Source organism: Aliinostoc maniaoense (assembly GCF_058172895.1).
Window position 1 is genome coordinate 1326446 of the sequence record NZ_CP187952.1, and the last position, 57671, is coordinate 1384116.

Below are 57671 nucleotides of genomic sequence, written 5' to 3' on the forward strand. Positions count from 1 at the left end.
ATGAAAATGAAGATTAGTTCACTCTTTCTACTTCATCGACTGATTTCGGCACACCAGCCGTTAACACTTCATGTCCTGTGGCTGTGACTAACACATCATCTTCAATGCGAATCCCGATTCCTACCCAACGGGGATGTGTGGCTGGTTGGTCTTCGGCGAGTTTGGTATCTGGGACAATATAAATACCCGGTTCTACTGTTAACACTTGTCCTGGTTGCAAAATCTGGGGTTTATCTTCACCATGTTGATATACACCGACATCATGGACATCCAAACCTAGCCAATGGCTGGTACGGTGCATATAGTAGGGTTTGTATTTCTCTTCCTCAATTAGTTGATCAATTTCACCTTTGAGGATACCCAATTCCACTAAACCCTCAGTTAAAACACGCACAGCAGTCTCATGAACTGAGCTAAAAGTATTACCTGGTTGGACTTGCGCGATCGCCTGTTTTTGTGCTTCTAAGACAATCTCATATAACGCTTTCTGCTCTGGTGTAAACTTACCACCTACGGGAAATGTCCTAGTTATATCAGAGTTGTAATAACTATAGGCACAACCAGCATCAATTAGTAGCAGTTCATTGTCCTGCATTTGGCGGTGATTTTCAATGTAGTGGAGGACACAGGCATTCACACCAGAAGCGACAATGGAAGGATAAGCAGGCCCCATCCCACCCCGCAAACGAAAGATGCGTTCTATCTCCGCTTGAATTTCATATTCATAACGTCCAGGTTTAGCGATCGCCATTGCTTGATTATGTGCTTCAATAGCGATCGCAGCTGCTTGACGCATCATCTCTAATTCTGGTTCGCTTTTGATGAGTCTCATGCTGTGCAGGACAGTGCAAGTATCTTCAATGGCAATTGGCCCTGTACCCCGCTTGGGATAACTCCGCAGTAAACTTTGGTAATGATTGAGGATTTTATCGTTAAAAGTGCGATCGCGTCCTAAATGATAGTAAATGCGATCGGCTTTTTCTAAATACTGGGGTAATTTCTCATCTAATTCGGTGATGGGGTAAGCTTCATCTGCACCATACAATTCTTTGGCAGCATCTACCCCACAACGATAACCAGTCCAAACTTCTTTTTCTCTTTCCTTCGGTTGCACGAACAATATAAAACGATGTTCTTGATGATGGGGTGCTAAGACGGCTACAGCTTCCGGTTCATTAAACCCAGTCAGGTAGAAAAAATCACTATCTTGACGATAATTGTATTCGACATCGTTGTGCATTACTGCCATTGGCGCACTACGAAAAATAGCTGTACCATTACCAATTTTGGCCATTAACTGCTCACGACGCTGCCGATATTCTAATTGCATAGCTGAATCTATTGGCGATTTATAGTATAATTTTACACTTTCAATAGCAACTAAGCTATTAATGAAAGCTGAGTTACTAGTCTAAGTTATTCTAGCCAATCTTGATTTCTCCTTCACTAATACCGTTTCTTGATGTAGCTTGCCTGGCGTAGCCATAGATGCACTTTATTCTGTACTGTAGAGACGTTGCATGCAACGTCTCTACATCATTTATTTGGCGCAACTTCATAGAGAATTGGTATAAGTACCGTTCGGGCGGGGTGTTGACTTTGATGAGATTTACTCATTTTTTATTCATACAGCACCAAGGCCTTTGGTGCGTTACGGCTTACGCCTAACACAACGGCAATATTGCAGGAGGAAAATCCACACTGGAATTTGCCTCCCCTACATATACTTAAATTTTTTCAGAAATCAAATCTGATTCTTATATAGGTGTGTCTGTTACTATTAAACATTTATTGAGCAAATATATAGTATCCAAAATGGTGGTTTCATAAAATATTATTCTCGTTCAGAGTTAACGGTTAACTAGCAGATACATTAGACTTTATTCTTTTGCTGTAGCCAGATACAAAATAACTGGAAATATTTGTAATTAATGACATATTTCACTAAAAATAATCATCAAAAGTTCAATAAATAAACATTATTTTCCTTTGAAAGTCAGGGAAAATTTAAGATGTCTACAAAGGATGATTTTTAGAAAAAACAAATGTTTATCGCTGAAATATATTTTTCCGAAAAATGTTTTTTAAAGACAGAATTTATCTTGGGCAAAGAGTTAAAACTTTGATAGCAACCAGTCATAAAAACAAACTATGTCTAGCGGAACAGATTTCAACCAGAAAGTCGCTAATGCGTTTAATATATCTTTGCAAAAATCAGGTGAATTAGCAAATTCTCCTGTAGGTAAGTCTGCTTTTGATATCTCATTACCCACGGGGAATAATGGCTCGTCTTCTGAATCATCACCATTAGACTTAATTCCCCAACTTCCCATTCCCATTATTAGTACTAACCCCAACCCTAATCCTTACTTAACTAGTGCGGCTATTACACCTGATTTTAATGCTGACGGTAAAACAGATAAAATTTGGGTCAATACTCAAACAGGTGAGATTGTTGTCCGCCTCATGGATGGTGCAACAACTATCCAAGAAGCGTCTTTAGGTCAATATGATCTAACCACTTGGAGTTATAAAATTGCTGATTTCAATAGTGATGGTAGGACTGATTTCTTGTTGCGTAATAACGCTACAGGTGAAAATGCTATTGCATTAATGGATGGGACTAGAGTTGCTAACTTTGTTTATCTAGACAGAGTTGATCCAGGTTGGGATGCTAAGATTGGTGATTTCAACGGCGATCGCAAAACAGATATCTTCTGGCATAATGCTACCACCGGCGAAAACGCTGTTTGGACTATGGATGGTACAACAGTTGTTAGTGCCAACGTTCTAGAAACAACAGGTTTGGGTTTGACTCCTACTATTGTTGATTTCGACGGTAACGGTAAGAGTGATGTCTTCTGGCGTGATGCTGTCACGGGTGAAAACAGTGTTTGGTTTATGGATGGCGCACAAGCCACCAAGTCTAATCTACAATCACAAGTAGGTTCATCTTGGTCTTACACCCTAGGCGACTTCAACGGAGACTTCAAAACAGATATTCTCTGGCGCGACACCACCACCGGCGAAAACAAAATTTGGACAATGGAAGTTCTTCCCGGTATTGGGCCTCTTGTAACTGAAACTGCTCTCAATACTCTTGACTCATCATGGAAAGCCAACATTGGTGACTTCAATGGCGATGGCAAGACAGACATCCTGTGGCACAATGAAACCACCGGAGCTAACACAGCTTGGTTGATGAATGGTGCAACCGTTAGCGGTGAAGCTTTCCTCAGCAGCTCTGCTCCTGGAACAGCTCCATACCTCGGTGATTACAACGGTGATGGCAGAACAGACGTATACTGGCGTAATCAAGCGGTAGGTACAGACACAGTCTGGCTGTTTAACCAAGATGGCACTACAGTAGTTGAAACACCTGTTGCTAATTCTTTAACTCCAGAATGGTACACCGGCTGATAATCAGTTAGGGAATAGGGTTAGGGGAATAGGAAATTAAGTTTGTTGGATTTTTTCTGATTTCCTGTTCTCACTTCCTATTCTCTACGAAGTTGCGCCAAATCGCCAAATAAATGATGTAGAGACGTTTCATGAAACGTCTCTACGTTGGTAGGGAAGGGGGTTAGGTTTTGCGTTAACTTTTCCACATAACGTGAAAAGTCCGGTCTCTACTCCCTATTTTCCTGATAGCAAGGTTAAAATCACAGACAAGGTTTTAATCTGAAGTGGAATTATGAAGACTGCCCAAAAGCTAGCTGCTGGTTGGCTATTAACACTCGGATTCGCATTTTTGACAACATCTGTCTCTGCGATAGTAGAAAGAAATGCTATGTTCAAACCAATTTCCCCTGGTGAAAATCAGGAATTGGTACAAGAATATTTTAATAGACCAAGAGCATCTTTATTAAATGCTACAGCTACCCAAGGCATAATTTTTGGCGTTCCCAGCCTAATTTTAGGTTCATGGCTGGGTTGGGGGTTATACCTGCAAAGTAAAAATGAGAAAAAAGCCCTTCAGCAGCAATTAAGCGATCGCCTACAGTCAGTTTTTTATGACATGATTCAAAATAATGATGGACGCATCACTGTTTTAGGCTTTGCCATGCAGTCACAACTACCTGCAACAGTAGCCAGAAAATATTTAGATGAAAAAGCTCAAGAATTTAACGCCAATTTTAAAGTCAGTGAGGAAGGATCGGTATCATATCATTTTGATTTGTAATAGCGGGGATTGGAGGGGTGTAGGGGAGCAGGGGGCAGGGGAGCAGGGGGCAGGGAGCAGGGTGAGACAAGGGAGACAAGGGAGACAAGGGAGTTTTAGTTTAGAGGTTAACTCAAACCCTCTAAATTACGTAGCTTGCTTTACTGCGTAACGCTCCGCGAACTCGCTTTGCGAGAATTACGAATTACGAATTACGAATTACGAATTATAATGACCCAGATTTTTTTGAGTGTAGCTGCCATTTTAGGCGGTTTGTCGGTTGTGGCTGGTGCTTTCGGTTCTCATGCACTACGGGAAACGATTAGTGAGCGATCGCTGGAAATTTTTGATGTTGGTGTTCGCTATCAAATGTATCATGCTCTGGCTTTGTTGCTAGTAGCTGTTTTAATGAGCCGCACACCATCGCCTCCAATTACTTTGATGGCTAGTGGCTGGCTTTTTATCATCGGTATCGTGATTTTTTCGGGCAGTTTGTATGCTCTGAGCTTAACTGGTATAAAAATATTAGGTGCAATTACACCCTTCGGTGGTGTAGCTTTTATTCTCGGTTGGATTGCTTTGGCGATCGCTGCCTGGAATATAAATTTTAAATTATAAATTTTGAAAACACGAATTAGGTAAGTGTCAAAATCAACCGTTGGTGCGTGACGCTATAAGTCTTATGACTACGTTTAGATACTTTCCCAGCGTCACACACCCTACATCATGCCAGTTGCGTAACTCCTATGGGTAGCGGGCAAAGTCCATTAAGAATTACTTAGCTTGCTTCCGCATAGCGGTATTACAAATTACAAATTACGAATTACGAATTACGAATTACGAATTACGAATTACGAATTACCTACTTTTGTCATTGTTGCGCTTGAAGTTCTTTTCTGAGAAAGAGACACTACCAATACCTTGAATGATACCGCGTCCGATTAAACCTAAACCGCGACCAATGATTTGCGTGAGTACGAAGACAATACCACTACCTAAGAAAGAGAATAGTGATTGTAACCTGGGTGCGATCGCATCACGAAATTCTAAGGTTAATGTTACTAGTAGAGGAATCCCAGAAAGTTTTGCTAATTCTTGATTTCGCGGTGCATAAACGGAAATTGTGGCAATACCACGAGGAGCAAATAAAAATAATTCGTAGCGACTTTCAAAAATCTCTTGGGCTTCTTTGATATAATTATAGAAACGATATTTCCAGGATAAATCATTTCTAAATCTTTCAATTTCTCGTGTGGATATTAATTTGCGATCGTAAAAGTCTTTTTTTATTTGTTCTACATCTGCAAAAGAGTTGAGTAACGGTTGTACTACAGCATTGGCAACTTGAATTAACAAGTTTTCGAGGATGATTTCCGCTTGGAATTTAGCTTCTGAACTCCCGGCGGGATAAGAGGTGTTATCTATTTGTAAATCTCTCTGAAATAATAGATAAGATAATAATTCATCTACCAACGGAATTTTATTCAGAATCGCAGTTTCAACTACTAATGAGTTTTGCAGAAGAATATTCACAATTTCTATCTGGCGGTTGCCTAGTTTGAGTCTAGAAAATCTGCCAAAAAACTCTGTAACTGTAGCTTGCCATAAATCTTTTAAAATTATCGGTTGTAATTCTAATAGCTGATTCAGGGTGATTTTGGCTTCACGTAAATCATCTAATTGCTGAGATAATTTTTGCAGAATTAAATAAAGTAATTCCCGTTTCCTATCTTCACGAAAGATATCAATTTCTAAGGGAATTTCCGAAACATTTTTTAAGGAAAATTGCAGTTTATTGATACAAGATGCAAACAAAGTAGATTGCAGGATTCTCGGACTTAATAATGGGGCTGTAGTGAATATTCCTTCTCCCTCTGAGGTGATAATATTACTACTAGGTGCGGGTAATATAGGTAGTGGTGCTGGGACTGAGGGAATAACTTCTGGTTGGGGTTGTGGTTTTTCTTGGGGTGCTAATAATAATTGATTGAGCAACCAACGAGCGGCTAAAAGTTCTCGCCGTTGTCCAGCTAAAATTGCTCTATCTAAAATTGGTAAACCAGGGATTTGTAATTGGGCTGTAACTGCTTTTAAAGTAGTTTCAATATAACTAATTCCTGATGAATGCAAATTGTATCGCCACTTTGCCAAGGGTAAGGGTGCTGCTAGAGTCTGAGGGGCAGGGTTTAATTCAACACTGGTGCTTGTTTCTAACCAATAGGAATTACCATTAGCTACCTCTGTTATTGCTGTCACCAATTCCGCCACAGGTGTACCTTTAGGACAGTAACCATCTGCACCAAAAGCTTTGGCTGTCATGATTATGCCTGGTGTTTGTACAGAACTGAAGATGAAAATCGGTAGTCTGGGATAGGAGGCTTTTAGTTGCTGAATTAGTTGTAAACCTTGTTCTTGAGATGGTAGTGAGCAAGTATCACCCAATTCCAAAATTACCAAATTCACTTGGTTGGGGTCTTGTTGAGCTAGTTGTGCTAAAGTTTGCAAAACAGCCGTATCTGTGTCGGCTTCTGATACTATTTCTATGTTAGGCATAGCCTCTAAGGCTACCCTTAGTCCCAAGCGGAAGATAGGGTCTGAATCAACTAAGATAATTTTTAAAGGGCGATCGCTCATAAGTAATTCAAAATACTCCTCCCCATTGTCTCCTGTTTTCGTACCCTGATAAATGGATAATAATTGGCATAGGCAGCAGTTAACAATGTAATTAAATGAACCTGAGTATTAGGCATTGGTTGGCAGAACGCCAGGTAACAATTAGTAACATTCCTCATTTGGCAGTCGGGCAATTAGCAGGTATTGCTGATCGTATTGTCCAGGATATGGAGCTTAAAAGCCTAATACCGTTGGATATTTGTACTCTAGCTGAGGTTTTAGCACTGCCTTTAGATACTGTTGCCGAAGAAATCACTGTCATCGCTTTATTAACCACAAGTCTGTTACGTAGTTTCAGCCAAAAAAAAGCTTTAAAACGCAACGAAGGTACATGGCTAGCTTTTCAAATTGCCTATTTGCTAGCTCTAAAACAAGTTTTACATCAAGAAAGCGTTCTGCAAAGACCTTGGCTCAACCGTGCCAAGATACCCTTGTCTACACCCATGCTTGCAGATATGGGACTCCAAGGATTATTAAAAACCCTCTCTCCCGGTAAATTAACAGATACCCAAACTGAACAAGCTTTGTCTTTGGTGGCAGACTCATTATTAGTACAACAAATGAATCATGCTACCGTTGCTTGGTTCATGGCTAATGGTGCAGAGGAGTTAGAAGCAAAACTATTCACTCAACGGTTAACACACTCCCTTCCTGGATATTTACTATCAGTCATTGCTCAGAATGCTTTAGCTTTGGCACAACTACAAAAATTTTTCCAGTTGGGGACACCTAGTGATATTCACACTTCAGAATTGTCTAGGGTAGTAGCAGATAATATTGATTTACATCGAGAAAATTATCGTGCTAGTTTGTGGCAAAGTTTGAGTACACCGTTACTGATAGAGTCTTTTGCTTTAAAAGATATTTATGTTCCCTTGGCGGGTGTACCACAAACAGGTAATGATCAACAACCAGTGGATTTAAAAACATGGCTACAGGAACAGTTAAAGGATTTACAAACGATCGCTGTGATTGTATCAGAACCTGGTTATGGTAAAACTAGTTTCTGTCAGATGTGGGCGGCAGAAGTAGCACGAGAACTTTACCCCGCCTGGATGCCAATTGTAATTCGGTTGCGGGATATTAAATATAGCCAGAATTTGATTGAAACTCTCAATTCTGGTTTTGGATTTAATCAACATACTCATCTTGGCAGTTGGTTAACACAAGATCATCCTCGCTGTGTTTTGCTATTAGATGGACTGGATGAATTACCTCCTACTAGTCAAAACACAAAGAGAGCTTTCATGCAACAGTTAATGCAATTTGAGGCTCAACATCAACATAAAATTGTGTTAACTAGTCGCCCAACAACTGTGCAACAATTAGCTTCAGAAATACTCCTACAATGGCGACAAATTAATATTGAGCCGTTAAAAACCAATGAACTCAAACAATGGTTTCAACAATGGACATTAGTCCAATCATTACCCGTTGCCCAAAACTTTTTTACGTTTTTAAAACAAGCAGGTTTATTTGCTCGTAAATCTCAGTTACCAGCACTCTCAGCTTTGGTACATCAACCATTGATGCTTTATCTATTGGGGGTTTTACATCGGGATGGGTTACTAGATGATGGTATATTGCAGTTAGCTCAGACTCAACCAAATGCTAATTCCTCTTTATTATGGGAAATTTATCGTCGTCTGCAACAATGGTTGTTAGGTTATCCCGTAAGTAGTAATATTCACAGTAGCCTACAGCGTTCAGGATGGGCGCATATTCATCGTACACAAGAAGCGATCGCTAATTTACTAGCGGGTGATCATCCCCAAGAGATCATTGAGCAAATACAAACAATCTCTCTGCAAATTTTACACAGCGATCGCTATTACATTACCCTAGAATCAACCCCAAAAACTAACTTACCTGCATTTTATTTTCACAGGCAGCAGGGAAGTAGAGAAGCAGTTGTGTCCAATACCGAAACCATTGCCTTCTCTCACCCCAGCTTAGGGACATATCTCTGCGCTGAGGCGGTAGCGACTCAATTACAAATGTTGACGCAATGCCAAACAGATATTTATGGTACACAGAATTTTGTAATTGATGCGCCTAGGGATGTTGCCCAGCATCTATATAAGTTACTCGGTTATGGTATTCTAACTCCAGAAATCATCAAATTAGCGATCGCTAGTTTACGCCATCAACCTGAAACTGATTTTTCTTGGCAAGTTCTCATTCAACGCCTGGAATCTTTTTGGCGCACTTACTATCAAGGGCGTTGGTTAGATGAAGGTATTGCCCATACTGCTTTATCTTATTTCCACAAACTCGAAAATCCTGTAAATGTGGAGCGGATAAATAACTATGTTGGTATCAATATATTTTTATTATTAGCCCATATTCACAAGGAAATTCAAATTACTTTTTCTCCCTGTGGCAATCAGGATGATATACCCGAATTTTATCCTGAAGCCATGCTCATGCTGTTAGCAAAAGCAACATTTCTAGGCAGGAATGTTATTGAGCGTATTTATTCTGACTCCCTAGCAGGAATCAATCTTGCAGGAGCTTCTTTAGCTCACATCATGTTAGCTGGTGCAAATTTTGAGCAGACAAATTTAGCTAATGCTGTATTAAATGGTGCAAATTTAACTGATGCAAATTTGGCTGGTGTAAATCTTAGTGATGCAAATTTAACTGGTGCAAATTTGACTGGTGCAAATCTTAGTGATGCAAACTTGACTGGTGCAAATTTGACTGGTGCAAATCTCACAGATGTCAATATTGACAATGTTAATTTCACTAATAGTTGTTTATCTGATGCTATCATCAGTGAAGCTGATAGAGAAGCCGCTCAATTTCAAGGTGCTATATTTTCCTTAGAACAATTTCAAGCATTGAGAGTTTTATTATCACAGCAATCACATTTGCAGATTGATCAGAATACAGATCAGACAGAAGTTTGGGAAAATCAGAATCATATCGGCACTATTGAAAGTGTAGAAGGTGAACTCATGTTATCTACAAATTTTGATGCAGATGCTGATGATGAAACAGTTTTTAATGATTACTTTCATAATTCATAAGCTATCGAGCATTTAACAATTATCAGTTATCAATCAAGCACAGAAAACCGTTAGTGGTGCGTTACGCTATCGCTAACACACCCTACTTATCTGTTAACCGTCATTATATTCAGTGTTTTTATGGATAAATAAATAGTAAGTTTACAGCTAATTGCGTTAAATTACTGATGACAATATTAGTGAGTATTTTTTGATTAAAATAAGCATTTTATAAAAAAAATATGGGGATAAGATGAAATTAGGGGGAATACTAAAGTAAATCAATCAAGCTAAAGTAAAAAGTCCCTGCAATGCTAGTATTATCAGATACATTTTTTCCTATCTCTGGATATCGGATTACAGAACAGGTTTATTGTGGTGGCAAAACCCTCGTTTATCGAGGTGTGAGAGAACAAGATAAAAAGCCAGTCGTCATCAAATTGATGCGGAATGAGTATCCTACCTTCAATGAAATTGCTCAATTCCGTAATCAGTACACAATTACCAAAAATTTAGAAATTGCAGGGATAGTTAAACCTATTAGTTTAGAAAACTATCGTCATGGTTATGCCTTAATCATGGAGGACTTTGGTGGTATCTCACTCCAAGATTGGGTTGAACAAAATAAAAGCCAAGAAGAATATATTTTAACTCTCAGGGAATTTTTTCCTATTGCTATAGCTATAGTATCTATCTTAGAAGAATTACACCGCGATCGCATTATCCATAAAGACATCAAACCCGCCAATATTCTCATTCACCCCAACACTCTAGAAATCAGACTAATTGACTTTAGTATTGCTACTCTCCTACCCAGAGAAATCCAACAATTCACTAATCCCAATGTCTTAGAAGGGACACTAGCTTATATATCCCCTGAACAAACCGGCAGGATGAATAGAGGTATTGATTACCGTAGCGATTTCTATGCTTTGGGTGTGACATTTTATGAACTTCTCAGTGGACATTTACCCTTCAATTCTATTGACTCAATGGAGTTAGTTTACTCTCACATTGCCAAGCAACCACCAAGTTTAGAAACTAAGAAAAATATTCCGCCAATACTTGCAGATATTGTCATGAAACTCATGGCTAAAAATGCTGAAGACAGGTATCAAAGTGCCTATGGCATCAAACATGACCTAGAAATATGCTATCAGGAATGGCAACAGACAGGTAAGATTTCCTCCTTTCAATTGGGACTCAAAGATATTTGCGATCGTTTTCTCATCCCTGAAAAACTTTATGGCCGTCAACAAGAAGTTGCCACTTTACTAACAACTTTTGAGCGTGTAACCAGGGGAACAACAGAAATTGTATTAGTAGCAGGATTTTCTGGTATTGGTAAAACTGCTGTAGTCAACGAGATTCACAAACCCATTCTTCGGCAGCAGAGTTATTTTATCAAAGGAAAATTTGACCAATTTCAACGTGATATTCCCCTATCAGGATTAGTGCAAGCTTTTCAGGATTTAATTGGACAAATACTGTTAGAAAATGATGCTCAACTTCAGCAATGGCGCAGTAAGATTCTATCAGCTTTAGGTGAACAAGCTCAGGTAATTATTGATATCATTCCTGAATTAGAGCAAATTATTGGTAAACAGCCACCAGTCCCTGAACTCTCTGGTGTTGCTATTCAAAATAGATTTAATCTCTTATTACAAAGATTTATTCGGTTATTTCATAATAAAGCTCATCCCTTAGTGATATTTATTGATGATTTGCAATGGGCTGATCATGCTTCTTTAAAATTTTTGCAGTTCTTAATGAGTCAAAATAATAAAGTTCAAGAAAACTTGGCTGACTTGGAACATCAAATTACAGAAAATGTATGGACACCCATTTTTGATGGAGAACCGTGGCAAGATAAGGCAACAGAAAATAATGATCAAACCGAGGGAGGCTTACTACTAATTGGCGCATATCGTAGTAATGAAGTTCCCCAGACACATCCCTTATATTTAACCATACAAGAAATCGCTAAAACCGGAACTGTAATTAATTACATCGATATAGCACCTTTAAATCAAAATAATTTAAATGTTTTCATTGCTGATACTCTATGCTGTCCAGAAGAAGTAGCTGTACCTCTCAGTCAAATCGTGTTTGCTAAAACCAAGGGTAATCCTTTTTTTACTACCCAATTTTTGACTTTCTTACATCAAGAAAGCATGATTAAATTTAATTTTGATTTAGGATATTGGCAGTATAATCTTGACAAAATTAAAGAATTAGCCTTGACAAATGATGTTGTAGAATTGATGGCATTGCAAATCGAAAAGCTGCCGATAATGACGCAAAATGTACTGAAGCTAGCCGCTTGTATTGGCAATGAATTTGATTTAAAAACTTTGGCGATCGTCCATGAAAAATCAGTAGTAGATACAGCATCTGATATCTGGAAGGCATTACATGAAGGCATCATATTACCTCAGACAGAGCTATATAAATTATTTCAAAATGATCAGGATATATCTGATATTTCTGCTAAACAATCTCCTGTGAAATTACCAGGCAGAAACTTAAAACCACCTAAATATAAATTCATTCATGATCGTGTCCAGCAAGCTGCTTACTTTTTAATTCCTGAAACTAAACGCCAGCAAATTCATTTAAAAATTGGGCAACTACTATTAAAGAATATTCCAGTTGATCAACAGGAAGAAAAAATTTTCGAGCTAGTCAATCAGTTAAATATGGCAGTGGAATTAATCACAGATACAATTCAACGTGATGAACTAGCCAAGATGAATTTAATAGCTGGACGTAAAGCTTTGGCATCGACAGCTTATGCAGCAGCATTGAAATATTTAAAGACTGGGATTGAAATCCTTTCAGATACTACTTGGAAAACAAAATATGAACTAGCTCTAGCATTGCACGAAACAGCAGCAGAAGCAGCTTATTTGGCTGGTGACTTTAAGCAGATGGAGCAATTATTTGAGGTTGTGTTGTTAGAAGCTAAAACACTTCTGGAGAAAGTAAAAGTTTATGAAATTAAAATTCAAGCCTATGGAGCGCAGAATCAAGCATTAGAGGCTGTCAATACAGCACTAGGATTTTTGCAATTATTGGGGATAGAGTTTCCTGAAAATCCTAGTCAGTCTGATATTCAGCTAGCGATAGCAGAAACAACAGCAAATATGAATGGTAGAGAGATTCGAGATTTAATTAATTTACCAGAAATGACCGAGGCAGAACCATTGGCAATAATGAGTATTTTATCAAGTGCGATCGCTCTTGCCTATCAAGCTGTTCCTCAACTTTTCCCTTTGATTGTTTTAAAGCAAGTCAATTTATCACTTAAAAATGGGAATGCACCTTTGTCTGCTTTCGCCTATGTTGCTTATGCGTTAATGCTCTGTAATGTATTAGGAGATATTGAATTAGGTTATCAATTTGGTAAATTAGCTGAAAGTCTTTTGTCTAAATTCACTGCTAAAGAAGTAAATGTCAAGGTGCTTGAAACATTTAACCAACTGATCAGACCAGGAAGAGAACATATCAGAGAAACATTAAAACCTTTGTTAGAAGTTTACTCTCATGCTCTAGAAATAGGAGATTTAGAGTTTGCCGCTTATAGCCTTTATGCCTGCTCCTGTCATGCTTATTTTATAGGTGAAGAACTCACCGAACTTGCTCGTAAAATGGATGTTTATACAAATTGTATAAAACAAATTAAACAAGAAAGAATATTCTATTGGCATAAAATATATCAGCAGACAGTCTTAAATTTGAAAGAAACTGTTAAAGACTCATGCAAGTTAATTGGTAACGCTTATGATGAGAGCGAAATATTACCACTCCATATTGAAGCTAATGATGGAATTGCACTTCTGTATTTTTATTTCTGTAAGATGCAAATCTGCTATCTTTTTACCGATTATCCTCAAGCGATAGATAATGCTGCAAGAATAGAACAGTATCTACATGGCGGTATCGGAAAGGTAGTTGTTCCTTTGTTCTATTTCTATGATTCATTAGTGAAACTGGGGGTTTATTTTGATAAACAAGAATGGGAACAACAGCACATCATAGAAAAGGTATTAGCTAATCAAGCAAAAATGCAAACATGGGCGCATCATGCCCCAATGAATTACTTACATAAATTTTATTTAGTAGAAGCTGAAAAATATCGTGTTATCGGTCAATATCTCGAAGCCATAGATTATTATGATCGTGCCATTAACCTTGCCAAAGAAAATGAATACATTCATGAAGAAGCTCTAGCTAATGAACTTGCAGCCAAATTTTATTTAGAATGGGGTAAAGAAAAGATTGCCCAAAGCTATCTAACTGAAGCTTACTATGGCTATAGTCGTTGGGGAGCAAAAACCAAAGTAGATGATTTGATAAAACGCTATCCCCAACTACTTACACCCATACTCCAACAAGAACAACTTAGCTCACAATTGAGTAATCAAATTACTTCTTCTACTTATCAATCTATCTCCAATAGAACTCATCCCTCCACAATTATTGGTTCTAGAACAAGTATTTCAGATTCTCTGGATTTAGCATCTGTTTTCAAAGCATCTCAAGCACTATCTGGAGAAATTGAGATGGAACAACTATTGTCTAAATTGATGCAGGTTGTGATGGAGAATGCTGGAGCATCTAAATCTGCTCTAGTTTTGAGTGAAGGAGAAACTTTGCACTTAAAGGTGATTGCAGTTAGTTCTAGTCAAACTTTTACACCTATCTCTACACAATTTCCATCAACTTGTTTGGAGTCTAGTAATGATCTACCAATTACTTTAATTAACTATGTTAAACGCTCTTTAGAAATCTTTGTCACTGATGATGCTGATACCGTTGCTTTCCTCGCAGGCGATCGCTATATTATTCGTGAACAACCCCAGAGTATTTTGTGTATCCCCATTATTCATCAAGGTAAATTATTAGGGATTCTTTACCTTGAGAATGATCTGACAATAGGAGCGTTTACACGCGATCGCGTAGAAGTTTTGAAACTTCTTACCACTCAAGCTGCTATCTCTCTAGAGAACGCTATATTGTACAACAATTTAGAGCAAGTGAATCACTGCCTAGAGGAATACAGCCATAGTCTAGAAGAAAAAGTAGCAGCAAGAACCCAGGAAATTAACGACAAGAACCAACACCTGCAACAAACTCTACAAAAACTAAAATTGGCACAAACCCAATTAATCCAAAGTGAAAAAATGTCTTCATTAGGGCAAATGATAGCAGGAATTGCCCATGAAATTAATAATCCTATTAATTTTATTCATGGAAATATTCTTTATGTTAATGAATATGTGCAAGATTTACTAAGCTTACTAGCTATCTATCAGCAAGAATGTCCTGATAATTTGCCTTCAGTTAATCAAAAATTAGCTGAAATTGACTTAGATTTTATCACAGAAGATTTACCTAAAATCCTCGATTCTATGAAAGTTGGAAGTTCACGCATTCGTAATATCATCTTGGGTTTACGCAACTTCTCCCGTCTGGATGAATCAAAGATGAAACCTGTAGATATTCATGAAGGTATAGACAACACTTTGATGATTTTGCGGCATCGGCTCAAGAAAAATAGTGATCATCCTGAAATCACAATCATTAAAGAATATGCACAACTACCTCAAATCAGTTGTTATGCTAGTCAATTAAACCAGGTATTTATGAATATTGTTACTAATGCGATTGATGCTTTAGAAAATAAATTTTTAGATATAAAAATAGGATTAGAAAACACTCAATTTTCTAATCCCATAATTCGTATTTGCACTGAAATAATAGGTACTGATAAAGTAAGAATACTGATTGCCGATAATGGCTCTGGTATGACAGGAGCAGTACAGAAGAAAATCTTTGACCCATTTTTTACCACTAAACCAGTAGGAAGTGGTACAGGGTTAGGATTATCAATCAGTTATCAAATCATTGTGGAAAAACACCAGGGTATGTTGAACTGTAACTCGATTTTAGGGCAAGGAACAGAGTTTATTATTGAGATTCCCACCCATCAATCCTAATTCATTTGACTGTGCTTTATCCAGATTAAACTGCAATGAAACTCACTACCTCAGTATATTGTTTTAGTTCATTATCTTTTGATAAGCTAGGCTCTAGATATTCTGCTTGTAATAATTGAATATCAAAGAATTGCAACATCGGTAAAATGTGTACATCTTCTAACCATTCAGAGGCTAAGTCTTCAAGAACGTGGTGTTCTGCAACCAAGGTATTACCACAAAAACGCCTAATCACAGGATGGATAAAAGCACTTTGTGCAGCGTTTTGAATATCATCTTTATGGACACGAGTAATAGCAAAAGGATCAGGCATTTTTTGGACATCATATCCAAACTCTAATGAGACTGTATAGTAGTGGTCAGATAGACCACACTCACTATCATGTATGTAGTCTTTAGGAAGTTCTTGATAATATTTTGCAACCTTGTCTTTTTCTGAAATGATGATGAGATCACATAAAAACCCAGTTTGTTGCCATAATCCTGAACTTGTATTAACTCGTTGCAAAATAGCCCTAGTCAAAGCTTCAGAGTTAAGATTCAATCTTTGATATGGTAGCTCCTGATGATGGTATTTATACTCTAATATTTGGTGTAGTGAGCGGACATTATAGCGAAAACCATGTATAAAGCCAGATTGCTTCTCTTTGTAGTCTCGCATATGAGTTAGCACTCCAACGAAATATAAGTCTTTTATATTGCTAGACTCCCATTCGCTAGTTTGTGCTGGAAAGCGGTTATTGATAGTTAAGTCTGGTCTGCATGACTCATCAAAAATAGAATCATCAAAACGGAATCCAGTACAAACAATAACGCGATCATATACTAAATCTTCCTCCTCCCCATGAGCATGAGTATAGGAAAAAGACACTTTAAACTGGCCATTTTGATGCTCTATTTTGTTGATTGTTGCATCCAGAACAGCATTCTGTGATTTTAACTGATATGTATCTAGAAAATTATTATTAACTGCTCGAAGATTGCCTACATACTTTGTAGTCCACGCCATAGATAGGGGAGTTGGACTAGCTATGTGGATCAATGATGCTGTTCCAATCAGATTATCAGCAGTTTCAAATCCAGAGTTCCCTTTACCAATAATGAGAACTTTTTGATTAATAAAATCTTCTGGATTTATGGATACATCGACATAGTTTTCTGCTAGTTCTATTCCTGGTATAGATGGTATATACGGCTTAGAAACACCAGTGGCAATAATGAGACGTTCTGCACAATAAACGTTATCATTATTGTCTACAACAAAGAATTTATCATCTTTACTAATTTTGACCACTTTACAGCCATATTTAATATTGAGCTTAAAGTGTGTTGCAAAATCACCAAGATAGTCTACTAAAGCGTCTGTATGCGGAAAATACTCTTTAGTGTAATTCTTAAATCGCATATCTTCGCTATCACTTAGCAAAGAGTTCCAATCCCATCGTAAGTTAACTTCTGGATCATTACAGCCAGTATATACCTTATTAATCGAAATCAATTTTTGATGCCGAGGAAACTTTTTAAAGAAAGTTCCTGGGCTATCACCTGCTTCTAAAATCATGTAATTACGATGAGATTTTGCAAGGTAATAGCCAAGTTGCAATCCAGCAGGCCCAGCACCGATGATTAAATATTCTAATTCTGCGACTAAATTCATACTTGGCATAATCTGAGTTGAATGAAAGGCCTCGATTAAGGGAAGAATTAGCGTACTTATTTTGCTACCAAAATTTGATTGCTATGCTGCTTTTCTGCATAAGCCATCATTTCATGCACAGATGCAGTGAATACTTCAAAGACTTTTTCTACTATTTCAATTGCTTTATCTTTTTGTTCTTGAGTTAACTCTATGCTGGCAATAAACTGCTCTATATTATCTGTTCCAGTAGTATGGCCAGTTTCCACATCTAAATGATATGAACCGAAATAGCGATAATTTTTACGAGTTGTTTGCTTGAGTTCTTCTGATGCTTTTGCAGTGGCAGATAAAGCTACATTTCCAGTTGCCTCTATTGCTTCAAGTGCTGCTAGTACAACTACTGGTTCTGCTTGAAAAGTATATAGTGCAATCTGGTGACATATCTGACGTGTTTTCTTGGTTTCTTCACCCCAAAAAAATCTCATGGCATCACTAAACTTCATTGAATAATTCAAGCCTAATTTTTCAATATCTTCTAAAAACCATGCCCAGTGATGATCATCTTCATAGGTATGTTTGTTGATTATTGCTTGAATAGGATCATTGGTCGGTTCTTTCCGTAGATCGTATTTATTTAAATCCCCAAACCCCATTGCAAACGGAGCTACGCAGGAAACCCAACTAAGTCTTTGCATTGGATCTATATTTGTATCTCGCAAAAATTCAAATAATGGTAACTTAGCAAACTCTTCTTTTCTTTTTTCAACTAATTCTAGAACTTCTTTCATTTTGACCACCAAATATTGTGATTGCAATGGTTAAATTTGGGCTAAATATCCTGACACAATTCACTTTATGAGTAAACACATAATTAAAAACAATTTATGAGTAGGTGCAGCAACAAAAAATATTCCATATTAAGTAGTATGCTGCTATCTCATATTCTTTTTAACTAGGTTTTAACTCTATGCGTAAGTGAACCTATGTAAGTATTTTTTAATATTTTCGTTAAAAAAATAACTGTATTTTTATTTAACTATTTAACTATTTAAAAATAAAATTATACTTTGTTTTAAATTATACCGATTTTGGGTCTGAAAGTTCAATATTATTACGCAGGATTAAATTCTGTATTTTCTTTCTCAATCATAGATCGAAATTCAAAACATTAAGAAAATCTTTATTTTTTCAGCTAACTAGTAATATTACTTAGACAAAAATCTTTAATGGTAATTTTTGTGCTTTATGTAACTGTATCGTCAAGTAATATTACAAAAATGTCATGCAATGATGACATAATAAATAGTGTAAAAAAAGACTGTAATTTGCTAAAAATAAGTATATTTTGCGAAAAAAACGATAAATATGCTTGTCTAGCCTAACTAAAATGTCAAACAAGGAAATTTTTATATGTAATAAATATTATAAGTATGCAAAATTTAAGCTTTATACAGCCTAATCTCATACTATAGATTGATGTAAAATTATGTTTTTTGATGTAAACACTTTAATTAATACACAAAAGTGTCCATTTAACCTGAAAACTAGTAGGTATGAAAAAATATGCTGATTGCTTAGAAAAATGCTTAATTAAGCAATCAGAGTTGTGTTGTTTGAGATTAGTGGCTTAGGGTTGTTTGTCTGAACTCTGCACAGGTAAGTTTAAATTTTGCGCGATCGCATATAAATATGGTTGAAAGACTGCCAAATTCTCCAGCTTGGCGAACTTACCCCCACCTGCACCGGGGGCAAAAGATGTACTTATCACATACAACTTTGTGCCATCATAAGTAACATGGCTAATCTGCTGCTGTTGTACTCCCCCATCAGTCTTGAGTGCCACAAAACCGTAGCGGATACCAGGAAGCTTACCTATAGTTACTTGTTGGGGGGGATAGGTGGAAACAATAACTTTACCACTATCAGCACCCGGAGGGTTTTTAACTAGGTTAGTATAAAAGTCTGCAACCCAACTTTGCAAAGCTTTGATGGCTTTAACTTGATATTCTTGATTTTGGTAGTTGACTGGAGAACCCAAGGGAATGCCTGATTCCTGTAAATGCTTTTGAAATTCTGGATTATTTGTAACCGGGTAAGTCTGAATTTCTACTGTACCCAAACGTTGGCCTTGAGCAGATACACACAGCAAAGCTCCATTGTCCTGACATGGTGCAACTTGCCAACCATCGGGAACGCTAGTATCACCTAAGATTTTTTGCCAAATATTTTCTGTTTTAACTTTGGGTTTCGTTTGTGTGGTGCTGCTAGAAGTAACACTTGGGGTTGGTGTTGTTGTTTTATTCTCCGAAAATTGGGGTAAAACAAATCTAGCTCCTACTGGCACAATAATTAATAAAACAGCACCTATAAGCAAATGATAAACACGCAACATTTTCTTAAAAACCTAAATAAACAGCCTATATTCTTATAATGTATTTACAATAACTTGTGTGTAGTGTACAGGAATTATTAGTAATGTTGTGCAAAGAACCCCAATTTCTGGAAGAAACTGGGGTTCTAGGTTCGTGCTTATCTAAAGCTATTCAGACTATTCTGTTAATAGATGCTTGTGTAAAAGATATGCAGCTTACCTGTAGCGAGAGCGATTTCGATGATTTTGCTTATGTCTAGCAACTGCTTTACGTTTTTCTTTTTCTAAAGGAGTCTCGAAGTGACGCTTCTTTCTCATGTCTTGGAAAATTCCCGCTTTGGAAACTTCCCGTTTAAATCTCCGTAATGCTGAATCAATGCCTTCGTTCTCCCCTAAAACTACTTGTGTCATTCTCATTCCTCCTTATGTGTGGATGAATAGTTGAGGACTGGAGACAAAAAAATATTCCAGCAGCGTCGAGCCTTTGGCTTTATCTGCTGGAGACTCTGAAGTTTATTGTCTAGAAAAAATCTCTAGTAACGGCGACCACCACGGTTGTTATTACCCCAACCGCCGCCACCACCACGGGAAGAACTTCTTTCTTCACGGGGTTTAGCTTTATTAACTTTTAAATCGCGTCCCATCCATTCAGCACCATCAAGGGCTTCAATGGCGGCACTTTCTTCTGCCTCTGTTTCCATTTCCACAAAGGCAAAACCGCGAGGACGACCTGTTTCACGGTCAGTTGGTAACTGAACGCGGTTTACCTTCCCATAATCGGCAAAGGCGCGCTTTAGGTCATCCTCTGTAACTTGATAGGACAAGTTACCGATGTAAATTGACATATAATGTCTCCGAATTGAACAAGTGTAGAGAGTTAAATTCGGAGAGACGCTTTTTAGAAATCAAAAGGTGTTACTCAACCGAAAATAATTCTTATATTCACCAGGATAGCACAGCGACTAAATATTGGCTCTGAGGAAGTATCTAACAGAAAAGCGAAGTTGAGAGCAGTTGATGATCAGGAGTTACACCTAATTTGAGGTATTTGCTAGCTGCTCTAATATTTTTGCTGCTTGTTGACAGAGAATATTGTGATGCTGACTACTGCTAGCGAGTAAACCACCCCATTGATTAATATCGCCAGTGTTGTACTGTAGCATATTACCATTGAAATGGGTAAATTGTCCACCAGCTTCTGTCAAAATCAGTTCCGGTGCTGCCATGTCCCAATCTTTGGGGGCTGTTTTGCCAGAAAGGGAAATGTAAATGTCTGCTTGTTGTTCGAGAATGGTGGCAATTTTACAACCGACGCTACCCACGGCTTTGTGATGGCGCAAGGGCAAGTTTTCCAAGAGATATTCTAAGCTTTGATTGCGGTGGGAGCGACTGACAACTAAGATTAAATCTTCTATGGGTTTGGTGTTGTTACTAAATATGATTTGTTGAGGCACAGCACCGTTACGGGTTTCTACAAATGTGCCGCCGCCTTGAGTAGCGTAGTACAATTTATTTTTGGCTGGGAGTGCAACTACTGCTAAGACTGGTCTATGTGCTTTGACTAAAGCAATGTGAACGGCATAATCTCCGGTTTTGTCGATAAAATCACGCGTACCATCTAGAGGATCAATAATCCATACCCAGTCAGATGTAGAGGGATTTTGGGGGAGTGGAGGTTGATAGGTTTCTTCGCTGATGTAGGTAAAATTTTCGTTACCCAAGGCTGTTTGTAGGGTGTGGAGAATGTATTGACTGACAGCCACATCAGCCACGGTGACGGGTTCATTTTGTTTAAACTGCACATCTAGATCAGGGTGTGTAGCTGTGCCTTGCTCATAAGATTGTAAGATATCTGCTGCACCCCAACCGACAGTACGAGCGATCGCTAGTATTTCTTGTAAGTCTTTCATGTTACTGTGTCCTTAAATCCATCCAGCGACGCGTACCAAAATATTTACAAGCTTCAGCCGCAATTTTCGCTGCTTGCTTGAGGGCATCGGTAAAACTGCCTTGTAAAATGTAGTGGCAAAAAGCACCGTGAAAAATATCTCCAGCCCCTAGTGTATCAACTGCTGGGATAGCAGGTACAGATATCGTACCAAATTCACCGTGATGGGAGTAAGCAATTGGTTGTTCACCGTGGGTAATGGCAATATGGGGAATACCCAAGGCGCGGAGGTAGTCAAAAACTTGTGTTTGGGAGTGACAATTGGGGGGGTGAAAGTTAGCGGAACAAATGGCGTAATCTACCAAGGGTAAAACTTCCTCAAATCCGCTTTTCCAACTACCACCATCAATAACTACAGGGATATGATGAGCTTTTGCCATTTTAGCGATCGCATATCCCACTGCCATCTGATGTCCATCAATCAGGACTATATCTATATTATGTAAGATATCTGGAGGAATTGAGGTAACACTGCCTAGGGTTTTCACCGCATTGATCGAAATCACCGCCCGTTCCCCAGTCCCTTGGGTGACAATAATTGAAGATACAGGGGGTGGTGTATTGATGGTAGAGTCAAGATCAGCGATCGCTACATCATATTGAGTTAAATCTCCCCGAATTAACTCTGTCATGGGGTGCGAACCCAACACACCCAAAACTGTAGCTTGATTTTCTAAATAACTAAAAGTAACAGCCGCATTGGTAGCCGGGCCACCTGCTGCTACAGTGTAGTCAGATGCCACTAACTTTTGATTATTTTGCGGAGGAGATGCAGCTAAGTAGATTAAATCTAATGTGATTAAACCCACAAATAAAGCGTGATTACTCATTAGCTTACTTCTCACCCTTGCCATCTCCAGTTACATAAACTTCTTCAATTTTGAATTTTGAATTTTGAATTTTGAATTTTAAATGCAGACAGATCCCAAACCAGGAACATTATATATAGTTGGTACACCTATTGGTAACTTAGAAGATATTACCTTGCGCGCGATGCGGATTTTGCAGAATGTGGATTTGATTGCCGCAGAAGATACGCGCCACACTGGGAAATTACTACAACATTTACAAGTGAAAACGCCCCAGACAAGTTACCATGAGCATAATAGTAGTAGCCGTATTCCAGAATTATTAGAGCATTTGCAGACTGGAAAAGCGATCGCTTTAGTGAGTGATGCAGGTATGCCGGGAATTTCTGATCCTGGGTATGAATTAGTGAAAGCTTGCATTGAAACAAACATTCCCGTAGTTCCTATTCCTGGCGCGAGTGCAGCGATTACAGCCTTGAGTGCGGCGGGACTACCTACCGATAAGTTTGTGTTTGAAGGGTTTTTACCTGCTAAAAGCCAACAACGACGAGAGTATTTAGAGACGTTGCAGATAGAATCCCGCACTATAATTTTCTACGAATCGCCCCATCGTTTACGAGATACGTTACAAGACTTAGCAGACATTTGGGGAAGCGATCGCCAAATTGTCCTGGCACGGGAGTTAACTAAATTATATGAGGAATTTTGGCGGGGAAATATTGGAGAGGCGATCGCCCACTATCAGCAAAAAGAACCACAAGGAGAGTATACCCTAGTAGTAGCAGGGAATCCACCCAGTCAACCCCTACTCACAGAAGCACAATTAAAAGCCGAGTTAGAACAATTAATGCGTCAAGGCATATCACGTTCCCAAGCTAGCCGACAATTAAATAAATACACTGCCCTCAACCGTCGTCAAGTTTATCAAATTGCTCTAGCGATCGATCTTAATGACAATGGGGAATAGGGTTAGGGGACTCGGAGAGAAGATAGACAAGGTAGACAAGGTAGACAAGGTAGACAAGGTAGACAAGGTAGACAAGGTAGATTTTACCCAATGCCCAATGCCCAATGCCCAATGCCCAATGCCCAATGCCCATTTTTGCTACACTAAAACTTATAGGAGTAAGAGACTTGCTGCCATGTCTGTAGCCAAAGATTTACCAACCCCGGAATATGTTATCTTTCCTCCAGGGGATTTATACAGTGATGAGCCACCTTTGGAAAGTTATCTACACTTACAGCAACTAATCCTGTTATTAAACACCTTAGAATGGTTGTGGCAAGACCGCAATGATTTTTTTGCGGCTGGTAATTTGACTATTTATTATAGTCCGAGACAATTAAAATCTGAACACTTTCGCGGACCCGATTTATTCGTGGTGTTGGGAACGGAACGCAAACCCCGTAAAAGTTGGGTTGTCTGGGAAGAAGACGGGAAGTATCCCAATGTGATTATAGAACTACTATCAGATTCTACTGCATCTACTGACAGAGGCTTAAAAAAACAAATTTACCAAGATACATTCCGCACACCGGAATACTTTTGGTTTGATCCGAATAATTTAGAATTTGCTGGCTTTGTTTTACTGGCTGGTAAATATGAACCAATTACACCCAACCCCCAAGGTAGGCTCTGGAGTCAGCAGTTAGAGTTATATTTAGGGGTTGAGCAGCAGAATTTACGCTTCTACACGGCTGAAGGGGAACTTGTCTTGACACCGGCAGAAGTTGCACACGTAGAAATGCAACGCGCTGAACAAGAAAAACAACGTAGCGATCGCTTGGAAGCAAAGCTGCGAGAATTAGGTATAGATCCAGATACTATTTAAAATCAACAAACAGCAAATTTATTCCATTCATTATCACTGGAATTTTGTGTTCAGGTACATTCAACTGTTCAAAACATTTATCTCTATATTCTTTTTTGTCAATGAAATTGTTGATGGCTTTAACTAGAGGCTTTTTCACTTCATAGGTTTCTTCAGCTTTAGCAATTGCTCGTAAAGGAATTTCATGATTTACGCGCAATATTCCTAAATCAATTAAATCTCTAGATTGTGTACTTGAATCGTTCCATCTATCAGCGTTAGCCATAAGCTTTGATGTGAATCTATCACTTATACTCAAGCAAGGAATATTAGCCCAATTTGGATAAACAGGAGGATCTAAGGTAAAACCCCCATTAGCTACAATTTCTACTTTAATATTCGTTTCGTTGACGGCAACAAGAAAACGGATACCATATTGATTGATTGTACTTTCACCTAATCGAATATCTGTTAGACTTTGAAATAATGCTTCAACCCCTTCATCGTAAACCAAATTTCTTAAATATCTATAATTTTCAGTTCCGTAGGGGAAGAGAAAATCAATATCTTTACTCAGCCTATATTCATCATATTCTAATGCCAAGAGCGTACCATCTGCGAAGTGTGCAGAAGCTTTTTGAAGAACTTCTCTCTGGAAAGCATTAAGAATTTTCAGGATTTTATTATGATGTGATAGGTTAAACATTTCCAAATCTGGCAATATCCAAGATTTGTATTTTTTAGCTAAATAATGAACAAAATCTTTTTCTGATTTCTGGAAATTATTGAAAGTAGTTTGATGATGCCAATTGCGTTGATACAATTGGAGCATTTCTTTCTCAGTCAATTGATAGACATCATTTAATTGCCAACCAACAGACTCTAGGAATGGTAGTTTTTGTGGATTGGGCATAATAGCTAATTATTTACATTGACGGCAGCTTTAAGCATCCTTATGGATATGATTTTTGGTAATTTTGGCTTGATGGACTGCCGCTATTTTCCGAAACCGATGTCTTTATTTTAGAGGTTGTTTGAAAAGTCTCTGGCAATGTATCAAATATTTTTATATCCCCTTAAATCCACCCTACTTACTACAACGGTGGAAATCCCTGCAATGCAGTAGCTTTCATTAAAAAGGGGGACTTTGATTCTAGTTCCCCCTTTTTTCAACTATGCGTTACCCACATCTTTATTTACTGTTCTTCTGGAAACACCCATTTTGGCGGTTCTGTCATTTTGCGCTTGAGACGTTCTTCCGCAATTTCTAGCATTCTATCCAAAGAAGTCTCAGCGATAAATTTAGATGCAGCTTCTCTATACTCAATGTTTGGGCATTTCTCCCCTAAAACACAACCGTTAACGCAGGCTTGAGCGCAGTTAATTTTCTGCTCCACTGTCAACTCCTCTCTGATTTGAAAATAGGGATTGGGGATTGGGGATTTTATTGGCTTGGTTGGGGTTTTCTACTTTCCAGGTAAATTTTACCCTGCTATGCGATCTCAAATTAGTCTAAATATTTACGATTTGAAAAGAAAGCCTCCAAATAGCAAGGTGGCGCAAACCGCAAAATTTCAAAGAAACCCTGTTTTCTTCCCCTACACCCCTGTGTTTCCTCAATGCCCAATCCCTGCTACCCTCATATATATGCAATAAAAAGTTACTCATGTCGCAACTGTTGGCTACTACTGGAACTATTGCCGCGATCGCTACTGCTGTTGTCCCCCAACAGGGTAGTGTAGGTATTGTGCGGGTTTCTGGTTTCCACGCTCTAGCCATTGCTCAAACTTTGTTTTATGCCCCTGGAAAGCAAGTTTGGGAAAGTCACCGCGTTCTCTATGGTTACATCCGCCACCCCCAAACGCGCCAGATAGTAGATGAAGCTTTGCTACTAATTATGAAAGCACCCCGTTCTTACACCCGTGAAGATGTGGTGGAATTTCATTGTCATGGGGGGATTATGGCAGTGCAGCAGGTGTTACAGTTGTGTTTAGAAAATGGTGCAAGGCTGGCACAACCAGGAGAATTTACACTCCGCGCCTTTTTAAATGGACGATTAGATTTAACTCAAGCTGAAAGTATTGCTGATTTGGTGGGAGCTAAATCACCCCAAGCTGCTCAAACTGCTTTAGCCGGGTTACAGGGGAAATTAGCTCACCCTATCCGTCAGTTACGCGCTCAATGTTTGGATATTTTGGCAGAAATTGAAGCTCGAATTGATTTTGAGGAAGACCTACCCCCGTTGGATCATAAACAGATAATATCAGATATTGATAGCATTGCCGCAGAAATTAGTAAATTATTGGCAACTAAAGATCAAGGGGAACTGTTGCGTACAGGGTTAAAAGTAGCAATCGTAGGCCGTCCGAATGTAGGTAAATCAAGCTTATTGAATGCTTGGAGTCAGAGCGATCGCGCCATTGTCACCGACTTACCAGGGACAACCCGTGATGTAGTGGAATCCCAGCTAGTAGTGGGGGGTATTCCGGTGCAAGTGCTAGATACAGCAGGCATTCGAGACACAATAGACCAAGTAGAAAAAATTGGAGTAGAGCGATCGCGTCATGCTGCAAATACAGCAGATTTAGTCTTATTTACCATTGATGCTGGCACAGGTTGGACAGATGGGGATCAAAAAATCTATGCCCAAGTACAACACCGTCCCTTAATTCTGGTGATTAATAAAATTGATTTAGTAGATTCACAATTCCTGAATGCTTTAGCATATCCCAACCACATTAAGCATATTGTTTATACAGCCGCCGCCCAAAATCAAGGAATTGACTCTCTAGAAACCAAAATTTTAGAGATAGTTCATACAGGAAAAATTCAAGCTGCCGATATGGATTTAGCTATTAACCAAAGACAAGCAGCCGCACTTACCCAAGCTAAAATTGCCCTATCACAAGTACAAGTCACAATTGCCCAACAATTACCTCTAGATTTTTGGACAATTGACTTAAGAGGTGCAATTCAAGCCCTAGGAGAAATCACCGGAGAAGAAGTAACAGAATCTGTACTAGATCGCATTTTTAGTAAATTCTGCATTGGAAAATAATCCTAATAAAATCACCTTATACCGTTCCCTACTCTGCTGAAGCAAAAATCTCTGCGTACCTCCGCGCTTTACTCAGCGTACCTCTGCGTTTCAAAATATTATCTGTACCTCACTTAAGCTATATATGTCTTTTATTAATGAAAATGATCATACTAATGCCTTAATTGTCGGCGCGAGTCAAGGTATTGGTTTAGGTTTTGTCAAAAAATTGCTTGCAGATGACAGAATTACCAAAGTTTATGCCACCTATCGTCAAGCACAATCTGCCACTGAATTGCTAGCGTTAGCAGAGCAACATCCTCAACATCTTACTTGTTTGACATTAGATATTACTAATGAATTACAAATTGCTGAAACTATCCAAAAAATCCGTACTCAAACCGATAAATTACATTTAGTAATTAACTGTGTAGGATTACTACACGACGGTGATTTACAACCAGAAAAAAGTTTAAGACAAATTAACCCCAATCATTTATTACGTTACTTCCAAGTAAACAGTATTGGTGCTGTGCTATTAGCTAAACATCTTTTACCATTATTGCGCCATCATGACTCTGCAATTTTTGCGACCATATCAGCTAAATTAGCCAGTATCGGTGATAATCAATTGGGTGGATGGTATGGTTATCGCGCCTCTAAAACCGCCCTGAATATGTTTATGAAAAATGTGGCAATTGAATATAGTAGAAGTTGTCCTCAAACTATAGTTGTAACATTACACCCTGGTACAACTGATACACAACTTTCTCGACCATTTCAAAAAAATCTTCCGGCAAAGCAATTATTCTCAGTTGAACGGACTGTTACACAACTACTTACTGTCATTGAACAACTGCAAAAAAGCGATAGCGGAGAATTTTTTTCTTGGGATGGCACTAGATTACCTTGGTAGGCAACTAATTTCAGTAGATGACAAATTTCTCTGTTGAGGCTGGGTGTAGGGTGTAGGGTGTGGGGTATAGGGAAAGAATTAAATTGATCAATCGCTATAATTACCCAAATAATTGCAAAATAAATGCAGTTTGTCTGGTGGCTACCGAGAAATGCTGACTACACTTGCTGACGCACAAAATTTACTTTCTGACCTCATCGCCCGCTACTCATCCCGTGTAGATTATTTAATGATTCGCCTAGAGGAAGCAGAAGGTACAGATATCTTGTTGCGTGGCGACAAGGTGGAAACTCTCAGTGAAGGAATTTCTGTTGGCGGACATATCCGTGCTTGTTATAAAGGTGGCTGGGGGTTGAGTAGTTTTAACCAACTTTCTAGTATTAAAGAACGCATTGAGGAAGCAATTGCATCAGCGCGGATGGTAGGTGATGAAGCAACTTTACTTGCTCCTATTGACCCAGTGCAAGCAGTGTGCAGTCTACCCTTGACAGGTAAAGATCCCCGCCAAATACCCCTCGCCCAGAAAAAGGAGTTATGCGATCGCTATACTGAATTATTAAAGGCTCAAGACCATCGTATTACTACTACCTCGGTTCGTTATAGCGATAGTTCCCAAAGAATTATCCTCGCCACTTCCGAAGGCACTCTCATCAATCAATCTTGGGTAGACATGGAAATGCGCTTTGCCGCTACCGCCAAAAATGGCGAAACTGTGCAAACTGGTAGGGAAACTACAGGTTCTCGTAAAGCCTACGAAGATTTAGTAAATTTGGATGCACAGGTAAAAAGTGCCGCCCAAAGGGCTGTTGCAGCCTTATCGTTACCACCAGTCAAAGGCAATACCTACACTGTAGTGATTGATCCCATTCTCACAGGCTTGTTTGTTCACGAAGCTTTCGGACATCTTTCCGAAGCTGATATGGCTTACGAAAATCCCGACTTACTAGAAGTTATGACCATTGGACGGCAATTTGGCCCCGAAGAACTACAGATTTTTGACGGTGCAGCCCCAGAAGGACATCGCGGTAGCTATTTTTACGATGATGAAGGCACACCAGCCACCACCACCCAACTGATTAAAGATGGTATTTTAGTTGGTCGTTTACATTCTCGTGAAACCGCCGGTAAATTAGAAGAAGCCCCCACAGGTAACGCTCGCTGTCTCAATTATCACTATAACCCCATCGTTCGCATGACTAATACTTGGATTGAACGGGGTAAAACACCAGTGGCAGATTTATTTACTGACATTAAAGAAGGAGTATATGCGCGTAATTGGCTGGGTGGCATGACAAATGGGGAAATGTTCACCTTTAGCGCAGGGGAAGCCTGGATGATTAGAAATGGCGAAATTGCTGAACCAGTCAAAGATGTGACGCTTTCTGGTAATGTTTTTCAGACTTTGGCAGATATTGAAGCCATTGGTGATGATTTTTACTGGGATGAATCCGGCGGTTGTGGTAAAGGTGGGCAAAATGGTTTACCTGTGGGTTGTGGTGGCCCTAGTCTGCGAATTAGAGATGTAGTAGTAGGAGGAGAAATTTAAAGAGATTTGTAATGCGATCGCTCTACTTTATCTATCTTTTAATAGAGGTAGAAATATTTCCCCAGACTGCTAAAAACTTCTGAACTCAGTTGTTACAATCACCCCAGCCATAAAAAAATTACTGAAGGTGTTAGTTATGACTGATGAAGTGAAGCCTAATCCTAGTGAAGCTCCTACCCATGATGCACAATTAGTAGCTGAAAGCATAGTGAATGGTGAAGCAAAAGCACCAGAGGTTGATTTTAACGCTGACTATGCAGCAGCACAGCAATTGAGTCAAGGTGCTAAAGTCGAAACACCCTCTAAGCCTGAAAATAAAACATCTCAACCCGAAGCCACAAAAATTGCAGCTCAACCCACCGGTAATCCCGATGATTATTTAAAACTTGCTAAAGAAGTAGGAGCATCTCACAATGAAGGTGTAACTGAAATCAGTGATGATTTATTACACCAAGCTCTAGAAAAAGGTCAACCTAAAAAATAGTAATCATTTAACTAGGGGTGCAAAAACTTGCGCCCCAAATACAGTTTAGTTAGTTTTGATAAATTAAAAATACTGACCCAATGAACCCAGGGTTTTCTAGGTAGATTTTATTTCTGTAATACAATCCTGGCGACATACCCCCATCAAATAAAATCCCTTCTTGAATTTTACCTAAACAATTGTAGTGGGCAATTCCCTCTAGAACATCATCAAATTTATCTGGTGTTAACTCTTGATTAATTGCAGATACTTCAATGTTAGAATTAGCTTTTATATCATTCACTAAAAAAATCACATAACCTTTGTTTGTAATAGCTGCCATAGAACGATTAGTGGCTTGTTTACAGGCGAATTGACCTAAATCTCGACAAATATCTTTAAACTTACCTTGACTGTAAAATCTGCCATTACCACCTACTAAATTATAATTAAGAATATTATTTTTTCTTCTGCCGACTTGAATTGTCGCCTTTCTTTGCTGGGGCTTACCGCCAGAAATCCCAAAGGAAGAACGCCTATTTTTAAAATCTCCTGCATACTCAATTCCACGAGAAATATTTAAGCCTTGAGGCTTATTTTCAGTATCTATATAGTCAGCGTTAATAGCTGCTATTGGTCTTTTACCATTTAACTGAGAATTAGCATCAGTAATCAATTCACGAAACAATTTTGGTGTATATTCTCTACGAATTTTACCTCTAGGATCTTGAGCATAAATCTGATGAGATAAACCCAAATTAACTTTAAAATCTAGTGCCTCTGACCTAGGATTAAAAATAATTACATGATTGATGCCTTTAGCAAATTTCTCCCCCCGATTATTAGTTTGAAAAAATTCAATACTAAATTTACTATCTTCACCAGCACAAGTTTTTGCAGTTTTAGCTACTGAACTAGCATCAATTTTTTTACAACCTGATAATAAACTGAGAGTGAAAGCAAGTAAAGAAAAAGCAACTATTTTTTGTAAATACATCATGAAAACGCTGTAACAATTAGCAATAAACTAACGTCCCGCTTCGCTCTAAGCGCAGCTATAAATATAACAGTCGAAAATAAAAACCCGCTACAGCATAACTCTAGCGGGTAATAATTGAAACTTTAAATGCACCTTAAATATTGGAAACTGAGGAAGTCATCACATGATTTTCTTCCACTATTACCTTCCTAAGAAAGCCATTCTAAAACAGCTTCTTCTTTAGTATTGGTGTTACGAGATGGGGTTTCACGATTAAATTTCATATGAATTGAGCGTGTTTGCTCACCATCAGCTGCAACAGCCATAATGGGGTAGTCAATTAGACCATCTTGGAAGGACATCTGGAAGCGGAATGTACCATCGGGATTGAGCTTGATGGGACGGCCACCAATTGTAACAGTCGCATCTGGTTCAGTTGCACCGTAGACAATTAACTCAGCGTCAGCAATTAACCAGAACTTGCGAGGACGTACAGGCACGGCGGAAGCGGAGAAACCGACACCAGACATTCCTACACCAGACATATTGATGCCGGAAGCGGTGGGAACTGCCCACATCCCTACACCAGAGGGGAAGACATAGGAACTGATAGCTTGTTCAGGACGCACAGAACCAGGAACGTGCTGCATAGAACCGAATAGAGAACCAGCAACCCGTTGCGCTTCGGCAGACTCTGCCATGCCAAAAATTTGGTCGTAGATGGGGTTGCCATTTGCACCCACTGCGGCTGCTTTCTTGGCAGGGGGGACGAGTTCGTACAGGGTTTTGCCGCGTAAATCTTCCTCAAAGTTAACAGTGATGAAGACATCTTCAATCCAGTCGGAGGGATAAACAGGAGGAATGTGAACACGAGCTGAACGAGCTAGCACCAACCAACGGCCATCAAAAGCACGATAACCGATATCAACAACATAATCGCGATCGCTCACTGGAATGGGAATATACCATTCCCTAGCTAGTTCATCGGCAGGATACTCTTGGATGCTGTGGGGGCTTTGATACTCAAGATTTATATCGGTAACGTCATAAATCCGCAGTGCTAGTTGCTGTCCCCCTTGGCGACGCAAGTCTTCTTTATGGTCGTTGGGAATGTCCCAGTAAGCATAAGCCCACTGAGGATCACGCGGTAACAGAACAATCCGGCTTTCACCGTAACCACCTGGTAAATCTGCCAAGCCTTCATCCACATCAGCTAGAGATCCACCAGTCCGATCTTCTTGACCTAGTTCAAATTTTGCTGCTTCCACGGTTTCCTGTGCCTCCACTGAACGAGATGGGTTAAGCGATGCTTTTTGACGCTGAACTTCTTGAATTGATGCTAGTAACTGAGATTTCCGCATCCGGCTATAACGAGAGATGCTAAATTCGCTGGCAACTTTCCGTAGTTGCCGCAGTGTCATCTCTTCTAGCGGTGGGCGTTCTTTTGCCATAAATTTTGGCCTCCAGTAGTTTGAAAGGTAAATGATTTCCCTGGGTAACAAAATACTTAATAAACTTCTTTTATCCCAGATGAATTTCTTATGCCTGACTCCTGGCTTTGCCCAGTGTGTTTTTTAGTGTTTTGTTAAATAAAGGTCACTTCCTTTCAATTTCTTACTCATGCCAAAATCAGCACTTTGGGATTAAGAGGAGTCACTTGTTATTAAGTTTGTTAAATGAATATTAACTATTAGGCCTGGGTAGGGATCAAGGGGTGTCAACAGGCTTTTTTACTTAATTCACGAACTTATAAGCTATTTTGGGATCAAATTGTTATGTTTTCTTGACATTTATACTGGTTAATAGGTGATTTATGTCAAAATTTCCTGACAATAACGTTTTGTAGCAACAAGATTAAACATAATTATATGTATTGCAACCAGCAACTAGACAGCAAAAAAGCTGCCTTAGTGATACCAGCACCTAAAACATTAGAGATACAAACAAAAATTGAGATTAATTGACAACGGCTGTCATGCTCTGAATCCGCCAAATGCCATCTTGACGAACTAATTCATAACGCACACGGACATTTTCATCACTGGAATTTCTTCTTTGACCATTTTCGTAGAATTGCGTGATTTCTCTGACGGTGGCTCTGACTAAGGCACGATTAGGATCTCTATCAAATTTATTGACATTTTCAATTCTGACGCTATGGCTATACATCCGATACCTATCTGTGGCTCTCAGTTGTTGGGCAGTAAATCGCCACTGAGACAAAGCAGAACCAGTTAAAATATCTCCTAAAGCTTCAACCTCATGGTTAGGCCCCAAAGCTGAAGCTTTAGTAGATAGCCAAGTTTTAATCACTCCTTCCGCTATTGCTTCTGTCAGCACTCCATCCTGGGACTGTAAAGCACCGTTACTTTCCAGTGTGGCTATTAGTGGTTCATTGAGTTGAGTTAAAAATGATTCTGCCTGTAAACTAGGTGCTGGGAAAAACAGGTTTCTAACTGCACCAAAAATAGTTGAGACTAACAGCCAAAAAACTAATATCCCTGCCATAGAGATAAATACAGTCCACACTAACCTTGTTTTTCGATCTAACGTACCAACAAAGTGACGCTGTGGGTGGGGACGATGATGCTCTTGATTCAGGGTTTGAGTGGGTTTGCGTCGCCTGCGCTTGGTGGTTGGACGGGGTGCAGAGCTTTGATGCTGATTAGCTCTAGCTGTACGCTGCACACCAGACATTTGAGTAGGAGGTGTTTCTGGCGGTATGCCAGTATAGGGGGGTATGGGAGCAGTATTTTCTCTAAAGGCTGTAAAATTGCCTGCTGCTACTCTGTTGTTTGGGGTTTCTGGTAACTCTGGGTCTGGTATTCTGTGGGGATCAGACTCAGGTCGAGTCTTAGCACTAACGTGACTACGATGTTGACTACGATTAATGACTTTCCACTCATTAGTAGTTTCTGCATCCGTCGGCAAAGCTTCTAGATAAGCTTGGACTTGGGGGTTGGCAAAATAATCTTTTAGGGATGCTTGCTGCTTTACTAAATCCCGAAAATGGGGAAATACTTCATTTTGTAGCCATTGTTCGGCATAAAGACATAAACCAGGGAGTAAATCTGGTGAATCTTGAGATTTTTCTCGAATAAACGCTAAAGATTCATATTCTTGGCTCAGTTCTAACACCCGTGATGCTTCTTCAGTTTGCCCCAATAACAGCGCACACAGAGACTGTTCTAAATGTACATCTTGCCGTTTAGCTAGACGGATGAGCATTTGCTTGGCATGACGAATTAAAGCGGGTTGGTGGTGGGTAAACCCCCTGGCAATGGAGGCATAAACAGCTAAATAGGTAGCCACAGCCGAGGGGCGTTTACTTTCCGCTTCAAACAGCTTGTGTTGTTCAGCAACTGTTAAGTAGTGGCGTAATTGCTGGATGAATCGGAGAAAGTCATCAATACTTAACCCTGATTCATCATAACCAGTGCCGTCAATGCCACCGCGATCGTCCAAGATATTTTGCAGTAATTCCAGACCTTGATGACGTTCGACAGTTTTATCTAGAGGCAATGCCAGTAATTCTAAAATCCGGTAGGGACGTAATTTATAAAGGTCGGACTGAATTTCTGCCTGGACATTAGGAAATAGCCCTTCACGAGCTAACATTTCTTGTCCGGTTTCTAGGGAAATCGCCGCACTTTCGTAATGACCTTGCTGCCATTGCTCACGACCCAATTCTAAACAAGCAAGGGCAACAGTCAGAATAATATCTGGGCGTTCAGCATTTTGGAGGAGTTCCTCCGTAGCCAAATGAATGCCTCGTTTTGGCACGACACCGTTGTCATTCCCCAAATAAGTACGACCTAGTTTCAGCACTAGCTCGTATTCTCCTAGCTCTTGCAAGATCAGTAAAGCACCAACTAACTCGTCAGGGGCAATTTCAATGCTGAGATTGTGAGCATGAAATTTACCCTGATTGTTGTTGTAACGATTTTCTAGTGTGACTTTGGCATTACCAGGACTATCTGGGTCATAGGCATGAGCAAGATATAACTGGTCGTAACTACTACGTTCCTTGGGATCTGATAAAACCACGTAAGCTTCTTCTATAAGTTGTTTACGGGAAGCAATTGCTGCTTGGGAATACTCTCTACGCGGCAATTGTACAGTGCGATCGCTATATGCTTGCCGCAACTGTTCCTCACTTGCCGCTAATGGTAGCCCTAAAATTCGGTAGTAATCAAGCGGAATTCGCACAGCCTACTTCCCCTGCACCGTGATCAACATAATCCACCTAGAGCATTCCAGGCATGTAAAACCGTGCCATAATCATACGGTGAATAATACCGTGCCGGACTTACACTATAAGTGTATATTGCAACAATGAATTTTGTTGCCTCCCCAAATTTGTGTCATATTCTAGTACCAACATTTTGTCTTCGGCTAGGAAGTGCTGATACTTTGTCTTAATTCTTAGTAATTTTCCTGAGAATAAATGTTATCAGTTTTTGAACCTATAAAACTGAACTAGCATAGTTAGTTGTACAAGGCTTGCTTCCACAGCAAAGTATGATTTATTTTGATTTCAACATAGTCAGACTAATTGCACATTCTTATTATGTTATCCGTTAACACTTAACGAAACTTATAGAATGAATGTGTGATTTCAAAGCCTCATAGCTGATCTGAATATGCAGTTAAAGATGCACCGCCCCAAGTATATATACTGATAACTTTAAAGAAACAACATCATATCACAAGGAGAAAATTATTACAACCTACAAATATATACTTTAATAGTGAACGGTGTTAGGTAAACACTTATCAGTTAAATACGAAGGCACAACAACACCGCAATTGGTGTTTCGATTGCCCCGCATAGTCCGTCAGGGCTGATAACTGATAACTGATAACTGATTTTAGGATCTAGGGGTGGAATTTCCTGAAATTGTTCATAGATATGCAGAAACCAAGCTATCCTGAGTGATAGCCTATGAACTGAAATGGGGAAGAACAAGGTGCTAAAAAAGAAATTGAGAATGAGGCTGAGATAGTCATATATAGATATGTGAAAAATAGCAAATTCACCCTGTTTTTTTCCTGAATATTCTTTAAAACAGTTTTTGGTGCATAAATATCCCTGGTTGACTCTAGCAAAACTTCTGTAGAGAAAAAACTTGTTGAGAGAACAACCTATTGAAAATGGTAAATTTCGATTTTAGGACAGGAATACGAAAAAATAATGGTTCAAGAACGCGCATTACCTAAATTTGATACTGCTACCGCCCAGATCACCAAAGAAAAAGGCTTGCTTTTATACGAAGACATGATATTAGGGCGTTTTTTTGAAGACAAATGCGCCGAAATGTATTACAGAGGCAAAATGTTTGGTTTTGTCCACCTGTATAACGGGCAAGAAGCAGTTTCCACCGGCGTAATTCAAGCCATGCGTCCGGGGGAAGATTTTGTCTCCAGCACGTACCGCGATCACGTTCATGCTTTGAGTGCGGGAGTACCCGCAAGAGAAGTCATGGCAGAACTCTTTGGCAAAGCCACCGGTTGTAGTAAAGGACGGGGTGGTTCGATGCACATGTTTTCTGCCGAACATCGCTTACTCGGCGGTTATGCTTTTGTAGCAGAAGGCATTCCCGTAGCGGCTGGTGCAGCTTTTCAAAGTAAATATCGCCGAGAAGTTTTAGGCGATCGCAATGCTGATCAAGTAACAGCTTGCTTCTTTGGCGATGGTGCAGCTAACAACGGGCAGTTTTTTGAAACCCTGAATATGGCAGCCCTATGGAAATTGCCAATTATCTTCGTCGTTGAAAATAATAAATGGGCAATTGGCATGGCACACGATCGCGCCACCTCCGATCCAGAAATTTACAAAAAAGCCAGCGTGTTTAACATGGTAGGCGTAGAAGTAGATGGTATGGATGTATTAGCAGTCCACTCTGTCGCCCAAGAAGCCGTCGCCCGCGCCCGTGCAGGGGAAGGGCCAACCTTAATCGAAGCCCTCACCTACCGCTTCCGTGGTCACTCTTTAGCAGATCCAGACGAACTGCGGAGCAAAGCTGAAAAAGAATTTTGGTTTTCCCGCGATCCCATCAAAAAGCTAGGTGCTTACCTCATAGAGCAGAACTTAGCAGATGAAGCAGAATTGAAAGCGATCGAGAAAAAAATTCAGGAAGTAATTGACGATGCCGTAAAATTCGCCGAAAGCAGCCCTGAACCAGATCCTAGCGAATTGTATCGCTTTATTTTCGCAGAAGACGAGTAGAGGAGGCAGGGGAGCAGGGGAGCAGGGGAGCAGGGGAGCAGGGGAGCAGGGGAGACGAGGGAGACGAGGGAGACAAGGTAGACGAGGGAGATTTTTACCCCAATGCCCAATGCCCAATGCCCAATGCCCAATGCCCAATGCCCAATGCCCAATGCCCAATGCCCCATGCCCCATGCCCCATGCCCCATGCCCCATGCCCCATGCCCCATGCCCCATGCCCCATGCCCCATGCCCCATGAGGAATCATCCTGTGTTTAGTATTGCCACTCAACAACAACAGTACAAAACCTATATCCTTTCTGATGAAACAGCCGGTTCTCATCTGGAAGTAGTGCCAGAACGCGGTGGAATCATTACCCGTTGGCGAGTCAAGGGGGAAGAAATTCTCTACCTAGACACAGAACGCTTTACCAATCCAGAGTTAAGTGTTAGAGGTGGAAACCCCATTTTGTTCCCCATTTGCGGCAACTTACCAGATAACACCTACACCCTCAACGGTAAGCAGTACACCCTCAAGCAACATGGTTTTGCCCGTGATTTACCGTGGGAAGTAACCGAGCAAACTACTACCGATAAAGCTGCACTCACATTGGTTCTCAACAGCAACGAGCAAACCAAAGTGGTTTATCCCTTTGATTTCCAAATAGTTTTCACTTACGAAATCCAAGGAAATACACTCTCAATTCAGCAACACTACCACAATCTGTCATCTACACCATTGCCATTTTCGGCTGGTTTTCATCCTTACTTCCTCACAGGGGATAAAAATCAGCTAGAATTTGCCATTCCCTCTCAACAGTATCAAGACCAAAAAACGAAAGAAATTCATCCGTTTAACGGTAATTTCGATTTTAGTCGGGATGAAATTGATTTTGCCTTTGGAGAGATTACCAGTCAATCTGCTAGTGTGACAGACCATAGCCGCAAGCTCAAACTGACTTTAGACTCGGACAATATCTTTTCTATGCTGGTCTTCTGGACGCTTAAAGGTAAGGAATTTTATTGTCTAGAACCTTGGACTGCACCCCGTAACGCCCTGAATACAGGTGAGAAACTGACTGTCCTTGAACCAGGAGCTAGTTACACTGCATCGGTGAGATTAACGGCAAATTTTTTCTAGTTACCCCTTTACAAATCCCCGGCTCTTAGTGCTATAATTGTGAAGTTGCGAAATGCAACGCGGGTCGCTAACTCAACGGTAGAGTACTCGGCTTTTAACCGATTAGTTCCGGGTTCGAATCCCGGGCGACCCATTCAAGGACTTTCAATTAAAAAAATATAGTATCACCTTGATGGCAAGGGAGCAGGGAGCAGGGAAAGACAGTTGTTTTGAATCACAAGTTATAAAGACGTAGCACTGCTACGTCTTTTTGATTAACTCGCTTTGGCATTTAAAGCATATTCCCTGAACCTTTCTAAATCGGCTTGAATGGTTGATTCCACGGCTCGCCCTAAAAATAGGTTATCCATGATTTTGCCGAGTATACCGGGAATAGCATAAGATACTGTCATTTTGACGATACTACTACCGTGGCGATCGTAAAAGCGGATTGCGCCCTGATTCGGCAAGCCATCCACCGACTCCCACTGAATAATTTGGTTAGGGACAACTTTGAGGATGCGAGATTTCCAACTAAAGTCTAGTCCGCCAGTACTCAGTTTCCAGAGGGAGATGTCTGGATTATCAGGGGTAATTTTCACTGAATCAATCCATTTCATCCACTTGGGCATTTGCTCTAGGTCAGACCATAAGCCCCAGACTAAATCAATGGGGGCTTCGACTTCAACCTGTACGCTATGTTCTAGCCAATCAGCCATTATTTTTCGATGTTTAGATTTGATGAGGTTAGTCGCTCTATCTCTATTGTTTAATATTTTCGAGAATGACTTTGGCGGCGCGTCTGCCAGAAATTGTTGCTCCTTCCATGCTGTCAATGTAGTCTTGCTGAGTATAGCTCCCTGCTAAGAAGAAGTTAGGCACAGGGGTTTTTTGATCTGGGCGGTAGACATCCATGCCTGGAGCTTCACGGTATAGGGATTGGGCTAATTTTACGACGCTGTACCAAGTCATATTTAACTCCCGTGATGAGGGGAATAATTCATGGACTTGCTTGAGGACGTGTTGGGCGATCGCTTCGTTACTTTCCTTAATAAATGGATCTCCCGGTGTCAGGACTAGCTGTAACAATGATCCCTGTCCTTGGCGATAATAGTCACTAGGGCTAGTCAAAGCCAAATCCGCAAAACAAGAAAAATCAGCGTCAGCAGTGTAGAGTAAATTATCTATCCCGGCTGCCTGATTTAGTTGTTTACGTTTTTCTTGATCTTGCAGTTCCGTCACCCAACCATCAAATCGTAACTGTACGGTGGCAACTGGTACTGCTTCTAATTGATAAATATTATTAAATTCTGACCACTTGCGCCATTCTTGAGGCAATACGCGCTGAATGCCTGGGACATCACAAGCACAGAGATAGGCATCAGCCGTAATTAATTCTGTAGTATCCCCTTGGGCAACTACTAAGCCAGTGACACGGGTTTCTCCCTCTACTTCCGCAAACTGAATTTCCCGCACTTGGCGACGAGTGTAAATTTGTGTACCTCTATCTGCTAAATATTTGAGGATGGGTTTGTGGAGGTATTCATCGGGAGAACCTGTCAACATTCGCAGTACAGATGCTTCGCTGCGGACTGCAAAAAATTGGAAGATGGTTAACATACATCTGGCAGAAATATTTTCGCAGTCAATGAATCCCAAAGCATAAGCAATGGGATTCCACATCCTTTTGATACTGCCATTGCTACCGCCGTGACTGCGAAACCAATCAGCAAAACTAATTTTATCTAAGTTGCGGATGGTTCTCATCGCTCCATCAAAGTCTACTAATCCCCGCACGATGGGGCTAGTACCAAGAGCGATCGCATTTTGTAGCTTATCCTGTAACGAGAGTTGAGAAGTCGTAAAAAATGCTTTCAACCCATTAAAAGGCGCACCTGTGAAGAAGCGAAAATCTAAAGCACCAGTGCGTCCCCCCCTGTTAATAAAAGTGTGGGTGTGTTCTTTGAGGCGTAAATTTGATAACGCCCCTACTTTTTCCATGAGATCGAACAGTTGGTAGTAGCACCCGAAAAATACGTGTAGCCCCATTTCAACGTGATTACCATCACTATCAATCCAACTGCCAACTTTACCCCCAACAAACGGACGGGACTCAAAAATTTGGACTTCACAGCCTGCATCAGCTAAATCCACTGCGGTTGCTAGCCCAGCCAATCCCGCACCTACAATTGCAACGCGCATTCCGTCTTTCCTTTTCAGTTTCTTTACAAATTGTAACTGGCTTGGTGTCGGAATTTGCTACTTATCTCTAGCGAGGCTTGATTTTGAGTGAGGGCAAAGTCATGCACCTGATGATCAATATGATTGTATTACCCTGCTAATTGTCTGTTGTTAGATGCACTTGATCTCAAGCTTAGTTTTTCCACTAGACAAATTTTTGTCAAAAATAGTGGATTTAAAACCGCTTTATAGATATTGATTGAGTAGTCAAAAGATTTGTTGTCATCACATCAAAATACTCTCTACCTACTCACTTCTTTGCTGTCATCTGATACAGGTAAACTTCTAATCAGTTCCCGAATTACATCAGTTGCAGGTCTACCTGTCTGTTGACAGTATTTTTCCAGCTTCTCTGCTTCCTGTGCAGCTAAATTCACAGTTATACGTTTAACGGCCCATTTTTTATTAGTCATTATCATGCTATTTGCTGTGTATTAACATCATCAAAAACAACTAAATTGAGGATGAAGACGATAAGATTATCAGAATTTGTGTCGAGAAACAAGTGATACCGACTATAGGCTAAATGTTCCTTTTGTCAAATATTTCATGGTTTTTCAAGAAAATAGAATCACTGTCTCCTAAAGCGATGAGGATAATAGTACCGACTCACTGTTTCAAGGCATATTGTTAGCCAGAGTAAGTGGAAGTCTGACTATTAAATTGCGACAAAGAAGTTAAGTTAATCAGTTGCCATACCATCTATCTCTCTAGAGTTTTAATTGTCTAAAAGCCAGGATTTTTTCATTTGATAATCAACCATGACTTGCAGTTAATCATGCAAATAAGATGCAATGATTAAATATCTCGACCTATCTATGATTAGCTGCGGCATATCTCCATGAGTTTGAGAATGAAAGCAATAAATGAGGCAACAACTCCATCAGCTTTTTATGGTGTTGTTGTATGGCTATTATAGCGGCATTTTTTGTGCTTTATAAAAACTTCATTCAAGGATAAAATTCGATGATTTTGGGTGTTTATAAGAAAAACATAAAGAGAAAATAGTAATACTTAAATTTATAGTTAATCTTATCGATTTTTCATCAAATATGTAAGTTAACAACATAATTCATTCTTAGATTTTTCACCAAATATTGTTGTTTCTAAAAAAAATAACTATTGTAATTACTGATTCCTTAGTCAATTAAGTCATTATCTACCGTTTTAAGTTACCCAAGTATTTATTAGAAATAACTAGAAAATGGGTGATTTCATGAAAACTTGATAAAGTCACCAGGTAATGACATCGAGTGAGCAAGGAAGGAAAAGAACGGAAACATTGGCCATTACGCACTCACTCAGGAAGGTTGTTGAGTGCTGATGGTTAACAGCGAAAACGAAAAGATGCCCGACACCATATTTGTGTGAGAGTTGTGATTTTTTGCTGACTTGTGGGGGAGGATGAGTGCATAAGTACCCAAGCCAAATTAATTGCACATAGTTATTGAAAGTAAAAATATCTGTAGTCCTTACCTGTTCCCCCTATACTGTTCCCTTTCCTAAATAAAAGAAGCGGCTACCTTTTTGGTAGCCGCTATCGTAGATGAGGAAAATAGGTAGGAATTGAATTTTGTGGAACTACTTATTCCAATTGAAATTGGGGCATTAATTGGAGAGTACCAATACCTAAATCTTTAGGTGAGAGCGATCGCGCTTCAAATAAAGCCATCATATCTCGCAATTGTGGATTACCACGGGAAGCACCGGTTAAGCCTTTGGCAATGATTAAGCCACAATAACCTTTGGTATTCTTACAGCGTTGATTCCATTTTTTCCGAGCTTCTACATGAATGGGGTCTTCATCCAAAAATTCTCCGAATAAAAATAATTCCCCATTGTGAGTTTGTAATAAACCTAAATCATAGCGATCGCCATCAAAGGGATCAGTACCAGGGTTAAAGCAAATAGCGTTAAGACCACCAGCTGCTTCAATAGTTTCTATAACAGTTTTCGCTTTAGGGCGGGAAGTTTGAATCACAATGACTGGCAATCCATCACCGACTGATTTAATTTCACCAGCTTGGTGATAGGTGACTCCCTTTCGCAGATACTCCAGCATCTCCCAAGAGATCACACCCAAGCTGAGAAAAGAGTCTTCGGGAATTAAGTCATCTCGCAGGGAACGAAAGGCACTCTCATCTAGGTCATCTATTTCTTCTTCTGAGATACTAAAGTCTGTCATTTCCTCTAATTCGTCCGCCAGTTCTGGCAGAGTAGCAACAGTGACAGAGACTGACTTAGTATCTTCCTTAGCTTCAGGTAGAGAAATGCGATAGCGATGACTCAAACTAGGGAAATCGTCTGTATACAGTTGATGACGGTGATCACGGATAAAGCGAGAAAGACTTTCTAAAGCTAAGAAGACAATTATGGCTTCTTCCTCATATAAAACCGATTTGAGTCCTTCTAGGGGGTGGATAGTGCCAAAGGTAGGGGTAATTTCCGATAAAGCTAAATCAGCTAAATCCTCAAATTCATCTTCATCATCAATGTCATCACCGCTCTCAAAAGTCAGAAATAGACAATCTTGTTTGAGAAAAGCTTCTTCTAAATGCCCTGGTGAATCATCATCTTGTAAAACTGCGGCACGAAATCGCTTGAGGGAATCTTCGGAACGGTAAAACAAAATGCCATATTCCATCCCCAACATTCCCATAATTGAGGCGTAGAGTGTGCCAATATCCCACTTATTAATCTCTATAGATAAGATTTGCTGTTCTTCTAGAAACTCCCAAGGAGCAGCTTGCCACATGGCAAATGCTTTCTCGTGTAAAGCTTGGGCATACTTTGGAGGTAAATCAGGGACTTGATTGTCGATAATTTCTGCAAATCCGCGAAATAGTTCGTCAATTAGAGGTAATTCTGGTGCATAGTCAATAGCAATATCTAAATCTTGCAGTACTCCACGCAGGTAAAACTGGATCTCCCTATCTTTAACCACAATTCTTTGGGGTCTGGCAGGTTTAGCCGGACTGTGGGGATGTTCCATCGCCCGCATTAAAGTACGAACGATCGCTTCTGGGCCAGTGTCTGGAGATATCACATCCATTCCCCGAACCATGCCTTGTGAACCATCCACCCAAAGAATACATTCCCCCTTGTCCTCTGAGTGGGAATGGTGGGTTGGTGATGACAACGGACGGCGATCGCCCTCCCATACAGAAGGAATTTGAGTTAATTTCTTCAGCCGACGACTGGTAGAGCGATTAAAACTTGTCATAGAGTAAGTTAACCAAAAAGAAGCAATATAAAAGTAACCTTGGGGGAATGGCTAGCCAATAATCCTATTTTGTTGGCTTTACCAAAAGGTGTTGGCGACTCAAGTTGTCACAGCGATGTATCTTTAAAAAATATCCAATCTCTAAACACACCGAGTCTCTCAATTCTAGAATAAAAACCTTTGGCTGCTTTTGACGGAGTGTTTACATTTTGGCAATGACTGTCATCATTACCGCTAGAATATATACAAAAATTGCCAGACAATCAAAATAGGGTATTCTCAGCTATTTAAGGAGTCGTAAAAGCGGATGACACAAGTAACTCAATCTCAACAGCGTGGCATACAGTTGAGTGAAGCAGCTCTGAGCCAAGTAAAGTCTCTCCAGGAAAAGCAAGGGCAAGACTTATGCTTACGAGTGGGAGTCCGTCAAGGTGGCTGCTCTGGAATGTCTTATATGATGGACTTTGAACAAGAAAGCCAGATCACTGACCAAGACGAAGTATTTGATTACGATGGCTTTAAGATAGTTTGCGACAAAAAAAGTTTGTTATATCTTTATGGCTTAATGCTCGATTACAGCAATGCCATGATTGGTGGTGGTTTTCAATTTACTAACCCCAACGCTAATCAAACCTGTGGTTGTGGTAAATCATTTGGAGTGTAGTCCCTAGCCAATAGTCTATAGTCTAATTTGGCAGAATTTTGGCTGTAGACTGTTGACTTCAAATTATGATTAGCTATTGACTATTGCCGAAATTATAAATTTCTTATGACTCAAACAGTAGAATCCCTGTTTGATACAGGTTTATCACGTTATAAAGCCGGAGAAGCTGCTGCTGATTTAATTCCTGTATTTAAAGAGGTGTGCGATCGCTCTCCTAAATCAAGTGCAGCCTGGATTTGTTTAGCGTGGTTATATCTCCTAGAAGATAAAGCTACCTTAGCATTGAAGGCTGCCCAAAAAGCTGTAAAGTTAAATCCTCAAGATCCCCAAGCAAGGGTGAATCTGGCTGTAGCTATGCTGGAAACCAACCAAAAAGGGATCAGGCAACACATTGATGTTGCCAACCAATTAATTTTGGTGAATCCCGAATGGCGGGAGGAAATTCAAAATAGTATTGAAGATGGTTTAACCAGAAAACCTGATTGGCAAAGTTTAGCAAAAGTTAAAGCCTGGATTTTAGGCGAGTAGGGGGCAGGGCAGGGGGCAGGGAGCAGGGAGCAGGGAGCAGGGGGCAGGGGGCAGGGAGCAGGGGGCAGGGAGCAGGGGGAGACAAGGGAGACAAGGGAGACAAGGGAGACAAGAGAGACAAGGGAGACAAGGGAGACAAGGGAGAAATATTTACCCTAATGCCCAATGCCCAATGCCCAATGCCCAATGCCCAATGCCCAATGCCCAATCCCCAATGCCCCATGCCCCATCCCCATGCCCCATGCCCCATGCCCCATGCCCAATCCCCAATCCCCAATCCCCAATCCCCAATCCCCAATCCCCAATCCCCAATCCCCAATCCCCAATCCCCAATCCCCAATCCCCAATCCCCAGTCGCCTATGAAAGATAAACTGTTAAATTGGCTCAACTTGATTTTAGTTGCGGATGTGTTTTTGGTTTTTTTCGGGTTTGCTTGGTTTGCGATCGCAGTTCTAGGTGACGCAAGCGGAGTTAACCTAGGTTTGGATTTGTGGCACAAACTTTGGCAACCTGTGTTTAACCCAGCGATTGGCATCTTGATGGGGGGTGCGCTCCTGAGTGGTTTAATTAGTTGGGTGTCTAAAAAGTTTAGCTCTAGTCAGTAGTCTACAGTTAACACTCAAGAGTTCAAAATGTCTTTGAGTGCTGGTTGTAAATTAGGGTATTGATATTTAAAACCGGACTCTAGAGTGCGCTTAGGTAAGACTTGTTGTCCTTCTAACACTACAATCGCCCCATCTCCTAAAAGTGCTTCCAAGGCAAATCCAGGCACAGGCAACCAGGAGGGGCGATTCATCACATCACCCATTGTTTGGCTTAAATCATTCATCCGTACAGGTTTGGGAGAAGTAGCGTTATATACTCCTTCCATGTCTGAGGTTGTGAGAGCTTGTATAATCAAGCTGACTAAGTCTTCTATGTGAATCCAAGAAAACCATTGCCTACCGCTACCAATTGGGCCACCAGCAAAGAGTTTAAACGGGGTGATCATTTTACCTAAAGCTCCCCCCAATCCCAATACAATCCCTAAACGCAGAATTACTAAGCGAACTCCAGCATCTTTGACTTTTTGGGCTTCTGCTTCCCAGGCTTGGCAAACTTGAGCCAAAAAATCTTGACCAGATGTGCTAGTTTCATCAAAAGTAGCTGTTTCACTAGTACCGTAATAGCCAATAGCGGAAGCATTAACTAAAACCCTTGGCTGAGGGTTAGCTTTCGCTATGGCTTCGACAATTTTCTGTGTGCCTAACTGTCGGCTTTTGAGGATTTTTTCTTTTTCTTCTGGTGTCCAACGTTTTTCAGCTATTGGTTCACCGGCTAAGTTAACTACACCATCACAGCCTGCAATGCTATCTTGCCAAGCACCGGATATAGTAGGTGTGTAGCCAACAATTTCTACATTAGTAAAAACTTCTTGCGGAAACACTCGACGAGCAAAAGTAGTGTTTCTGGTTAATATCAATATTTGATGACCTTGTTGGTGGAGTCTTTCTACCAACCGACTACCAACAAATCCCGTTCCGCCAGTAATTGCTATTTTCATCATGCACCTCAGCCAAATCCTTATTTTAAAGTTTTTTATCGAATTTTCAAGTTGTGTTGCTTAATTGGGCATGGGGCATGGGGCATGGGGCATGGGGCATGGGGCATGGGGCATGGGGAATTGTCCATACCCGATGATTAATTCTGTGTCTAGCTAAAAATCTACGCCCCGTTTGAGTTCTACGCCGTGGTTAGCATAGTGCTTATGACAGTACACTTCTGAGTGAATGCTGGCTAAGTCAAAGTAGGCTGGGTGATTTTGACAGCGGCCGGTAATAATAATTTCTGTGTCGCGGGGTTTGCGGAGTAAGGCTTGGACAATCGGTTCAACGGGAAGTAGTTCTAAATCAACGGTGGGATTGAGTTCATCGAGGATGATGGTTTTGTAGAGTCCAGAGGCGATCGCAGTTTTGGCAATTTCCCAACCCCTCTCGGCTTCTACGTAGTCTAATTCCTGCCGGGAATTGCGCCAAACGATCGCATCTCTACCGCAGCGTTGATGATCTACAACTTCTGGATATGATTGTCGTAAAGCGGCGATCGCTGCATCTTCTGTATAGCCGCTACCACCTTTGAGCCACTGCATAATTAATACACGGGTCGAACCTGGGTGATTGATACCCCGTCCTATAGCTTGTAATGCTTTTCCTAATGCACTAGTGGATTTACCTTTGCCTGCACCTGTATAAATTTCAATGCCATTAATCAGCAATTCTGTTGCTGTGGGATGGTGTTGCGGTTTCATTTCTGAGTGTAAATCCGCAATATCTAGTAATTCTTGGGGTGCGGCGCGCCCGGTGGCGATAATTTCTAATTCTTGGGGTTTAGATTTGAGTGTCCGCACCACTTCATCGACGGAGAGTAAACCCAAATCGAGGACAGGGTTAAGTTCATCTAAAACAACGACGGAATATAAACCAGAAGCGATCGCGCCTTTGGCAACATCCCAACCCCGTGCAGCTTCGGCGCGATCAAAGGCTGTGATCTCTTCTACTCCGAAAAATTCGGCTCTGCCTGTGCGGACTTGATCAATTAAATGGGGAAATCCACGCTGTAAGGCTGCGATCGCACCATCTTCGTCATAGTCCCGTTCTGGCCCTTTTAAGAACCGCAGCAGTAAAACGCGGTTGGAATTATTCGGTGTGTTGATTCCCAAACCAATGGAGCGCAAAACCACCCCTAAAGCCGCCTGGGATTTCCCTTTACCCACACCATCATAGACGTGTATTTGACCTGTCAGTCTTTCTGAGCGCACTTGTGCGGTGCGAATACCAATACCGTTTCTTGTCATTTGTTTAGTGAATGGTCAACAGTTTGAGAATCTTTGGGTATATTAACGAGAAATTGGAGTATACTGGCACACCAAGGAAGTAAGCCGCAACAACAGTGAGATAATTGCCCTCAGTAGTCTCCTGACTAGAGTTATACTCCCTACAGTTTAACTTTTGGTTTGAACTTGTATGTTTGAAGATATTGTTCTCCCTACAATTTGGCCTGTTGGGGTAATTCTATTTAATTTTTTGTTCTTTTTAATAGCTATTCCCCTAGAAGGTTATGTTTTTCATAGAAGGTTAAATTTTGATAAAAAATCTAGTATTTTTTATGCGATCGCTGTCAACTTATTTTCTGGTGTGATTGGTTGGCTAATATTCTTTTTCGTAGAGCCTAGATTGCCAATTCAATTGAGAAGTGAGCTAATTAATTATGTACTTTTTAATGTTGTCAAGTCTAGTAGTACCCAAGGAATTTTAATTTTAACTACTATTACAATTTTTTTCGGGACATTTTTGATGAAGTTCTTTCTCTTAAGGTTTCTAGTATATTCCTTAAGTGAAGATTTAGGTAAAACACAATCAGACCAACCTTTACTCAGCCGTTTACAATTTAGCTTGCTCAGTAAGGCTCAATTTCAAAATACGAATTTAGTGACTACTACAATTATAGCAAATTCATTGAGCTATACGGCGATTACCTTAATTTTATGGCTGAGAACTTTAAGAATATTTGCCACGTAAATATAATTTTACTACTAGAGGTATTTTAAATGAACACACTTTTCAAGGATATTTTCGGGGTATTTAAAATTTTTGAAGACATTTATGAGCGTCTGAAAAAGATATTAATTCCACCCAAGGCTTATTCTTGGCAAACCTTAATTTATTTAAGTGTGTTTTCTGGTGTGATATCTTCTTTTGCTGGAGGGTACATTAGAGACATTATTGCTCTTTGTGGATGGTTATTTTTAATTGCTGGCACTGCTTGGTACACCACTGATGATCCTCTGAAAGTGCCGGGTACTTATATGCCTGTAGGGGCAGTAATTACTGGGTTTTTAGTGGCTGTTTTTGCCTTTGGGAATCAACAAGATTTATTGACACCAATGACAATTGTACTTTGGCCAACGATAGCAGCATTAATTACAGCAATTCCAGAATTTATTGAAGGTAGCGATGTTGATTCTAAACCACGGATTCCTAAACCGGAAGCTAGGCAAAAAATTATTATTTTGGTCGGCAGTTGTATGATTATTAGCTGCTGGCTACAGTTTTATTTTGTAATTGATAAATGGTTACAAGAGTATCCCAGCTTACTAGCAGATGATTTTCAAAATAGTACCTTTGTGATTAGAACCGAAGAACGAGAAAAAGTACCTAATAATGGGGTTTTAATACTTAATCAACTACAGCCATTAGTAGAAGCAGAAATATCAGAAAAACCTTGGTCACAAGTTGAAAGATGGCTGCTAGAGGCGAATGTGAAAGTGGCACAATTAGGCAAAGGTATTTTAGATAGAAATCTATCCCAATTTGAAGAAAAAGAACTATGGCGAATTGAGCCGCGTGTGACTAATACTAAAACTGGAGGTTATGTCTTAGATTTATTGAGTATATGGACAGGGCCAAGTTCTGGTGTTAAGGGTTATTACTTAAAAAAATCATGCCGCATTGAACCATTAGCAGTAGCAAGAAATCGCAATACAAGTAGTAGTGTACCAGAAGATAAAGTTGCAGTGGCAGAAATTGCTTGCGATCGCACAATTTCCATCAAGCGAGATACACCACCACCACAACAATAGGTGCTAGAAACTGGGAAATATTTAATCATGACTAAAATATTAGTAATTGCCAAAAATGTGTTTCAGGAAATGGTGCGCGATCGCATCTTGTATATTATCGGTTTTTATGCTCTAGTATTGATTGTGGCTAGCCGTGCTTTACCGGAATATGCAGCTACTACTGAAGACAAAATGTTTTTAGATGTTGGCCTAGCAGCAATGAGTGCAATTAGTGTGATTGTTGCTATCTTTATTGGCACAGGTTTAGTTAATAAAGAAATTGAAAAACGCACGATTTTATTATTAATTGCTAAACCTGTGAGCCGTGGCGAATTGATTACGGGTAAATTTTTTGGTTTATCGGCTGTTTTAGCGGTTTTAATTGCGAGTATGACAGCTATTTATCTGCTGTTTTTGCAGGTAGAAAATATTCCCTATTCCATGCCGAGTATTTTAATTGCAGCCGCATTTTTATTACTACAATTAGCTGTTATGGCGGCTGTAGCTATTACATTTGGTGTATTTACTAGCTCTTTACTAGCTGTAGCCTTAACATTTGCAGTGTATTTAATGGGGAATATTACTCAGAATTTAGTGCAGTTGAGTCGGATGAGTCGTAACCCAGTAATGGAGAGTATAACCCAAGGTTTATATCTGATTTTGCCAGATTTATCCCGACTAGATTTAAAAAATGATGCCGTCTACGGTTTGGCTGCGATACCCGGTGTGTCTACATTACTGGGTAATGCAGCTTATGGTTTAATTTACATGACTATGTTGTTAGCGATCGCTATTTTTATCTTCTCACGCCGAGAATTTTAACTGAGTTATCAATTATCACTAAGACTCATCACCCCAGTTCCTTAATTGTAAATAAACTAAAACAAGGGTGAACCCTAATAAAACTGTAGCGGCGGCAGCAGCATAACCAAAATCAAATTGACCAAAGGCTTCTTGATAAATATAGTAAACCAGCAAGTTAGTAGTATTGAGTGGCCCACCGCCTGTAACTACATAAACTTGCTCAAAACTCCGCAAGGTAAAAATAGCAGTAGTAATTGTGGCAAAAATTAAAGTTGGTTGCAATCCCGGTAAGGTAACGTGCCAAAATTGTTGCCAACCATTAGCACCGTCTAATTCTGCTGCTTCATAGCGACTGGGGGGAATGGCTTGTAAACCTGCTAAAAACACTACCATATTAAAACCGAGTTGTTTCCACACACTCAAAATAATTAATACAGGCATTGCCCAAAATGTATCTCCTAACCAAGAAATAGGCGCAATGTTAAATAAATTTAAAAATTCGTTGACAGGGCCAGTAGACTGAAATAACCAACGAAATCCTAAACCAGCGGCCACTAAAGAAGTAATAGAAGGTAAAAAATAAGCACTCCGCAGAAAATCCCGTAGCACTATAGAACGATTTAACAAGACGGCTAAACCTAGAGGAATAATTAAACTAGGAATGACAGTAGCAACGGTAAAATAAACGGTGTTGCCAATAACTTGCCAAAAATCGGGATTCAAGATTAAACGCCAGTAGTTTTTCAACCCTATCCAATAAGTGCCTGTAGAAGTGAAACTACCAGCCGTGAAGCTGAGATAAAACAAATAAGCTATTGGCCAAATAACAAATAAACCTAATAAAATTAGTGCGGGTGTGAGAAAAGTCCAAGCGGCAAATGTATCATTATCTAACCATGACTTTCCATATTTTCTTTCCATGATAATTTTCCTCTTGGTTATTCAGCTAATGTATTGACATCCTGGTGATGCAAGAATTTTGTAGCAGCAAGCCTTTCCTGTGGAACGCTGCGCCAACTCGTAGACTATTTTGAATGTTGAATTTCCTATGACTTTCTGCCCTGATTTTACCTCTAGCCTGATTTCTCCTCATGTTAATGCTGATGAATGTACTCAAATAGCTCCTCTAAAATTGGGAATTTTAGCTTCTGGTAGCGGTAGTAATTTTGAAGCAGTTGCTCAAGCTATTGAAGACAAGCAACTCAACGCCCAAATTCAAGTTTTAATTTACAATAATCCCTCGGCTAAAGCAGCAGACAGGGCAGCTAATAGAGGAATAAAAACAGTTTTGTTAAATCATCGTGAATATAAACAGCGTGAAGCATTTGACAAAGAAATTGTCAATACATTGCGGCAATATGATGTAGATTGGGTGATTTTAGCTGGTTGGATGCGAGTAATTACATCGACATTCATTGATGCTTTTCCCAATAGAATTATTAATATTCACCCCAGTTTATTACCTAGTTTTAAAGGTATTCATGCTGTAGAACAAGCCTTACAAGCAGGGGTAAAAATCACCGGTTGCACGGTGCATTTAGTCTGTTTAGAAGTAGATAGCGGTGCAATCTTAATGCAAGCAGCTGTGCCAATTTTACCAGATGACACAGCCGAAACACTCCATGCCAGAATACAAGTCCAAGAACATAAGATATTACCACAGGCGATCGCACTAGCAGCGAGAAGATAATTCGTAATTCGTAATGGGATTTCTAGGCTTGTTTTATTTTCCACAAACAGCTAGAAATCAAATTGGTGGCTATGTGAGCAACAATTGGCACTAGTAAGTTACCACTCCACAGTGCGCTGTATCCCAGTATGATGCCAATGATGGTTGCCCAAACTACATACGGCCATTGTTGCGAACCGCTCAGATGTAGAATGCCAAAGCAAACACTAGAACCGATGACTGCTAGATGATCTAATCCTAAAGCGGGTAACATGACACCGCGAAATAATAATTCTTCGCTCAATCCTGGTAGCAAACCTAACCAAATTAAGTCCGGCCAAGCTAAAGGTTTTATCACTAACTCTAAGTAATAATCAGCACTGCGGCGATAAAGTGGCCACAAGCGATAAGCTAAACCACTTAACCCGGTGATGAATAATCCTACACCTAATCCTAAAAGCAAATCCCTGGGATACCAATGCCATTCAAATAGCATAAAGTTACCGAAGTACAACCACACCCTGGCGACTATCCACAATAAAATGGCAGTGACTCCCATAGCCACTAGCACTTGGGTGCGTGTTAAGTACGGAATTTCTGGTTCAGGGTTTTGTTTTTCTACCACGGGTATTTGGGGAATGGGGTTAAGGGAAGCAGGGGGGCAGGGGGCAGGGGGAGTGTGGGGAGCAGAGGGGATTTTTGTCTAATAAGTAATGATTAATGACTTTTGACTTTTGACAACGGAGATATTTTAGGTTTTAGGGAAGTTGGGTTTATGCCTGCTTTGTGGGCTACTAATACACCTACTGCTTCTAAATATGAGTTGACTTGTATGGATTTGATGTCCAAGGCTTGGGGTGGTACTTTGATTTGGGTGTGATTTTCCTCGACGGTGATGATTTGACATGGCTTTTGGCTGAGGCTGAGTAATGCACTACTACCACAGGCGGTGGCTGGCATAATTATGGCATCTACTTGTTCTGCCCAAATGTCGGCTAGGAACGATTGGGTTAATTCCTTTTTTAATATAAATTGTGGGGCGCGACTTAATCCTACGAGTACGCTTGGTAAGAAAGTATAACCTAATTCTTCCGCCGCAGACCGAGGAGATAAATTCGGCTCTGGTGGTTCAGCAGCTAGGGCGGGTGCATGGGCGCAGGGAATTTGAAAGGTTCTGACTAATAAATGGCTAATTACGGCTTCTGCCCCTGCTATTGGGTCTACCCCTTGCCCTAAACGATAATTCTGCGCTGCTTCCTCGTCTATATTATCGGGAAAACGGGCAACAACTGCGATCGCCTCTGCCCCGGCTTGTTTAATTAATGTTTCTGCTCCCCTGAGTAAACTATCGGGGTTGCCAATTGTTCCCCAACTTGCACCTGATGAGGAAGACCGTAATTCTACCTTTAATGGCGCATCAGTAATAACATAATCAGTTAATGTTAAACCGAGAGTTGCCCTCGCTGCATCGGCTGCTTGTAGGTGTCGCAACCTTAACTCTGGCTCAATTCCCTTATCTAAAAGTAAACCTATTTTGTTACTGCGTACAGGACGCAAACCCCAGCACCCGGCGGCAAATTTGTCAAGTCCGTAGCCTTCGACATAGAAAGCATTGGGGAGATGCCAGTACAAACTAGCACCATTAAGGACATTGGGATGAGTGATCAGGCGATCGCAAACCTGTGCTATTAATCTAGCAACGGGTATAGCATCTCCAGCATAACCACCAATAGCCGCACCAACACCAGTCGGGACTATGAGAATAGCAGTGTAGGGATGATTCATATTGAAGTGCTGTTAGCGGAAGATCAGTACGTTGGGTTGATGTAAGGAAACCCAACGCCAAGATATAGGTTAAGCTTTCAAGATTTGTGTTGGGTTGCGCTGCGCTTAACCCAACATACATTTGCTATATCTACTGCTTGTGAGAAATACGGGTTTAGTTCTGGGAATATTCAGGACTAAAGTCCTAACTACAAACATAGATGCACCTCAATATTTTCATCTTTTATTTACTCAGCACTAACTGTAGTTACCACAGCTTCCACAGTCGCCTTTTCCTTGTCAGTATCTACAGCAGTAATTGCCCATCTTAAGGGTTCTCCCTGCTTTTGCAATTCAGCCTCAATGACTTGTTGTAATTCTGTAGCTGTTTCTTGGAGGTCGATTTCTGCGGTAATAAAATGAGTAGTCATCGCCGTTAATCCAATTAGTTTGTAGATTCCAGAATAACCGATCTCAGCCAAAGCTAGAAACTGTTGATCAAGTTAAGTCACTCCAATCATTAACTATACAACATTGAAAAATCACTATTCCTAGTCCCCAATCCCCAATCCCTAATCCCTTTATTTACCAAATTGCTTCTGATAAACTACTTCTTCTTTTTCTGTCTCAACTTTCAAATCAGAACGGGGATAAGCCACACATAGCAACGCATAGCCTTCTTTTTGCAGTTCTGGACTAACTCCCATACCGTCAGTTTGGTCTACAGTTCCGCTTATAATTTGTCCTGCACAAGTTGTACAGACACCAGCATGACAAGAACTGGGTAACTCTAAACCTTGTTCATCGGCAACTGATAAGATCGTTTTATCTTCAGGAACTTGTAATGTATGCGTTTTCCCTTGGTGGAGAATCTCAACGGTGTAAGTTGTAGACATATGCTAAAAAATGAGTGCTATAGACAAACTCATTATTATATCTGAATTGGTGAAAATATTCCTCAATATCATTAATAATTTTATATAGGAATCGTACTTGATTATTGAACAGATACGTAGGGGAGGCAAATTGCAGTGTGGATTTTCCTCCTGCAATATTGCCGTTGTGTTAGCGACAGCGTAACGCACCTAGTACCTGAATCACTTTTATACTGATTCCCTTGGCAATACTGTACAGGCTTTAGCCCTCAATTTCAGGACTAAAGTCCTAACTAAGAACTTATTCACCTTATATCAATTCTCTATAAAGTTGCACCAAATAAATGATGTAGAGACGTTGCATGCAACGTCTCTACAGTACAGAATAAAGTGCATCTTCATCAAGAAACGGTATTATGTCAAAAAATAGTACACTTTAGATGTTTTGACCAATTCCTAAAGTTTCACTCAGACAATGACATCTACAGTTAATCATGTATCCAATAAACTCTCTCCCTTACAACGATTACTCAACTATGGAAAAAAATATCGTGGACAAATTTATCAAGCTTCTATCTATTCAGTCATTAATACTGTTTTAGATTTAGCTCCACCTTGGTTAGTTGGTATTGCTGTAGATATCTTAGTCCAAAAACAAGATTCTTTGATTGCTAAATTGGGTATTCAAGAAGTAGTATGGCAATTTGCCCTACTTTCATTCATTACCATTATTATTTGGGTATTTGAATCACTTTCTCAGTACGCTTATGATCGACTGTGGCGAAATGTGGCTCAAAATGTTCAACATAGTTTACGTTTAGATGCTTATAATCACTTACAACAATTAGAATCAGCTTATTTTGAAGATAGTAGTACAGGTGGTTTGATGTCGATTCTCAGCGATGATATCAACCAACTCGAAGACTTTTTAAATGGGGGAGCAAATGAAGTTATTCACGTTACAACTTCCTTGATAATTTTAGTGATTGGTGCGTTTTTTATTTTGCCAATTCACATTACTCTCGCAGCAATGTTACCTATGCCCTTTATTCTTTGGGGTTCATTGATATACCAAAAACGCCTTGAACCCCGTTATGCTGATGTGAGAGAAAAAGTTAGCTTTTTGAACTCACGGTTAGCTAATAATATTAGTGGCATTACAACAATTAAGAGTTTCACCGCAGAAAGTTATGAAAATGCCAGACTAGCAGAAGAAAGTGAAGCTTATAGAAGAAGTAACGCCAAAGCCATTAAACTTTCTGCCGCTTTTATTCCCTTAATTAGAATGTTGGTTTTAGCTGGTTTCACGGCTTTGTTATTTCTGGGAGGTATGGCTGCATATTCAGAAAAAATATCTATAGGTAATTACAGCGTTTTATTGGTACTGGTGCAAAGATTATTGTGGCCTTTAGTCTTTTTAGGAGAAACATTTGATAGATACCAAAGGGCGATGGCTTCTACTAAACGCGTGATGGATTTATTAGATACTCCCATCCAAATTACTACGGGGGATGTGCCTTTAGTTGTGGAAAATGTCCGGGGTGAAGTTGACTTTAAAAATGTTACCTTTGCCTATCGCAACAGTACAACCATCATTAAGGATTTATCATTACATATCCCCGCCGGAGAAACTATTGCTATTGTTGGTTCTACAGGTTCGGGTAAAAGCACTTTAGTAAAGTTATTATTGCGTTTCTATGATGTTTCTAGTGGAACAATTACGATTGATGGCGTTGATATTCAAAAGTTAAATTTATCTGATTTACGTCGTAGTATTGGCTTAGTTAGTCAAGATGTATTTTTATTTCATGGTACGGTGGCAGAAAATATTGCCTATGGTACTTTTGATGCGACTGATAAAGCTATCATTAATGCCGCAAAAGTAGCTGAAGCCCATGATTTTATTATGCGGCTTCCCCAAGGTTATGAAACAATAGTTGGGGAACGTGGACAAAAGTTATCTGGGGGACAACGCCAACGCATTGCTATAGCTAGAGCCGTTTTGAAAAATCCGCCGATTTTGATTTTAGATGAGGCGACATCTGCGGTAGATAATGAGACGGAAGCAGCTATTCAACGTTCTTTAGATAAGATTACAGTTAATCGGACGACGATTGCGATCGCTCACCGTCTTTCTACAATTCGCCATAGTCATTGTATATATGTGATGGATCATGGTCAAATTGTAGAGCAAGGTACACACGAAGACTTGATTGCACTTGATGGAATTTACACTAGTCTTTGGCGTGTACAATCTGGTATTTAATCTAATAAAAAAACGAGCGCGGAGGGATTTGAACCCCCGACCCACAGAACCGGAATCTGTTGCTCTATCCACTGAGCCACGCGCCCTTACATCTGGTATTATAGCACGCTTGTGATCGAATTTGGCGATCGCTTAAAGATAATCAGCCGGATTTACAGGTGTACCATTGCGGCGGACTTCAAAGTGTAGGTGTGGCCCAGTAGATAAACCTGTAGAACCGACAGATGCGATCGCCTGTCCTCTTTGTACGGTTTTGCCTTCTGTAACATATAATTCACTACTATGCCCGTATAGTGTCGTGATTCCATTACCGTGATTGATGATGACGGTTTTACCATAACCAC

General features: G+C 40.0%; 48 protein-coding genes and 2 tRNA genes (1 of these 50 cut by a window edge). 23 read left to right on the top strand and 27 right to left on the bottom strand.

What is annotated here, in order from left to right:
- Positions 1–13 precede the first annotated feature (13 nt).
- Positions 14–1330 carry an aminopeptidase P N-terminal domain-containing protein gene (locus ACPZ3T_RS05900; RefSeq protein ID WP_490274304.1) on the bottom strand — a complete coding sequence of 439 codons (1317 nt, stop codon included), beginning with the start codon at positions 1328–1330 and terminating at the stop codon, positions 14–16.
- Between the two features lie 821 nt (positions 1331–2151).
- On the opposite strand from ACPZ3T_RS05900, the gene ACPZ3T_RS05905 reads away from it, so the two are divergent.
- From ACPZ3T_RS05905 to ACPZ3T_RS05915, 3 genes are all read left to right on the top strand, one after another.
- Positions 2152–3420, top strand: coding sequence for an FG-GAP repeat domain-containing protein (locus ACPZ3T_RS05905; RefSeq protein ID WP_490274306.1), 1269 nt, complete (start codon positions 2152–2154; stop codon positions 3418–3420).
- A gap of 274 nt (positions 3421–3694) precedes the next feature.
- The gene (locus ACPZ3T_RS05910) at positions 3695–4183 is read left to right on the top strand and encodes a hypothetical protein (RefSeq protein WP_490274308.1); all 489 of its coding nucleotides are present in this window, start codon (positions 3695–3697) and stop codon (positions 4181–4183) included.
- Between the two features lie 210 nt (positions 4184–4393).
- The gene (locus tag ACPZ3T_RS05915) at positions 4394–4780 is read left to right on the top strand and encodes a DUF423 domain-containing protein (protein WP_490274310.1); all 387 of its coding nucleotides are present in this window, start codon (positions 4394–4396) and stop codon (positions 4778–4780) included.
- 240 nt (positions 4781–5020) lie between these two features.
- Here ACPZ3T_RS05915 and ACPZ3T_RS05920 read toward each other — a convergent pair whose 3' ends face one another.
- Positions 5021–6796 carry a DUF3685 domain-containing protein gene (locus tag ACPZ3T_RS05920; protein ID WP_490274312.1) on the bottom strand — a complete coding sequence of 592 codons (1776 nt, stop codon included), beginning with the start codon at positions 6794–6796 and terminating at the stop codon, positions 5021–5023.
- 95 nt (positions 6797–6891) lie between these two features.
- Here ACPZ3T_RS05920 and ACPZ3T_RS05925 point away from each other — a divergent pair, with 95 nt between their 5' ends.
- Both ACPZ3T_RS05925 and ACPZ3T_RS05930 read left to right on the top strand, forming a co-directional pair.
- A complete protein-coding gene (locus ACPZ3T_RS05925; protein WP_490274314.1) occupies positions 6892–9867 on the top strand; it encodes a pentapeptide repeat-containing protein in 2976 nt (991 codons plus the stop codon).
- 290 nt (positions 9868–10157) lie between these two features.
- Complete coding sequence (locus tag ACPZ3T_RS05930; protein WP_490274316.1) at positions 10158–15848, top strand: trifunctional serine/threonine-protein kinase/ATP-binding protein/sensor histidine kinase; 5691 nt, start codon at positions 10158–10160, stop codon at positions 15846–15848.
- A 25-nt stretch (positions 15849–15873) separates the two neighbouring features.
- Here ACPZ3T_RS05930 and ACPZ3T_RS05935 read toward each other — a convergent pair whose 3' ends face one another.
- From ACPZ3T_RS05935 to ACPZ3T_RS05965, 7 genes are all read right to left on the bottom strand, one after another.
- Positions 15874–17505: an NAD(P)-binding domain-containing protein gene (locus tag ACPZ3T_RS05935; protein WP_490274318.1), complete on the bottom strand. Its 1632-nt coding sequence runs from the start codon at positions 17503–17505 to the stop codon at positions 15874–15876.
- A 56-nt stretch (positions 17506–17561) separates the two neighbouring features.
- Entirely contained in the window at positions 17562–18275 is a 714-nt protein-coding gene (locus tag ACPZ3T_RS05940) for a hypothetical protein (RefSeq protein ID WP_490274320.1), read from the bottom strand.
- An 839-nt stretch (positions 18276–19114) separates the two neighbouring features.
- Positions 19115–19879 carry a hypothetical protein gene (locus ACPZ3T_RS05945; RefSeq protein ID WP_490274322.1) on the bottom strand — a complete coding sequence of 255 codons (765 nt, stop codon included), beginning with the start codon at positions 19877–19879 and terminating at the stop codon, positions 19115–19117.
- Between the two features lie 195 nt (positions 19880–20074).
- On the bottom strand, positions 20075–20269 hold the full coding sequence (gene rpsU / locus ACPZ3T_RS05950; RefSeq protein WP_103137440.1) for a 30S ribosomal protein S21: 195 nt from the start codon (positions 20267–20269) through the stop codon (positions 20075–20077).
- Between the two features lie 122 nt (positions 20270–20391).
- The gene (gene rbp, locus ACPZ3T_RS05955; protein WP_490274324.1) at positions 20392–20703 is read right to left on the bottom strand and encodes an RNA-binding regulator; all 312 of its coding nucleotides are present in this window, start codon (positions 20701–20703) and stop codon (positions 20392–20394) included.
- A 189-nt stretch (positions 20704–20892) separates the two neighbouring features.
- Positions 20893–21768 (bottom strand): 3'(2'),5'-bisphosphate nucleotidase CysQ family protein, encoded by an 876-nt coding sequence (locus ACPZ3T_RS05960; protein ID WP_490274326.1) that lies wholly within the window; start codon positions 21766–21768, stop codon positions 20893–20895.
- 1 nt (position 21769) lies between these two features.
- A complete protein-coding gene (locus tag ACPZ3T_RS05965; RefSeq protein ID WP_490274328.1) occupies positions 21770–22636 on the bottom strand; it encodes a sugar kinase in 867 nt (288 codons plus the stop codon).
- 82 nt (positions 22637–22718) lie between these two features.
- On the opposite strand from ACPZ3T_RS05965, the gene rsmI reads away from it, so the two are divergent.
- Together rsmI and ACPZ3T_RS05975 are read left to right on the top strand one after the other, a co-directional pair.
- Positions 22719–23582: a 16S rRNA (cytidine(1402)-2'-O)-methyltransferase gene (gene rsmI / locus ACPZ3T_RS05970; RefSeq protein WP_490274330.1), complete on the top strand. Its 864-nt coding sequence runs from the start codon at positions 22719–22721 to the stop codon at positions 23580–23582.
- A 175-nt stretch (positions 23583–23757) separates the two neighbouring features.
- Positions 23758–24447: a Uma2 family endonuclease gene (locus tag ACPZ3T_RS05975; RefSeq protein ID WP_490277130.1), complete on the top strand. Its 690-nt coding sequence runs from the start codon at positions 23758–23760 to the stop codon at positions 24445–24447.
- Here ACPZ3T_RS05975 and ACPZ3T_RS05980 read toward each other — a convergent pair.
- Positions 24440–25339, bottom strand: coding sequence for a nucleotidyl transferase AbiEii/AbiGii toxin family protein (locus ACPZ3T_RS05980; protein WP_490274332.1), 900 nt, complete (start codon positions 25337–25339; stop codon positions 24440–24442). The genes ACPZ3T_RS05975 and ACPZ3T_RS05980 overlap by 8 nt on opposite strands.
- A gap of 283 nt (positions 25340–25622) precedes the next feature.
- Positions 25623–25823, bottom strand: a complete 201-nt coding sequence (locus tag ACPZ3T_RS05985; protein WP_490274334.1) for a hypothetical protein — start codon at positions 25821–25823, stop codon at positions 25623–25625.
- A 269-nt stretch (positions 25824–26092) separates the two neighbouring features.
- On the opposite strand from ACPZ3T_RS05985, the gene mnmE reads away from it, so the two are divergent.
- The 4 genes from mnmE to ACPZ3T_RS06005 all read left to right on the top strand — a co-directional run bounded on the left by mnmE (position 26093) and on the right by ACPZ3T_RS06005 (position 30409).
- Positions 26093–27484, top strand: coding sequence for a tRNA uridine-5-carboxymethylaminomethyl(34) synthesis GTPase MnmE (gene mnmE / locus ACPZ3T_RS05990; protein WP_490274336.1), 1392 nt, complete (start codon positions 26093–26095; stop codon positions 27482–27484).
- Between the two features lie 124 nt (positions 27485–27608).
- The gene (locus tag ACPZ3T_RS05995) at positions 27609–28379 is read left to right on the top strand and encodes an SDR family NAD(P)-dependent oxidoreductase (protein ID WP_490274338.1); all 771 of its coding nucleotides are present in this window, start codon (positions 27609–27611) and stop codon (positions 28377–28379) included.
- Positions 28380–28530: 151 nt separating this feature from the next.
- Complete coding sequence (locus ACPZ3T_RS06000; RefSeq protein ID WP_490274340.1) at positions 28531–29925, top strand: TldD/PmbA family protein; 1395 nt, start codon at positions 28531–28533, stop codon at positions 29923–29925.
- A gap of 136 nt (positions 29926–30061) precedes the next feature.
- A complete protein-coding gene (locus ACPZ3T_RS06005) occupies positions 30062–30409 on the top strand; it encodes a hypothetical protein (RefSeq protein ID WP_490274342.1) in 348 nt (115 codons plus the stop codon).
- 49 nt (positions 30410–30458) lie between these two features.
- On the opposite strand, the gene ACPZ3T_RS06010 is transcribed toward ACPZ3T_RS06005, so the two are convergent.
- From ACPZ3T_RS06010 to ACPZ3T_RS06020, 3 genes are all read right to left on the bottom strand, one after another.
- Positions 30459–31385, bottom strand: coding sequence for a phosphodiester glycosidase family protein (locus ACPZ3T_RS06010; RefSeq protein ID WP_490277131.1), 927 nt, complete (start codon positions 31383–31385; stop codon positions 30459–30461).
- Positions 31386–31576: 191 nt separating this feature from the next.
- Positions 31577–32818 (bottom strand): DUF4912 domain-containing protein, encoded by a 1242-nt coding sequence (locus ACPZ3T_RS06015; protein ID WP_490274344.1) that lies wholly within the window; start codon positions 32816–32818, stop codon positions 31577–31579.
- Between the two features lie 505 nt (positions 32819–33323).
- Positions 33324–35576, bottom strand: a complete 2253-nt coding sequence (locus ACPZ3T_RS06020) for an IMS domain-containing protein (RefSeq protein WP_490274346.1) — start codon at positions 35574–35576, stop codon at positions 33324–33326.
- A 985-nt stretch (positions 35577–36561) separates the two neighbouring features.
- On the opposite strand from ACPZ3T_RS06020, the gene pdhA reads away from it, so the two are divergent.
- The 4 genes from pdhA to ACPZ3T_RS06040 all read left to right on the top strand — a co-directional run bounded on the left by pdhA (position 36562) and on the right by ACPZ3T_RS06040 (position 38849).
- Positions 36562–37596, top strand: coding sequence for a pyruvate dehydrogenase (acetyl-transferring) E1 component subunit alpha (gene pdhA, locus ACPZ3T_RS06025; protein ID WP_490274348.1), 1035 nt, complete (start codon positions 36562–36564; stop codon positions 37594–37596).
- Between the two features lie 102 nt (positions 37597–37698).
- The gene (locus ACPZ3T_RS06030) at positions 37699–37854 is read left to right on the top strand and encodes a hypothetical protein (RefSeq protein ID WP_490274350.1); all 156 of its coding nucleotides are present in this window, start codon (positions 37699–37701) and stop codon (positions 37852–37854) included.
- A complete protein-coding gene (locus tag ACPZ3T_RS06035) occupies positions 37847–38716 on the top strand; it encodes an aldose epimerase family protein (RefSeq protein ID WP_490277132.1) in 870 nt (289 codons plus the stop codon). The genes ACPZ3T_RS06030 and ACPZ3T_RS06035 overlap by 8 nt, the downstream gene beginning before the upstream one ends.
- Positions 38717–38777: 61 nt before the next feature.
- Positions 38778–38849 (top strand) — tRNA-Lys (locus tag ACPZ3T_RS06040).
- Between the two features lie 121 nt (positions 38850–38970).
- Here ACPZ3T_RS06040 and ACPZ3T_RS06045 read toward each other — a convergent pair.
- From ACPZ3T_RS06045 to ACPZ3T_RS06060, 4 genes are all read right to left on the bottom strand, one after another.
- The gene (locus ACPZ3T_RS06045) at positions 38971–39414 is read right to left on the bottom strand and encodes an SRPBCC family protein (RefSeq protein WP_490274352.1); all 444 of its coding nucleotides are present in this window, start codon (positions 39412–39414) and stop codon (positions 38971–38973) included.
- 43 nt (positions 39415–39457) lie between these two features.
- Positions 39458–40897, bottom strand: a complete 1440-nt coding sequence (zds, locus tag ACPZ3T_RS06050) for a 9,9'-di-cis-zeta-carotene desaturase (protein WP_490274354.1) — start codon at positions 40895–40897, stop codon at positions 39458–39460.
- Between the two features lie 281 nt (positions 40898–41178).
- Complete coding sequence (locus tag ACPZ3T_RS06055) at positions 41179–41355, bottom strand: ribbon-helix-helix protein, CopG family (RefSeq protein WP_190699007.1); 177 nt, start codon at positions 41353–41355, stop codon at positions 41179–41181.
- 1166 nt (positions 41356–42521) lie between these two features.
- Positions 42522–44159, bottom strand: coding sequence for a DUF6930 domain-containing protein (locus ACPZ3T_RS06060; protein WP_490274356.1), 1638 nt, complete (start codon positions 44157–44159; stop codon positions 42522–42524).
- 307 nt (positions 44160–44466) lie between these two features.
- Here ACPZ3T_RS06060 and ACPZ3T_RS06065 point away from each other — a divergent pair, with 307 nt between their 5' ends.
- The 3 genes from ACPZ3T_RS06065 to ACPZ3T_RS06075 all read left to right on the top strand — a co-directional run bounded on the left by ACPZ3T_RS06065 (position 44467) and on the right by ACPZ3T_RS06075 (position 45957).
- Positions 44467–44823, top strand: a complete 357-nt coding sequence (locus ACPZ3T_RS06065; RefSeq protein WP_490274358.1) for a HesB/IscA family protein — start codon at positions 44467–44469, stop codon at positions 44821–44823.
- A gap of 105 nt (positions 44824–44928) precedes the next feature.
- Positions 44929–45351 (top strand): tetratricopeptide repeat protein, encoded by a 423-nt coding sequence (locus ACPZ3T_RS06070; RefSeq protein WP_490274360.1) that lies wholly within the window; start codon positions 44929–44931, stop codon positions 45349–45351.
- Positions 45352–45711: 360 nt separating this feature from the next.
- Entirely contained in the window at positions 45712–45957 is a 246-nt protein-coding gene (locus ACPZ3T_RS06075; RefSeq protein WP_490277133.1) for a DUF8620 family protein, read from the top strand.
- A 14-nt stretch (positions 45958–45971) separates the two neighbouring features.
- On the opposite strand, the gene thyD is transcribed toward ACPZ3T_RS06075, so the two are convergent.
- Positions 45972–46895: a thylakoid membrane protein ThyD gene (thyD, locus tag ACPZ3T_RS06080; RefSeq protein ID WP_490277134.1), complete on the bottom strand. Its 924-nt coding sequence runs from the start codon at positions 46893–46895 to the stop codon at positions 45972–45974.
- Between the two features lie 153 nt (positions 46896–47048).
- Positions 47049–48185: a cob(I)yrinic acid a,c-diamide adenosyltransferase gene (locus tag ACPZ3T_RS06085; RefSeq protein WP_490274362.1), complete on the bottom strand. Its 1137-nt coding sequence runs from the start codon at positions 48183–48185 to the stop codon at positions 47049–47051.
- A gap of 169 nt (positions 48186–48354) precedes the next feature.
- Between ACPZ3T_RS06085 and fraC the strand changes: the two genes are divergently transcribed.
- From fraC to ACPZ3T_RS06100, 3 genes are read left to right on the top strand one after another with little or no spacing between them, the layout of a single operon-like run.
- Positions 48355–48909 carry a filament integrity protein FraC gene (gene fraC, locus ACPZ3T_RS06090; protein WP_490274364.1) on the top strand — a complete coding sequence of 185 codons (555 nt, stop codon included), beginning with the start codon at positions 48355–48357 and terminating at the stop codon, positions 48907–48909.
- Between the two features lie 29 nt (positions 48910–48938).
- Positions 48939–49970: a septal junction protein FraD gene (fraD, locus tag ACPZ3T_RS06095; RefSeq protein ID WP_490274366.1), complete on the top strand. Its 1032-nt coding sequence runs from the start codon at positions 48939–48941 to the stop codon at positions 49968–49970.
- 27 nt (positions 49971–49997) lie between these two features.
- Positions 49998–50771, top strand: coding sequence for an ABC transporter permease (locus ACPZ3T_RS06100; RefSeq protein ID WP_490274368.1), 774 nt, complete (start codon positions 49998–50000; stop codon positions 50769–50771).
- A gap of 18 nt (positions 50772–50789) precedes the next feature.
- On the opposite strand, the gene ACPZ3T_RS06105 is transcribed toward ACPZ3T_RS06100, so the two are convergent.
- Positions 50790–51674 carry a carbohydrate ABC transporter permease gene (locus tag ACPZ3T_RS06105; RefSeq protein WP_490274370.1) on the bottom strand — a complete coding sequence of 295 codons (885 nt, stop codon included), beginning with the start codon at positions 51672–51674 and terminating at the stop codon, positions 50790–50792.
- A 127-nt stretch (positions 51675–51801) separates the two neighbouring features.
- Between ACPZ3T_RS06105 and purN the strand changes: the two genes are divergently transcribed.
- Positions 51802–52443: a phosphoribosylglycinamide formyltransferase gene (gene purN, locus ACPZ3T_RS06110; RefSeq protein WP_490274372.1), complete on the top strand. Its 642-nt coding sequence runs from the start codon at positions 51802–51804 to the stop codon at positions 52441–52443.
- A 22-nt stretch (positions 52444–52465) separates the two neighbouring features.
- On the opposite strand, the gene ACPZ3T_RS06115 is transcribed toward purN, so the two are convergent.
- From ACPZ3T_RS06115 to ACPZ3T_RS06130, 4 genes are all read right to left on the bottom strand, one after another.
- The gene (locus ACPZ3T_RS06115) at positions 52466–53047 is read right to left on the bottom strand and encodes a CPBP family intramembrane glutamic endopeptidase (RefSeq protein WP_490274374.1); all 582 of its coding nucleotides are present in this window, start codon (positions 53045–53047) and stop codon (positions 52466–52468) included.
- Positions 53048–53139: 92 nt separating this feature from the next.
- Complete coding sequence (locus tag ACPZ3T_RS06120; RefSeq protein ID WP_490274376.1) at positions 53140–54207, bottom strand: DUF3326 domain-containing protein; 1068 nt, start codon at positions 54205–54207, stop codon at positions 53140–53142.
- A 227-nt stretch (positions 54208–54434) separates the two neighbouring features.
- Positions 54435–54617 carry a DUF8621 family protein gene (locus ACPZ3T_RS06125; protein WP_490274378.1) on the bottom strand — a complete coding sequence of 61 codons (183 nt, stop codon included), beginning with the start codon at positions 54615–54617 and terminating at the stop codon, positions 54435–54437.
- Between the two features lie 150 nt (positions 54618–54767).
- Entirely contained in the window at positions 54768–55082 is a 315-nt protein-coding gene (locus ACPZ3T_RS06130) for a 2Fe-2S iron-sulfur cluster-binding protein (RefSeq protein ID WP_490274380.1), read from the bottom strand.
- A gap of 454 nt (positions 55083–55536) precedes the next feature.
- On the opposite strand from ACPZ3T_RS06130, the gene ACPZ3T_RS06135 reads away from it, so the two are divergent.
- Complete coding sequence (locus ACPZ3T_RS06135) at positions 55537–57327, top strand: ABC transporter ATP-binding protein (RefSeq protein WP_490274382.1); 1791 nt, start codon at positions 55537–55539, stop codon at positions 57325–57327.
- Positions 57328–57340: 13 nt separating this feature from the next.
- Here ACPZ3T_RS06135 and ACPZ3T_RS06140 read toward each other — a convergent pair.
- Positions 57341–57413, bottom strand: a tRNA-Arg gene (locus tag ACPZ3T_RS06140).
- Between the two features lie 46 nt (positions 57414–57459).
- A protein-coding gene (locus ACPZ3T_RS06145; protein ID WP_490274384.1) for a murein hydrolase activator EnvC family protein crosses the window boundary here: on the bottom strand, positions 57460–57671 show its final stretch. Its footprint extends 961 nt past the window's final position; only the last 212 of its 1173 coding nucleotides appear in the window; its start codon lies off the right edge, out of view; it ends in the stop codon at positions 57460–57462.

What these genes read in the sequence shown, in the direction of transcription:
- ACPZ3T_RS05900 (WP_490274304.1), bottom strand. Translation starts at nt 1,330, where the DNA reads ATGCAATTAGAATATCGGCAGCGTCGTGAGCAGTTAATGGCCAAAATT.
- ACPZ3T_RS05905 (WP_490274306.1), top strand. Translation starts at nt 2,152, where the DNA reads ATGTCTAGCGGAACAGATTTCAACCAGAAAGTCGCTAATGCGTTTAAT.
- ACPZ3T_RS05910 (WP_490274308.1), top strand. Translation starts at nt 3,695, where the DNA reads ATGAAGACTGCCCAAAAGCTAGCTGCTGGTTGGCTATTAACACTCGGA.
- ACPZ3T_RS05915 (WP_490274310.1), top strand. Translation starts at nt 4,394, where the DNA reads ATGACCCAGATTTTTTTGAGTGTAGCTGCCATTTTAGGCGGTTTGTCG.
- ACPZ3T_RS05920 (WP_490274312.1), bottom strand. Translation starts at nt 6,796, where the DNA reads ATGAGCGATCGCCCTTTAAAAATTATCTTAGTTGATTCAGACCCTATC.
- ACPZ3T_RS05925 (WP_490274314.1), top strand. Translation starts at nt 6,892, where the DNA reads ATGAACCTGAGTATTAGGCATTGGTTGGCAGAACGCCAGGTAACAATT.
- ACPZ3T_RS05930 (WP_490274316.1), top strand. Translation starts at nt 10,158, where the DNA reads ATGCTAGTATTATCAGATACATTTTTTCCTATCTCTGGATATCGGATT.
- ACPZ3T_RS05935 (WP_490274318.1), bottom strand. Translation starts at nt 17,505, where the DNA reads ATGAATTTAGTCGCAGAATTAGAATATTTAATCATCGGTGCTGGGCCT.
- ACPZ3T_RS05940 (WP_490274320.1), bottom strand. Translation starts at nt 18,275, where the DNA reads ATGAAAGAAGTTCTAGAATTAGTTGAAAAAAGAAAAGAAGAGTTTGCT.
- ACPZ3T_RS05945 (WP_490274322.1), bottom strand. Translation starts at nt 19,879, where the DNA reads ATGTTGCGTGTTTATCATTTGCTTATAGGTGCTGTTTTATTAATTATT.
- rpsU (WP_103137440.1), bottom strand. Translation starts at nt 20,269, where the DNA reads ATGACACAAGTAGTTTTAGGGGAGAACGAAGGCATTGATTCAGCATTA.
- rbp (WP_490274324.1), bottom strand. Translation starts at nt 20,703, where the DNA reads ATGTCAATTTACATCGGTAACTTGTCCTATCAAGTTACAGAGGATGAC.
- ACPZ3T_RS05960 (WP_490274326.1), bottom strand. Translation starts at nt 21,768, where the DNA reads ATGAAAGACTTACAAGAAATACTAGCGATCGCTCGTACTGTCGGTTGG.
- ACPZ3T_RS05965 (WP_490274328.1), bottom strand. Translation starts at nt 22,636, where the DNA reads ATGAGTAATCACGCTTTATTTGTGGGTTTAATCACATTAGATTTAATC.
- rsmI (WP_490274330.1), top strand. Translation starts at nt 22,719, where the DNA reads ATGCAGACAGATCCCAAACCAGGAACATTATATATAGTTGGTACACCT.
- ACPZ3T_RS05975 (WP_490277130.1), top strand. Translation starts at nt 23,758, where the DNA reads ATGTCTGTAGCCAAAGATTTACCAACCCCGGAATATGTTATCTTTCCT.
- ACPZ3T_RS05980 (WP_490274332.1), bottom strand. Translation starts at nt 25,339, where the DNA reads ATGCCCAATCCACAAAAACTACCATTCCTAGAGTCTGTTGGTTGGCAA.
- mnmE (WP_490274336.1), top strand. Translation starts at nt 26,093, where the DNA reads ATGTCGCAACTGTTGGCTACTACTGGAACTATTGCCGCGATCGCTACT.
- ACPZ3T_RS05995 (WP_490274338.1), top strand. Translation starts at nt 27,609, where the DNA reads ATGTCTTTTATTAATGAAAATGATCATACTAATGCCTTAATTGTCGGC.
- ACPZ3T_RS06000 (WP_490274340.1), top strand. Translation starts at nt 28,531, where the DNA reads ATGCTGACTACACTTGCTGACGCACAAAATTTACTTTCTGACCTCATC.
- ACPZ3T_RS06005 (WP_490274342.1), top strand. Translation starts at nt 30,062, where the DNA reads ATGACTGATGAAGTGAAGCCTAATCCTAGTGAAGCTCCTACCCATGAT.
- ACPZ3T_RS06010 (WP_490277131.1), bottom strand. Translation starts at nt 31,385, where the DNA reads ATGTATTTACAAAAAATAGTTGCTTTTTCTTTACTTGCTTTCACTCTC.
- ACPZ3T_RS06015 (WP_490274344.1), bottom strand. Translation starts at nt 32,818, where the DNA reads ATGGCAAAAGAACGCCCACCGCTAGAAGAGATGACACTGCGGCAACTA.
- pdhA (WP_490274348.1), top strand. Translation starts at nt 36,562, where the DNA reads ATGGTTCAAGAACGCGCATTACCTAAATTTGATACTGCTACCGCCCAG.
- ACPZ3T_RS06030 (WP_490274350.1), top strand. Translation starts at nt 37,699, where the DNA reads ATGCCCAATGCCCAATGCCCAATGCCCAATGCCCAATGCCCAATGCCC.
- ACPZ3T_RS06045 (WP_490274352.1), bottom strand. Translation starts at nt 39,414, where the DNA reads ATGGCTGATTGGCTAGAACATAGCGTACAGGTTGAAGTCGAAGCCCCC.
- zds (WP_490274354.1), bottom strand. Translation starts at nt 40,897, where the DNA reads ATGCGCGTTGCAATTGTAGGTGCGGGATTGGCTGGGCTAGCAACCGCA.
- ACPZ3T_RS06055 (WP_190699007.1), bottom strand. Translation starts at nt 41,355, where the DNA reads ATGATAATGACTAATAAAAAATGGGCCGTTAAACGTATAACTGTGAAT.
- ACPZ3T_RS06060 (WP_490274356.1), bottom strand. Translation starts at nt 44,159, where the DNA reads ATGACAAGTTTTAATCGCTCTACCAGTCGTCGGCTGAAGAAATTAACT.
- ACPZ3T_RS06065 (WP_490274358.1), top strand. Translation starts at nt 44,467, where the DNA reads ATGACACAAGTAACTCAATCTCAACAGCGTGGCATACAGTTGAGTGAA.
- ACPZ3T_RS06070 (WP_490274360.1), top strand. Translation starts at nt 44,929, where the DNA reads ATGACTCAAACAGTAGAATCCCTGTTTGATACAGGTTTATCACGTTAT.
- ACPZ3T_RS06075 (WP_490277133.1), top strand. Translation starts at nt 45,712, where the DNA reads ATGAAAGATAAACTGTTAAATTGGCTCAACTTGATTTTAGTTGCGGAT.
- thyD (WP_490277134.1), bottom strand. Translation starts at nt 46,895, where the DNA reads ATGAAAATAGCAATTACTGGCGGAACGGGATTTGTTGGTAGTCGGTTG.
- ACPZ3T_RS06085 (WP_490274362.1), bottom strand. Translation starts at nt 48,185, where the DNA reads ATGACAAGAAACGGTATTGGTATTCGCACCGCACAAGTGCGCTCAGAA.
- fraC (WP_490274364.1), top strand. Translation starts at nt 48,355, where the DNA reads ATGTTTGAAGATATTGTTCTCCCTACAATTTGGCCTGTTGGGGTAATT.
- fraD (WP_490274366.1), top strand. Translation starts at nt 48,939, where the DNA reads ATGAACACACTTTTCAAGGATATTTTCGGGGTATTTAAAATTTTTGAA.
- ACPZ3T_RS06100 (WP_490274368.1), top strand. Translation starts at nt 49,998, where the DNA reads ATGACTAAAATATTAGTAATTGCCAAAAATGTGTTTCAGGAAATGGTG.
- ACPZ3T_RS06105 (WP_490274370.1), bottom strand. Translation starts at nt 51,674, where the DNA reads ATGGAAAGAAAATATGGAAAGTCATGGTTAGATAATGATACATTTGCC.
- purN (WP_490274372.1), top strand. Translation starts at nt 51,802, where the DNA reads ATGACTTTCTGCCCTGATTTTACCTCTAGCCTGATTTCTCCTCATGTT.
- ACPZ3T_RS06120 (WP_490274376.1), bottom strand. Translation starts at nt 54,207, where the DNA reads ATGAATCATCCCTACACTGCTATTCTCATAGTCCCGACTGGTGTTGGT.
- ACPZ3T_RS06125 (WP_490274378.1), bottom strand. Translation starts at nt 54,617, where the DNA reads ATGACTACTCATTTTATTACCGCAGAAATCGACCTCCAAGAAACAGCT.
- ACPZ3T_RS06130 (WP_490274380.1), bottom strand. Translation starts at nt 55,082, where the DNA reads ATGTCTACAACTTACACCGTTGAGATTCTCCACCAAGGGAAAACGCAT.
- ACPZ3T_RS06135 (WP_490274382.1), top strand. Translation starts at nt 55,537, where the DNA reads ATGACATCTACAGTTAATCATGTATCCAATAAACTCTCTCCCTTACAA.